This window comes from Escherichia sp. HH26CH, from assembly GCF_009820205.1.
Classification (GTDB): Bacteria; Pseudomonadota; Gammaproteobacteria; order Enterobacterales; family Enterobacteriaceae; genus Escherichia; species Escherichia coli_F.
The window spans coordinates 1-57671 of record NZ_VNXM01000008.1 but is presented as its reverse complement, the minus strand read 5'-3'; the positions used below and the strand labels follow the sequence as shown (position 1 = coordinate 57671).

Below are 57671 nucleotides of genomic sequence, written 5' to 3'. Positions count from 1 at the left end.
GGTGCCGATGAAGTTGATGTGGTGTTCCCGTACCGTGCGCTGATGGCGGGTAACGAGCAGGTTGGTTTTGACCTGGTGAAAGCCTGTAAAGAGGCTTGCGCGGCAGCGAATGTACTGCTGAAAGTGATCATCGAAACCGGCGAACTGAAAGACGAAGCGCTGATCCGTAAAGCGTCTGAAATCTCCATTAAAGCGGGTGCTGATTTCATCAAAACCTCTACCGGTAAAGTAGCAGTGAACGCGACGCCGGAAAGCGCGCGCATCATGATGGAAGTGATCCGTGATATGGGCGTAGAGAAAACCGTTGGTTTCAAACCTGCGGGCGGCGTGCGTACTGCGGAAGATGCGCAGAAATATCTCGCGATTGCAGATGAACTGTTCGGTGCTGACTGGGCAGATGCGCGTCACTACCGCTTTGGTGCTTCCAGCCTGCTGGCAAGCCTGCTGAAAGCGCTGGGCCACGGCGACGGTAAGAGCGCCAGCAGCTACTAAGCTGCCTTTTGCCAGAGGGTGGATGCCGGATGCGGCGCGAACGCCTTATCCGGCCTACGGGTCGAGTGCCGTGTAGGCCTTGTAAGATGCGTCAGCATCGCATCAGGCAATAACAACATCCGCCATCTGGCAACAACGCCTTCAAACTTATTCCACGGGAGGTTACCTTGTTTCTCGCACAAGAAATTATTCGTAAAAAACGTGATGGTCATGCGCTGAGCGATGAAGAAATTCGCTTCTTTATCAACGGCATTCGCGACAACACTATCTCCGAAGGGCAGATTGCCGCCCTCGCGATGACCATTTTCTTCCACGATATGAAAATGCCGGAGCGTGTCTCGCTGACGATGGCGATGCGAGATTCAGGAACCGTTCTCGACTGGAAAAGCCTGCATCTGAATGGCCCGATTGTTGATAAACACTCGACCGGCGGCGTCGGCGATGTGACTTCGCTGATGTTGGGGCCAATGGTCGCTGCCTGCGGCGGCTATATTCCGATGATCTCCGGTCGCGGCCTCGGCCATACTGGTGGTACGCTCGACAAACTGGAATCCATCCCTGGCTTCGACATTTTCCCGGATGACAACCGTTTCCGCGAAATTATTAAAGACGTCGGCGTGGCGATTATTGGCCAGACCAGTTCACTGGCTCCGGCAGATAAACGTTTCTACGCGACCCGCGATATTACCGCAACCGTGGATTCCATCCCGCTGATCACTGCCTCGATCCTGGCGAAGAAACTTGCGGAAGGTCTGGACGCGCTGGTGATGGACGTGAAAGTCGGTAGCGGCGCGTTTATGCCGACCTACGAACTCTCTGAAGCCCTTGCCGAAGCGATTGTTGGCGTGGCTAACGGCGCTGGCGTGCGCACCACCGCGCTGCTCACCGATATGAATCAGGTGCTGGCCTCCAGTGCAGGTAACGCGGTTGAAGTTCGTGAAGCGGTGCAGTTCCTGACTGGTGAGTATCGTAACCCGCGTCTGTTTGATGTCACGATGGCACTGTGCGTGGAGATGTTGATCTCCGGCAAACTGGCGAAAGATGACGCCGAAGCGCGCGCGAAATTGCAGGCGGTACTGGACAACGGTAAAGCGGCAGAAGTCTTTGGTCGTATGGTAGCGGCACAAAAAGGCCCGACCGACTTCGTTGAGAACTACGCGAAGTATCTGCCGACAGCGATGCTGACGAAAGCAGTCTATGCTGATACCGAAGGTTTTGTCAGTGAAATGGATACCCGCGCGCTGGGAATGGCAGTGGTTGCAATGGGCGGCGGTCGCCGTCAGGCATCTGACACCATCGATTACAGCGTCGGCTTTACTGATATGGCGCGTCTGGGCGACCAGGTCGACGGTCAGCGTCCGCTGGCGGTTATCCACGCGAAAGACGAAAACAGCTGGCAGGAAGCGGCGAAAGCGGTGAAAGCGGCAATTAAACTTGCCGATAAAGCACCGGAAAGCACACCAACTGTCTATCGCCGTATCAGCGAATAACGGTATACTGATCTGATCATTTAAATTTGAAGCACTGAGTACGGAGAACATATGAAACGTGCATTTATTATGGTGCTGGACTCATTCGGCATCGGCGCTACAGAAGATGCAGAACGCTTTGGTGACGTCGGGGCTGACACCCTGGGTCATATCGCAGAAGCTTGTGCCAAAGGCGAAGCTGATAATGGTCGTAAAGGCCCGCTCAATCTGCCAAATCTGACCCGTCTGGGGTTGGCGAAAGCACACGAAGGTTCTACCGGTTTCATTCCGGCGGGAATGGACGGCAACGCTGAAGTTATCGGCGCGTACGCATGGGCGCACGAAATGTCATCCGGTAAAGACACCCCGTCTGGTCACTGGGAAATCGCCGGTGTCCCGGTTCTGTTTGAGTGGGGATACTTCTCCGATCACGAAAACAGCTTCCCGCAAGAGCTACTGGATAAACTGGTCGAGCGCGCTAATCTGCCGGGTTACCTCGGTAACTGCCACTCTTCCGGTACGGTCATTCTGGATCAGCTGGGCGAAGAGCACATGAAAACCGGCAAGCCGATTTTCTATACCTCCGCTGACTCCGTGTTCCAGATTGCCTGCCATGAAGAAACTTTCGGTCTGGATAAACTCTATGAACTGTGCGAAATCGCCCGTGAAGAGCTGACCAACGGCGGCTACAACATCGGTCGTGTTATCGCTCGTCCGTTTATCGGCGACAAAGCTGGTAACTTCCAGCGTACCGGTAACCGTCATGACCTGGCTGTTGAACCGCCAGCACCGACCGTGCTGCAGAAACTGGTTGATGAAAAACACGGCCAGGTGGTTTCTGTCGGTAAAATTGCAGACATCTACGCTAACTGCGGCATCACCAAAAAAGTGAAAGCGACCGGCCTGGACGCGCTGTTTGACGCCACCATCAAAGAGATGAAAGAAGCGGGTGATAACACCATCGTCTTCACCAACTTCGTTGACTTCGACTCTTCCTGGGGTCACCGTCGCGACGTTGCCGGTTATGCTGCGGGTCTGGAACTGTTCGACCGCCGTCTGCCAGAGCTGATGTCTTTGCTGCGCGATGACGACATCCTGATCCTCACTGCTGACCATGGTTGTGATCCGACCTGGACCGGTACTGACCATACCCGTGAACACATTCCGGTACTGGTTTACGGCCCGAAAGTAAAACCGGGTTCGCTGGGGCACCGTGAAACTTTCGCGGATATCGGCCAGACTCTGGCAAAATATTTTGGTACTTCTGATATGGAATATGGCAAAGCCATGTTCTGATGGATTTGGGCGGAGCAGTGACTCCGCCTTTAATATGTCACAAAAAGGATAAAATGATGGCTACTCCACACATTAATGCAGAAATGGGCGATTTCGCTGACGTAGTTTTGATGCCAGGCGACCCGCTGCGTGCGAAGTATATTGCTGAAACTTTCCTTGAAGATGCTCGTGAAGTGAACAACGTTCGCGGTATGCTGGGCTTCACCGGTACTTACAAAGGCCGCAAAATTTCTGTAATGGGCCACGGTATGGGTATCCCGTCCTGCTCCATCTACACTAAAGAACTGATCACCGATTTCGGCGTGAAGAAAATCATTCGCGTTGGTTCCTGTGGCGCAGTTCTGCCGCACGTAAAACTGCGTGACGTAGTGATTGGTATGGGTGCCTGCACCGATTCCAAAGTTAACCGCATCCGTTTTAAAGACCATGACTTTGCCGCTATCGCTGACTTCGACATGGTGCGTAACGCAGTAGATGCAGCTAAAGCACTGGGCATTGATGCTCGCGTTGGTAACCTGTTCTCCGCTGACCTGTTCTACTCTCCGGACGGCGAAATGTTCGACGTGATGGAAAAATACGGCATCCTCGGCGTGGAAATGGAAGCGGCTGGTATCTACGGCGTGGCTGCAGAGTTTGGCGCGAAAGCCCTGACCATCTGCACCGTGTCTGACCACATCCGCACTCACGAGCAAACCACTGCCGCTGAGCGTCAGACTACCTTCAACGACATGATCAAAATCGCACTGGAATCCGTTCTGCTGGGCGATAAAGAGTAATTGTGTTTCGCTGAAAGGCGATTGTCGTGTGAAGCCGGAGCGGGAGACCGCTCCGGCTTTTTAGTATCTATTCATCAATAGCGACTGATTTATAGATTTACTATTATTTTTCATATGGATAGAAAATTAAATCCATTCGAGTATCTATTCACGAATCTATTCATTTATGTTCAGCCGTCATCCAGTAAGGGCATATCAGCAACTCTGGCGGACAACCATAAATTCCTGCCATTTTGTTTTTGATGTTTGAACTAAGCCGTTCCGTCTTTTCGATTTGTTTTAGAGAATTAATCGAGATACCCAACATTTTACTAACTTCAGCAAGTGATAGTTTATGCCTGATACGCACGGCGGTTAGCCAGGATATACCCTGGCTGAACATTAAATTGATAATCTCCCGTTCCTGGTTCTTCAGATCGATCATATTTCCTTCCCTGGATATTTTAATCAGCGAGTTACCGCACCGCCCCAGCCATCCACGCCGATAATTCCCGTAGCTCTTTTTCCTGTTCAGGGAAGTCAACCAACAGCGCTTCACACTCTTGTTGCAGCATATCCGCACGGTACAGGCAGCCTTGCAGTCGTCCGGCGAGGGCTTCCAGAGGTGCGGGGTTGAGGCTATCGGTAAACACCTGGGCGCGGGTGATATGGCCTTTTTCGACGTCGAAATGCAGTTCTACGCCGCCCCAGGTAAAGCGTTCATCCAGCAGATGCGAGAACGCTGGAGCCTGTCCGAAATTCCATTCCCAGCTACTCTGGCGGGCAAAGGTTTCGGCGAAGTTCGGCAAGTCCGGCGTTTTGTCCGGTGAGATAATTTCCGCTTCTACACGCTCGCCATAATGGGCGAAAAAGGCCTCGGTTATGGCTTCGCAAACCTGCTCATGGGTAATTCCCGGCAGCAATTCGGTCAGATTGGTCACGCGGGAACGTACCGACGTAATGCCTTTCGCCGCCAGTTTCTTTTTATCCGGGTTGAGATAGTTTGCCAGGCGGCTAAGGTCGGCATTGAGTAGCAAGGTGCCGTGATGGAAGCCACGATCTTTGGTTTCGCGATAGGCCGAGCCTGAGACTTTACGGTCGCCTTCGGCGGTTTTCACCACCAAATCGTTACGTCCGGACGCTTCGGCGCTGACACCGAGCGCGTTCAGTGCATTGAGCACAATCGAGGTGGAGATCGTTTTATCGTATTCCGGCTTGCCAGCCATGAAGGTAAAACAGGTATTGCCGAGATCGTGGAACACCGCGCCGCCACCGCTACTGCGCCGTGCCAGGCGAACGTTATCTTCTTCCATCCGCCGGGTATTACACTCTTTCCACGGGTTCTGCGCGCGACCAATCACCACGGTGTCAGCATTGCGCCAGAGAAACAAAACGCGCTGCGTGGCGGGCATCTGGCGAAAAATACACTCCTCCACCGCCAGGTTAAACCACGGATCGTAAGAGTCAGAGATGAGCAGGCGTAATGTGGACATAACGATTTCCTTTCTTGTAGTAATGGGTCACTCTTTTTTCTCGCTTTCTTCCTCTTCCGGCACCGGTTTGCTGGCGGTTAACAGGAAGGGGGATTGCTGCCAGCGGGTGCGTTTACCCTGTAGCAGCGTGCGGGTCAGCACTACGCCGATTGCCAGCGAGAGCAACAACATCAGGCGTAAAATGTTAGTGGTGTTATCCACCTGTTGAGCTTCGGTGGCGAGCGTATGGGTGTCGAGCGTCAGGCGCAGATAGCCAAGCGGACCATTTTTCCCTGCAATGGGTTCGACAATCTGCTGGTTAAAATAGCCGCCCGCTTTTTTACCGTCGAGCGCCAGCCGGTCACGCACCTCGACGCTTTCGCCAGAACGGGCGATAAGATCGCCTTGTTCGTCATACACGCCCGCGTCGAGGATGCGGCTTTCATCCGTTAACTGATCGAGGATCGCCTGAATACGTTTTTCATCCGGCGAGTCGGTACGCATCAGCGGCGCAACGTTCAGCGTCACCTGCCGCGCCAGGGTGCGGGCCAGTTCTTCCAGCTGCGGATTACGCTGTCGCTGGTGGTTTTGACTAAACCATGATGCCCCCTGCATCAGCGCCACTAACAAGGCAAGACAGAACAGGACAATCACTGCCCGATGCAGCCGGAATTTCAGTTTTGTGCGAGCCATCTTCCACCCTTTGAAAATTTGAGACTTAATGTTGCCAGAAGCAATGGATACAAGGTAGCCTCATGCGTTATTTTCCCTGCTTCGAACGATTTTACAGGAGCCTTAATGCCTAACATTACCTGGTGCGACCTGCCTGAAGATGTCTCTTTATGGCCTGGTCTGCCTCTTTCATTAAGTGGTGATGAAGTAATGCCACTGGATTACCACGCAGGTCGTAGCGGCTGGCTGCTGTATGGTCGTGGGCTGGATAAACAACGGCTGACCCAATACCAGAGCAAACTGGGCGCGGCGATGGTGATTGTTGCCGCCTGGTGCGTGGAAGATTATCAGGTGATTCGTCTGGCAGGTTCGCTTACCGCCCGGGCTACGCGCCTGGCCCATGAAGCACAACTGGATGTCGCGCCGCTGGGGAAAATTCCGCATCTGCGCACGCCAGGTCTGCTGGTGATGGACATGGATTCCACCGCCATTCAGATTGAATGTATTGACGAAATTGCCAAACTGGCCGGAACCGGCGAGATGGTGGCGGAAGTAACCGAGCGGGCGATGCGCGGCGAACTCGATTTTGCTGCCAGCTTGCGCAGTCGAGTGGCAACGCTGAAAGGCGCTGACGCCAATATTCTGCAACAGGTGCGTGAAAATTTGCCGCTGATGCCAGGCTTAACGCAACTGGTACTCAAGCTGGAAACGCTGGGCTGGAAAGTGGCGATTGCCTCCGGCGGTTTTACCTTCTTTGCCGAATACCTGCGCGATAAGCTGCGCCTGACCGCCGTAGTAGCCAATGAACTGGAGATCATGGACGGTAAATTTACCGGTAATGTGATTGGCGACATTGTAGACGCTCAGTATAAAGCGAAAACCCTGACCCGCCTGGCGCAGGAGTATGAAATCCCGCTGGCGCAAACCGTGGCGATTGGCGATGGTGCCAACGACCTGCCGATGATCAAAGCGGCAGGTCTGGGGATTGCCTACCATGCCAAGCCAAAAGTGAATGAAAAGACGGAAGTCACCATCCGTCACGCTGACCTGATGGGGGTATTCTGCATCCTCTCTGGCAGCCTGAATCAGAAGTAATTGTCCGCCCGTCATCCTGCGGGCGGCACAGCATTAACGAGGTACACCGTGGCAAAAGCTCCAAAACGCGCCTTTGTTTGTAATGAATGCGGGGCCGATTATCCGCGCTGGCAGGGGCAGTGCAGCGCCTGCCATGCCTGGAACACCATCACCGAGGTGCGTCTTGCTGCGTCGCCAACGGTGGCGCGTAACGAGCGTCTCAGTGGCTATGCCGGTAGCGCCGGGGTGGCAAAAGTCCAGAAACTTTCCGATATCAGCCTTGAAGAGCTGCCGCGTTTTTCAACCGGATTTAAAGAGTTCGACCGCGTATTAGGCGGTGGGGTGGTGCCGGGAAGCGCCATTCTGATTGGCGGTAATCCAGGCGCAGGGAAATCCACGCTGCTACTGCAAACGCTGTGCAAACTGGCCCAGCAGATGAAAACGCTGTATGTCACCGGCGAAGAGTCGCTGCAACAGGTGGCAATGCGCGCTCATCGCCTCGGCCTGCCGACTGACAATCTCAATATGTTGTCGGAAACCAGCATCGAACAGATCTGCCTGATTGCCGAAGAAGAGCAACCGAAGCTGATGGTCATTGACTCCATCCAGGTGATGCATATGGCGGATGTTCAGTCATCGCCTGGCAGCGTGGCACAGGTGCGTGAAACGGCGGCTTATCTGACGCGCTTCGCCAAAACGCGCGGTGTGGCGATTGTCATGGTGGGGCACGTAACCAAAGATGGTTCGCTGGCTGGCCCTAAAGTGCTGGAACACTGTATTGACTGTTCGGTGCTTCTGGATGGCGATGCCGATTCCCGTTTCCGCACCTTACGCAGCCATAAAAACCGTTTCGGCGCGGTGAATGAGCTGGGCGTCTTCGCGATGACTGAACAGGGACTGCGTGAAGTCAGTAACCCTTCGGCAATTTTCTTAAGTCGCGGCGATGAAGTGACCTCCGGCAGCTCAGTGATGGTGGTGTGGGAAGGAACGCGTCCGCTGCTGGTGGAGATCCAGGCGCTGGTCGATCACTCGATGATGGCGAATCCGCGCCGCGTGGCAGTGGGGCTGGAGCAAAACCGTTTGGCGATCCTGCTGGCGGTGTTGCACCGTCACGGTGGGTTGCAAATGGCCGATCAGGATGTATTTGTGAACGTGGTCGGCGGCGTGAAGGTGACGGAAACCAGTGCCGATTTAGCGTTACTACTGGCGATGGTTTCCAGCCTGCGCGACAGACCGCTACCGCAGGATCTGGTGGTGTTTGGTGAAGTCGGGCTGGCAGGGGAGATCCGCCCGGTGCCCAGCGGCCAGGAGCGGATTTCTGAAGCGGCGAAACATGGTTTTCGGCGGGCGATTGTTCCGGCAGCCAACGTGCCGAAAAAAGCGCCGGAAGGGATGCAGATTTTTGGCGTTAAAAAACTCTCCGACGCGCTTAGCGTGTTCGACGACTTATAATGAGAGATACGGAGGGAGATATGTCGTCATTTGATTATCTGAAAACTGCCATCAAGCAACAGGGCTGTACGCTACAGCAGGTGGCTGATGCCAGCGGTATGACCAAAGGGTATTTAAGCCAGTTACTGAATGCCAAAATTAAAAGCCCCAGCGCGCAAAAGCTGGAGGCGTTGCACCGTTATTTGGGACTTGAATTTCCCCGGCAGAAGAAAACTATTGGTGTTGTATTCGGTAAGTTTTACCCGCTGCATACCGGACATATCTACCTTATCCAGCGTGCCTGTAGTCAGGTTGACGAGTTGCATATCATTATGGGCTTTGACGATACCCGCGACCGCGCGTTGTTCGAAGATAGCGCCATGTCGCAGCAGCCCACGGTGCCGGATCGTCTGCGCTGGTTATTGCAAACTTTTAAATATCAGAAAAATATTCGCATTCATGCCTTCAACGAAGAGGGCATGGAGCCGTATCCGCATGGCTGGGATGTGTGGAGCAACGGCATCAAAAAGTTTATGGCTGAAAAAGGGATCCAGCCGGATCTGATCTACACCTCGGAAGAAGCCGACGCGCCGCAGTATATGGAACATCTGGGGATCGAAACGGTGTTGGTCGATCCGAAACGTACTTTTATGAGTATCAGTGGTGCGCAGATCCGCGAAAATCCGTTCCGCTACTGGGAATATATTCCTACCGAAGTGAAGCCGTTCTTTGTGCGCACCGTGGCGATCCTCGGCGGCGAGTCGAGCGGTAAATCCACCCTGGTAAACAAACTTGCCAATATCTTCAACACTACCAGTGCATGGGAATATGGTCGCGATTATGTCTTTTCGCATCTTGGCGGCGATGAGATTGCATTGCAGTATTCCGACTACGATAAAATCGCACTTGGACACGCTCAATATATTGATTTTGCAGTAAAATATGCCAATAAAGTGGCGTTTATCGACACCGATTTTGTGACAACTCAGGCGTTCTGCAAAAAGTACGAAGGGCGCGAGCATCCGTTCGTACAGGCGCTGATCGATGAATACCGTTTTGATCTGGTGATTCTGCTGGAGAACAACACGCCGTGGGTGGCGGATGGTTTACGCAGTCTCGGCAGTTCGGTGGATCGCAAAGAGTTCCAGAACTTGCTGGTGGAGATGCTGGAAGAGAACAATATCGAATTTGTGCGGGTTGAAGAGGACGATTACGACAGCCGTTTCCTGCGCTGCGTGGAGCTGGTGCGGGAGATGATGGGGGAGCAGGGATAATCATCTTTATAAGATGTTGAGTGATATTACTGATTCAAAAGTGTACTTAGTACTCCATTTTGGTGTACAATGTACCTGCCAGGGAGGGGTAATGGGCAAGGCGATAATATTTATAGAGACGCCAATGTTTACGCGTCAGATCAAGCAGATTGCAACCGATGATGAATTAAAGGAATTGCAAAAAGAACTCATCGGAACTCCCGATAAAGGTGATCTCATTCAGCAGACTGGTGGATTGCGTAAAGTCCGAATGGCTGCGGGTTCACAGGGAAAAAGTGGTAGTGTCAGAATAATTTACTTTCTGGCGACGGAAGAGATTATTTATTTGATTATGGCCTATCCGAAGAATGCCAAAGACAGTCTGACAGATACGGAAAAAGCTCAACTAAAGAAGTTGACGAAACTGCTCAAAGGTGAGGTATAAAATGAGTTTTTTTGATGAGTTGAAAACCTCTCTGGAAGAGGCTGTCGAGATTAAACAAGGTTTAAAAGAACCTGCACGGGTGACCCGCTACGAAATTGCGGATGTTAAAGCTATTCGTGAGCAACTCAACGTTTCGCAAAGTGAGATGGCAAAAGCTCTGGGAACCAGTGTGGATACCATTAAAAGCTGGGAATCGAAGCGAAGAAATCCTACGGGATTGGCTGCAAAAGTACTTGCCACAATTAAAGAAAATCCTGCCTTTTTCCGGGAACTTGCCTCCCATTAATCATTTAACTATTACCGGATGCGATGCTGGCGCGCCGCATCCGGCATTTTACGCATTACTTCGCAATACGCTTGTACTTGATACGCTTCGGCTCCAGCGCGTCTGCGCCCAGCGTGCGTTTCTTGTACTCTTCGTACTCGGTAAAGTTACCTTCAAAGAACTCAACTTTACCTTCATCCTGGTAATCCAGAATGTGTGTGGCGATACGGTCGAGGAACCAACGGTCGTGCGAGATAACCATCGCGCAGCCCGGGAACTCCAGCAGGGCGTTTTCCAGCGCACGCAGGGTTTCGATATCCAGGTCGTTGGTCGGTTCGTCGAGCAGCAGCATGTTGCCGCCAACCTGCAGCAGCTTCGCCAGATGCAGACGACCACGCTCACCACCGGAGAGTTCACCAACGCGTTTACCCTGATCAACCCCTTTAAAGTTAAAGCGGCCAACGTAGGCGCGGCTTGGCATCTCGGTGTTACCGATCTTCATGATATCCAGCCCGCCGGAAACTTCTTCCCAAACGGTTTTGCTGTTATCCATTGAGTCACGGAACTGATCGACAGATGCCAGTTTCACCGTTTCACCTAAAGTGATGGTGCCGCTGTCTGGCTGTTCCTGACCAGAGATCATACGGAACAGGGTTGATTTACCCGCGCCGTTCGGACCGATGATCCCGACGATCGCCCCTTTAGGGATCGAGAAGCTCAGATCATCAATCAGCAGACGATCGCCGTAAGATTTACGCAGGTTGCTGACTTCCAGCACTTTATCGCCCAGACGCGGTCCAGGTGGAATAAACAGTTCGTTGGTTTCGTTACGTTTCTGATATTCGGTGCTGTTCAGCTCTTCAAAGCGCGCCAGACGTGCTTTACCTTTCGACTGACGGCCTTTAGTTCCCTGACGTACCCACTCCAGCTCTTTCTCGATCGACTTACGACGCGCTGCTTCTTGTGAAGCTTCCTGCGCCAGACGTTGATCTTTCTGCTCCAGCCAGGAGGAGTAGTTACCTTCCCACGGAATACCTTCACCGCGGTCAAGTTCGAGGATCCAGCCTGCAACGTTATCGAGGAAGTAACGGTCGTGGGTAATCGCCACCACGGTGCCCTCGAAGTCGTGCAGGAAGCGTTCCAGCCACGCTACGGATTCGGCATCCAGGTGGTTGGTCGGTTCGTCGAGCAGCAGCATGTCTGGTTTTTCCAACAGCAGGCGGCACAACGCCACGCGACGACGCTCACCACCGGAAAGGTTAGCGATTTTCGCGTCCCAGTCCGGCAGACGCAGCGCATCCGCTGCACGCTCCAACTGAACGTTCAGGTTGTGACCGTCGTGAGCCTGAATGATCTCTTCCAGACGGCCTTGTTCAGCGGCCAGCTTGTCAAAATCGGCATCCGGATCGGCATACAGCGCGTACACTTCATCCAGACGTTTCAGAGCGTTAACCACTTCAGAAACCGCTTCTTCAATGGACTCACGCACGGTGTGTTCCGGGTTCAGCTGAGGTTCCTGCGGCAGGTAACCAATCTTGATGTCTGGCTGCGGACGCGCTTCACCTTCGATGTCTTTATCAATGCCCGCCATAATGCGCAGCAGGGTAGACTTACCCGCGCCGTTCAGACCCAGGACACCAATTTTTGCCCCAGGGAAGAAACTCAGAGAGATGTTTTTCAAAATATGACGTTTCGGCGGAACAACTTTGCCGACACGATGCATGGTATAAACGAATTGAGCCACGTTGGACTTCGCCTCTATGTTTATCGTGATGATGAGTATTCAAAGGCGAAGTGTAGCCTGTTTCCTTATCTAATCCCAGCCGGTCGATCACCCTCGCAGTAAAAGTAAAAAAGTGTCCGTAACGTGGCGTAAACGGCAATGACTGGTTAGCATAAATCTATTACGCGGCATGACGCTGCATTGATGTATTGACACTTAGAGGATGCGCTTGTGGAAAAAGCCAAACACGTTACCTGGCGGCTGTTGGCTGTCGGTGTCTGTCTGCTGACGGTCAGCAGCGTGGCGCGAGCCGACTCACTGGATGAGCAGCGTAGCCGTTACGCGCAAATTAAGCAGGCCTGGGATAATCGACAAATGGATGTGGTCGAACAAATGATGCCTGGATTGAAGGATTATCCACTTTATCCCTATCTGGAATACCGCCAGATCACCGATGATCTGATGAATCAACCGGCGGTGACGGTCACTAACTTTGTTCGCGCTAACCCCACGCTTCCTCCCGCTCGCACGCTGCAATCTCGTTTCGTCAATGAACTGGCGCGGCGTGAAGACTGGCGTGGTTTGTTAGCCTTTAGCCCGGAAAAGCCAGGAACTACCGAAGCGCAATGTAATTACTACTATGCGAAATGGAACACCGGGCAGAGTGAAGAAGCCTGGCAAGGGGCGAAAGAGTTGTGGCTAACCGGCAAGAGCCAGCCTAACGCTTGTGACAAGTTATTTAGTGTCTGGCGTGCGTCAGGCAAACAAGATCCGCTGGCGTATTTAGAGCGTATCCGTCTGGCGATGAAAGCGGGTAACACGGGTCTGGTGACAGTGCTGGCAGGTCAGATGCCTGCTGATTACCAGACTATCGCCTCGGCGATTATTTCTCTGGCGAACAACCCTAATACGGTACTGACCTTCGCGCGTACAACCGGTGCGACCGATTTTACCCGTCAAATGGCGGCGGTGGCGTTTGCCAGCGTGGCGCGGCAGGATGCTGAAAATGCACGGCTGATGATTCCATCGCTTGCTCAGGCACAGCAGCTTAATGAAGATCAGATTCAGGAACTGCGCGATATCGTCGCCTGGCGTTTGATGGGCAACGATGTCACCGACGAGCAGGCGAAATGGCGCGATGACGCCATTATGCGCTCGCAATCCACCTCGTTGATTGAACGCCGAGTGCGGATGGCGCTTGGTACTGGCGATCGGCGTGGCCTGAATACCTGGCTGGCGCGTTTGCCGATGGAAGCGAAAGAGAAAGATGAATGGCGTTATTGGCAGGCCGATTTATTGCTGGAACGCGGACGTGAAGCTGAAGCGAAAGAGATTCTGCATCAACTCATGCAACAGCGTGGTTTCTACCCGATGGTTGCTGCACAGCGCATCGGCGAAGAGTATGAGCTGAAGATTGATAAAGCGCCGCAGAATGTTGACAGCACCCTGACTCAGGGGCCGGAGATGGCGCGCGTGCGCGAGTTGATGTACTGGAATCTCGATAACACCGCGCGTAGCGAGTGGGCCAATCTGGTGAAGAGCAAGTCAAAAACAGAGCAGGCACAGCTGGCACGGTATGCTTTCAACAACCAATGGTGGGATCTCAGCGTTCAGGCGACGATCGCCGGGAAGTTGTGGGATCATCTGGAAGAGCGATTCCCGCTGGCCTACAACGATCTTTTCAAACGTTACACCAGCGGTAAGGAGATCCCGCAAAGCTATGCGATGGCGATTGCCCGTCAGGAGAGTGCCTGGAATCCGAAAGTGAAGTCACCGGTGGGGGCCAGCGGGCTGATGCAGATTATGCCTGGTACGGCGACCCATACGGTGAAGATGTTCTCTATTCCTGGCTACAGCAGCCCTGGGCAATTGCTGGATCCGGAAACGAACATCAATATCGGCACCAGTTACCTGCAATATGTTTATCAGCAGTTTGGCAATAACCGTATTTTCGCCTCAGCAGCTTATAACGCCGGACCTGGACGAGTGCGCACCTGGCTTGGCAACAGCGCCGGGCGTATCGACGCTGTGGCATTTGTCGAGAGTATTCCGTTCTCCGAGACGCGCGGTTATGTGAAGAACGTGCTGGCTTATGACGCTTACTACCGCTATTTCATGGGGGATAAACCGACATTGATGAGCGCCACGGAATGGGGACGTCGTTACTGATCCGCACGTTTATGATATGCTATCGTACTCTTTAGCGAGTACAACCGGGGGAGGCATTTTGCTTCCCCCGCTAACAATGGCGACATATTATGGCCCAACAATCACCCTATTCAGCAGCGATGGCAGAACAGCGTCACCAGGAGTGGTTACGTTTTGTCGACCTGCTTAAGAATGCCTACCAAAACGATCTCCATTTACCGTTGTTAAACCTGATGCTGACTCCAGATGAGCGCGAAGCGTTGGGGACTCGCGTGCGTATTGTCGAAGAGCTGTTGCGCGGCGAAATGAGCCAGCGTGAGTTGAAAAATGAACTCGGCGCTGGCATCGCGACGATTACGCGTGGATCTAACAGTCTGAAAGCCGCGCCTGTCGAGCTGCGCCAGTGGCTGGAAGAGGTGTTGCTGAAAGATCACTGATACACGGCATTATGAAACGGACTCAGCGCCAGGATCACCGCCTGGTGATAGACGCTGGCGCGAGTGAGCTTCCCGGCAGTAAATACGCCGATTGCACCTTCTTTACGGCCAATTTCATCAATGCCGGTATAACGCGACATCACAGGGCCGAGCGCCTCGCCTTCACGCACTTTCTCCAGAATCACCTCAGGCAACGGCAAAGTTGCCGAACGCGCTTCGCCACGCTGGCTGGCGTTTTCAATCACCACCCAACTGAAGGTGCTGTCACCATCAATCCCTGCTTCAATCGCCACCCAAAAATCAGCCTCTGGATGTAAACAGCGAGCATTTGCCACCCGATTTCGTGCGCCAGCGCGCGTTTCCTCACTACCAAAGGGCTGTTCCGGTACACCGCTCTCGACGGCAACGGATGCAATATGGCAGGATCCTTCGCCGAAGATCTCGTGAAATGCCTGCAGAATGGCCTGAATTTTAGCGGGATTGGTGGTCGCACAGACAACTTGGTGCATAATCAGCATTACTCAGAAAATTAACGTTACAGCAGTATACGGAAAAAAAGCATGTTACAGGTATACCTAGTCCGCCACGGTGAAACGCAGTGGAACGCCGAGCGACGTATTCAGGGCCAGTCTGATAGCCCGCTGACTGCCAAAGGTGAGCAACAGGCGATGCAGGTGGCGACCCGTGCCAAAGAGCTTGGCATTACGCATATCATCAGTAGCGATTTAGGGCGCACCCGCCGCACGGCGGAAATCATCGCCCAGGCCTGCGGCTGCGATATTCTCCTTGATCCTCGTCTGCGTGAATTAAATATGGGTGTACTGGAAACAAGAAATATCGATTCACTCACCGAAGAAGAAGAAAACTGGCGTCGCCAGCTGGTCAATGGCACTGTCGACGGACGTATTCCTGAAGGCGAGTCTATGCAGGAGCTCAGCGATCGTGTCAATGCGGCACTGGAATCTTGTCGGGAATTACCGCAGGGAAGCCGACCGCTGCTGGTGAGCCACGGTATTGCACTGGGATGCCTGGTGAGTACGATTCTCGGATTACCAGCATGGGCAGAGCGTCGCTTACGTCTGCGTAACTGTTCTATTTCGCGCGTGGATTATCAGGAAAGCTTGTGGCTGGCGTCTGGCTGGGTGGTTGAAACCGCAGGGGACATCTCGCATCTGGACGCCCCTGCATTAGATGAGCTGCAGCGTTAACGACGGATCGGAATCAGCAGTTCACAGCGCAGATTAATTGGGCGATCTCCCGCTTTGGCATCTTCTGCCGGGTAGTATCGCTCAATATCCTGACCTTTACGGCGCGTCAGGTTAAGCATTGGCATGCACGTTCCGTATACCGTCAGGATAAACTCCTGCACGCCTGTTCCCAGACCTTCATAGGTAAACATCACATATTCACCGCCTTGCAGCATCACAGGATGCCCGGTCAATACATAGCCATCTGCCTGATCCTGGGCTAATGCGGTGGTATAGAACACCTCTTGCTCGTCGTCTTTATCCTGGCTCGGACGCGTTTCATTCAGGCCGTAGAGCACAGGCGGAATGGTCGGCGCGTTGCCAAGAAAATCGTGCCAGAACTGATAACGCATTTCATGGCGGAAATCAGAGATTTGTTCCAGCGAACAGGAGTAACTCTGGGTAACACCAATCAGCGGCGTATCTTCCAGGGTGACAAATTTGTGCTCTGGCATGGTGAATTCACCCAGACGCAGCGGCGGGCGAATACCAAAGGCGCTCCATTCAGGAGAACGGCGGTAAAGAGCAGGAGTTTGGGCAAACTGCTTCTTGAATGCGCGAGTAAATGTCTGTTGAGAGTCGAAGCGGTATTGCAGCGCGATATCCAGAATCGGACGCGCAGTCAGGCGTAGTGCGACCGCCGATTTCGACAAACGACGAGCACGAATATACGCGCCAATAGCATGACCAGTGACATCTTTAAACATTCTCTGTAAGTGCCACTTGGAATAACCTGCTTTCGCCGCTACATTGTCGAGCGACAGGGGCTGATCCAGATGACCTTCCAGCCAGATTAAAAGGTCGCGAATAATGCCGGCCTGATCCATAAAATATCCTCATCCTTTCAACAACGAGCACCTGACATCAGGTAATTGGATAATAGCATTTTTTGCTGTTTTAGCATTCAGTGTTTTTTTCTTAGTCGAGTATGTTTTAGGTCTTGACGGAAATAAAAGTATTGAGATTTTGTTCTTAATCAATATGTTATTTATCGTGGTGAACTAATTGCTCATGTCATAGATAAAAATGGTAACAATATGAAATACAAGCATTTGATCCTGTCTTTAAGCCTGATAATGCTGGGGCCATTGGCTCATGCAGAAGAGATTGGTTCGGTCGACACTGTATTTAAAATGATCGGTCCTGATCACAAAATTGTCGTAGAAGCCTTTGACGATCCCGATGTGAAAAATGTCACCTGCTATGTGAGCCGGGCGAAAACCGGCGGTATTAAAGGGGGATTGGGCCTGGCGGAAGATACTTCCGATGCGGCTATTTCTTGTCAGCAAGTCGGGCCGATTGAACTGTCAGATCGCATTAAAAACGGCAAAGCTCAGGGCGAGGTAGTATTCAAAAAACGCACGTCGTTGGTCTTTAAGTCGTTACAGGTCGTACGCTTTTATGACGCTAAACGCAACGCGCTCGCTTACCTGGCTTACTCCGACAAAGTTGTAGAAGGTTCGCCGAAAAATGCGATTAGCGCGGTTCCTGTCATGCCGTGGCGGCAATAACAGAGGCGATTTATGCAACGGGAAACGGTCTGGTTAGTAGAAGACGAGCAAGGGATAGCCGACACGCTAGTCTACATGTTGCAACAGGAAGGTTTTGCCGTCGAGGTCTTTGAGCGAGGCTTGCCGGTGCTGGATAAAGCTCGCCAGCAGGTTCCCGATGTCATGATTCTCGATGTTGGTTTGCCTGATATCAGCGGCTTTGAATTGTGCCGCCAGTTACTGGCGCTCCATCCGGCGTTACCTGTACTGTTCCTGACGGCCCGAAGTGAAGAGGTCGATCGCCTGCTTGGGCTGGAAATTGGCGCTGACGACTACGTGGCTAAACCGTTTTCACCTCGCGAAGTGTGCGCCAGAGTGCGCACCTTACTGCGTCGGGTGAGGAAGTTCTCGACGCCGTCTCCCGTTATCCGTATTGGTCATTTTGAATTGAATGAACCTGCGGCGCAGATCAGCTGGTTTGACACGCCATTAACGCTGACGCGGTATGAGTTTTTGCTGCTGAAAACATTACTCAAGTCGCCGGGCCGCGTCTGGTCCCGCCTGCAACTGATGGATAGCGTGTGGGAAGATGCGCAGGACACCTACGATCGCACCGTCGATACCCACATTAAAACGCTGCGTGCCAAGCTGCGCGCCATTAACCCCGATCTTTCCCCGATTAATACTCATCGCGGCATGGGATATAGCCTGAGGGGACTGTAATGCGTATCGGCATGAGGTTGTTGCTGGGCTATTTTTTACTGGTGGCAGTGGCGGCCTGGTTCGTACTGGCAATTTTTGTCAAAGAAGTTAAACCGGGCGTGCGAAGAGCAACGGAGGGGACGTTGATCGACACCGCAACGTTGCTGGCGGAGCTGGCGCGTCCCGATTTGCTCTCTGGGGACCCAACGCATGGGCAACTGGCGCAGGCGTTTAATCAGCTACAACATCGCCCGTTTCGCGCCAATATCGGTGGCATTCACAAAGTGCGCAATGAATATCATGTCTACATGACTGATGCGCAGGGCAAAGTATTGTTCGATTCGGCAAATAAAGCCGTTGGACAGGATTACTCGCGCTGGAATGACGTCTGGCTAACGTTGCGTGGTCAGTATGGTGCGCGCAGCACGTTGCAAAATCCTGACGATCCCGAAAGTTCTGTGATGTATGTTGCCGCGCCAATTATGGACGGCTCGCGGCTTATTGGTGTTTTGAGCGTAGGCAAACCGAACGCGGCGATGGCTCCGGTCATTAAGCGCAGCGAGCGGCGAATTTTATGGGCCAGCGCCATTTTGTTGGGGATTGCACTGGTGATTGGCGCAGGCATGGTTTGGTGGATCAACCGCTCCATTGCCCGGCTCACTCGCTATGCTGATTCTGTCACTGACAATAAGCCCGTTCCTCTCCCCGATCTCGGTAGTAGCGAGCTGCGTAAACTCGCGCAGGCGCTGGAAAGTATGCGCGTGAAGCTGGAAGGGAAAAACTATATTGAGCAGTATATTTATGCGTTAACTCATGAGCTAAAAAGCCCACTGGCGGCGATTCGTGGTGCGGCGGAAATTTTACGCGAAGGTCCGCCGCCGGAAGTGGTGGCTCGTTTTACTGACAACATTCTGACACAAAATGCGCGAATGCAGGCGCTGGTGGAAACGTTACTACGCCAGGCAAGACTGGAGAATCGTCAGGAAGTCGTTCTGACTGCTGTTGATGTGGCGGCATTATTTCGCCGCATCAGCGAAGCGCGCACCGTGCAGTTGGCGGAAAAAAACATCACTCTACATGTTATGCCCACAGAGGTTAACGTTGCTGCTGAATCGGCGTTACTGGAGCAGGCGCTGGGGAATTTATTGGATAACGCCATCGATTTTACCCCCGAGGGCGGTCGTATAACGCTAAGCGCTGAAGTGGATCATGAACACGTTACGCTTAAGGTGCTGGATACCGGTAGTGGTATTCCTGACTACGCCCTGTCGCGTGTTTTTGAGCGCTTTTACTCTTTGCCGCGTGCGAATGGGCAAAAAAGTAGTGGTCTGGGGTTGGCGTTCGTCAGTGAGGTTGCCCGTTTGCTTAATGGCGAAGTCACACTGTGCAACGTGCCACAAGGCGGTGTGCTGGCTTCGCTTCGACTTCACCGTCACTTCACATAGCTTCAAATTCTTCCCACATAGCCTTTGTAACCTGCGGCCATTGCAAAGGAGAAGACTATGTTGAAATCCCCCCTGTTCTGGAAAATGACCACCCTGTTTGCTGCAGTATTGCTGTTGTTGATTCCGATAATGCTGATTCGGCAGGTGATTGTCGAACGTGCCGATTACCGTAGCGATGTGGAAGATGCGATTCGCCAAAGTACCAGCGGGCCGCAAAAACTCGTTGGGCCGCTCATCGCTATTCCTGTGACCGAGCTTTATACGGTGCAGGAAGAGGATAAAACCGTGGAGCGGAAACGAAGTTTTATCCATTTTTGGTTACCTGAGTCATTGATGGTTGATGGCAATCAGAACGTAGAAGAACGCAAGATTGGGATTTATACCGGTCAGGTCTGGCATAGTGATTTAACGCTAAAAGCCGATTTTGATGTTTCGCGTCTTAGCGAACTCAATGCGCCAAATATCACCTTAGGCAAGCCATTTATTGTGATTGGCGTCGGGGATGCGCGCGGTATAGGTATGGTGAAAGCACCTGACGTTAACGGAACGGCGCTGACCATTGAACCCGGCACCGGGTTAGAGCAAGGCGGGCAGGGCGTGCATATCCCTTTACCCGAAGGGGACTGGCGGAAGCAGAACCTGAAGCTGAATATGGCACTGAATTTAAGCGGTACCGGCAATCTTTCTGTGGTGCCTGCCGGGCGTAATAGCGAAATGACCTTAACCAGCAACTGGCCGCATCCCAGTTTTTTAGGTGATTTTCTGCCAGCCAAACGGGAAGTCAGCGAGTCTGGTTTTCAGGCGCAATGGCAAAGCAGCTGGTTTGCTAATAATCTCGGTGAGCGTTTTGCTTCAGGCAATGATACCGGCTGGGAAAACTTCCCGGCGTTTAGCGTCGCAGTGACGACGCCAGCCGATCAATACCAATTAACGGACCGTGCGACTAAGTACGCCATTCTGCTGATTGCACTGACTTTTATGGCGTTCTTTGTTTTTGAAACGCTCACCGCGCAACGTTTACACCCAATGCAATATTTGCTGGTGGGGCTTTCATTGGTGATGTTTTATTTGCTCTTGCTGGCGCTTTCTGAACATACCGGTTTTACCGTGGCATGGATAATCGCCAGTCTGATTGGGGCGTTAATGAACGGTATTTATTTGCAGGCGGTATTGAAAGGCTGGCGCAACAGCATGTTGTTTACCCTCGCGCTGTTGTTGCTGGATGGTGTGATGTGGGGACTGCTCAACTCTGCCGATAGCGCGCTGTTGTTGGGAACCAGTGTGCTGATGGTGGCGCTGGCCGGCATGATGTTTGTGACCCGTAATATCGACTGGTATGCGTTTTCACTGCCGAAAATGAAAGCCAGTAAAGAAGTTACAACGGACGATGAGTTACGTATCTGGAAATAAGGTTGAAAAATAAAAACGGCGCTAAAAAGCGCCGTTTTTTTTGACGGTGGTAAAGCCGATTAATCTTCCAGATCACCGCAGAAGCGATAACCTTCACCGTGAATGGTGGCGATGATTTCCGGCGTATCCGGCGTAGATTCGAAATGTTTACGAATACGGCGGATCGTCACGTCTACAGTACGGTCGTGCGGTTTCAGCTCACGGCCGGTCATTTTCTTCAGCAGTTCAGCACGGGACTGAATTTTGCCTGGGTTTTCACAGAAGTGAAGCATGGCGCGGAACTCGCTGCGCGGCAGCTTGTACTGCTCGCCATCAGGGCCGATCAGCGAACGGCTGTTGATGTCCAGTTCCCAACCATTGAACTTGTAGCTTTCAACGCTACGACGTTCTTCGCTGACAGTACCAAGATTCATGGTACGGGACAGCAGGTTGCGTGCACGAATAGTCAGTTCACGCGGGTTGAACGGTTTGGTGATGTAATCATCTGCACCGATTTCGAGGCCGAGAATTTTATCGACTTCGTTGTCACGGCCAGTCAGGAACATCAACGCAACATTCGCCTGCTCGCGCAGTTCACGCGCTAACAGAAGACCGTTCTTACCCGGCAGATTGATATCCATGATCACCAGGTTGATGTCATATTCAGAGAGGATCTGATGCATTTCCGCGCCATCTGTCGCTTCGAAAACATCATAGCCTTCCGCTTCGAAAATACTTTTCAACGTGTTGCGTGTTACCAACTCGTCTTCAACGATAAGAATGTGCGGGGTCTGCATGTTTGCTACCTAAATTGCCAACTAAATCGAAACAGGAAGTACAAAAGTCCCTGACCTGCCTGATGCATGCTGCAAATTAACATGATCGGCGTAACATGACTAAAGTACGTAATTGCGTTCTTGATGCACTTTCCATCAACGTCAACAACATCATTAGCTTGGTCGTGGGTACTTTCCCTCAGGACCCGACAGTGTCAAAAACGGCTGTCATCCTAACCATTTTAACAGCAACATAACAGGCTAAGAGGGGCCGGACACCCAATAAAACTACGCTTCGTTGACATATATCAAGTTCAATTGTAGCACGTTAACAGTTTGATGAAATCATCGTATCTAAATGCTAGCTTTCGTCACATTATTTTAATAATCCAACTAGTTGCATCATACAACTAATAAACGTGGTGAATCCAATTGTCGAGATTTATTTTTTATAAAATTATCCTAAGTAAACAGAAGGATATGTAGCATTTTTTAACAATTCAACCATTAGTACAGTCAGGAAATAGTTTAGTCTTTTTTAAGCTAAGTGAAGGGCTTTTTCTGCGACTTACGTTAAGAGTTTGTAAATTCGATCCGCGTAATAAGTTGACAATGATCACCCTGTGCGCGGTTATTAGGTCAAGAAGAGTGGCAATATGCGTATAACGATTATTCTGGTCGCACCCGCCAGAGCAGAAAATATTGGGGCAGCGGCGCGGGCAATGAAAACGATGGGGTTTAGCGAGCTGCGAATTGTCGATAGTCAGGCACACCTGGAGCCAGCTACCCGCTGGGTCGCACATGGATCTGGTGATATTATTGATAATATTAAAGTTTTCCCAACTCTGGCTGAATCGTTACACGATGTCGACTTCACTGTCGCCACCACTGCACGCAGTCGGGCGAAATATCATTACTACGCCACGCCGGTGGAACTGGTGCCGCTGTTAGAGGAAAAATCCTCGTGGATGAGCCATGCAGCGCTGGTGTTTGGTCGCGAAGATTCCGGGCTGACTAACGAAGAGTTAGCCTTGGCTGACGTTCTTACTGGTGTGCCGATGGTGGCAGATTATCCTTCGCTGAATCTGGGACAGGCGGTGATGGTTTATTGCTATCAATTAGCAACATTAATACAACAACCGGCCAAAAGTGACACAACGGCAGACCAACATCAACTGCAAGCTTTACGCGAACGAGCCATGTCATTGCTGACGACCCTGGCAGTGGCAGATGACACAAAACTGGTCGACTGGTTACAACAACGGCTGGGGCTTTTAGAGCAACGAGACACGGCAATGTTGCATCGTTTGCTGCATGATATTGAAAAAAATATCACCAAATAAAAAACGCCTTAGTAAGTATTTTTCAGCTTTTCATTCTGACTGCAACGGGCAATATGTCTCTGTGTGGATTAAAAAAAGTGTCTCTGGCAGCAGCTTCTGAACTGGTTACCTGCCGTGAGTAAATTAAAATTTTATTGACTTAGGTCACTAAATACTTTAACCAATATAGGCATAGCGCACAGACAGATAAAAATTACAGAGTACACAACATCCATGAAACGCATTAGCACCACCATTACCACCACCATCACCATTACCACAGGTAACGGTGCGGGCTGACGCGTACAGGAAACACAGAAAAAAGCCCGCACCTGACAGTGCGGGCTTTTTTTTCGACCAAAGGTAACGAGGTAACAACCATGCGAGTGTTGAAGTTCGGCGGTACATCAGTGGCAAATGCAGAACGTTTTCTGCGGGTTGCCGATATTCTGGAAAGCAATGCCAGGCAGGGGCAGGTGGCCACCGTCCTCTCTGCCCCCGCCAAAATCACCAACCACCTGGTGGCGATGATTGAAAAAACCATTAGCGGCCAGGATGCTTTACCCAATATCAGCGATGCCGAACGTATTTTTGCCGAACTTCTGACGGGACTCGCCGCCGCTCAGCCGGGATTCCCGCTGGCGCAGCTGAAAACTTTCGTCGACCAGGAATTTGCCCAAATTAAACATGTCCTGCATGGTATTAGTTTGTTAGGGCAGTGCCCGGATAGCATCAACGCGGCACTGATTTGCCGTGGCGAGAAAATGTCGATCGCCATTATGGCCGGCGTGTTAGAAGCGCGTGGTCACAACGTTACCGTAATCGATCCGGTCGAAAAACTGCTGGCAGTCGGTCATTACCTCGAATCTACCGTCGATATTGCTGAGTCCACCCGCCGTATTGCGGCAAGCCGCATTCCGGCTGACCACATGGTGCTGATGGCAGGTTTCACCGCCGGTAATGAAAAAGGCGAACTGGTGGTGCTTGGACGTAACGGTTCCGACTACTCCGCCGCGGTACTGGCTGCCTGTTTACGCGCCGATTGTTGCGAGATCTGGACGGACGTTGACGGGGTCTATACCTGCGACCCGCGTCAGGTGCCCGATGCGAGGTTGTTGAAGTCGATGTCCTACCAGGAAGCGATGGAGCTTTCCTACTTCGGCGCTAAAGTTCTTCACCCCCGCACCATTACCCCCATCGCCCAGTTCCAAATCCCTTGCCTGATTAAAAACACCGGAAATCCTCAAGCACCAGGTACGCTCATTGGCGCCAGCCGTGATGAAGACGAATTACCAGTCAAGGGCATTTCCAATCTGAATAACATGGCAATGTTTAGCGTTTCCGGTCCGGGAATGAAAGGGATGGTCGGCATGGCGGCGCGCGTCTTTGCAGCGATGTCACGCGCTCGCATTTCAGTGGTGCTGATTACGCAATCGTCTTCTGAATACAGTATCAGTTTCTGCGTTCCACAAAGCGACTGTGTGCGAGCTGAACGGGCGATGCAGGAAGAGTTCTATCTTGAACTGAAGGAAGGCTTGCTGGAGCCGCTGGCGGTGACGGAACGGCTAGCCATTATCTCGGTGGTAGGTGATGGTATGCGCACCTTGCGTGGGATCTCGGCGAAATTCTTTGCCGCGCTGGCCCGCGCCAATATCAACATTGTCGCCATTGCTCAGGGATCTTCTGAACGCTCAATCTCTGTCGTGGTAAATAACGATGATGCGACCACTGGCGTGCGCGTTACCCACCAGATGCTGTTCAATACCGATCAGGTTATCGAAGTGTTTGTGATTGGCGTCGGTGGTGTTGGCGGTGCGCTGCTGGAGCAACTGAAGCGCCAGCAAAGCTGGCTGAAGAATAAACATATCGACTTACGTGTCTGCGGCGTTGCCAACTCAAAGGCTCTGCTCACCAATGTGCATGGCCTTAATCTGGAGAACTGGCAGGAAGAACTGGCGCAAGCCAAAGAGCCGTTTAACCTCGGGCGCTTAATTCGCCTGGTGAAAGAATATCATTTGCTGAATCCGGTGATTGTCGACTGTACCTCCAGCCAGGCGGTGGCGGATCAGTATGCTGACTTCCTGCGCGAAGGTTTCCACGTGGTTACGCCAAACAAAAAGGCCAACACCTCGTCGATGGATTACTACCATCAGTTGCGTTATGCGGCGGAAAAATCGCGGCGTAAATTCCTCTATGACACTAACGTTGGGGCTGGATTACCGGTTATTGAGAACCTGCAAAATCTGCTCAACGCAGGTGATGAATTAATGAAGTTCTCCGGCATTCTTTCCGGTTCGCTTTCTTATATCTTCGGCAAGTTAGACGAAGGCATGAGTTTCTCCGAGGCGACCACGCTGGCGCGGGAAATGGGTTATACCGAACCGGACCCGCGAGATGATCTTTCTGGTATGGATGTGGCGCGTAAGCTATTGATTCTCGCCCGTGAAACGGGACGTGAACTGGAACTGGCGGATATTGAAATTGAACCTGTGCTGCCCGCAGAGTTTAACGCAGAGGGTGATGTTGCAGCTTTTATGGCGAATCTGTCACAGCTCGACGATCTCTTTGCCGCACGCGTGGCGAAGGCTCGTGATGAGGGCAAAGTTTTGCGCTATGTTGGCAATATTGATGAAGATGGCATCTGCCGCGTGAAGATTGCCGAAGTGGATGGCAATGATCCGCTGTTCAAAGTGAAAAATGGCGAAAACGCCCTGGCCTTCTATAGCCACTATTATCAGCCGCTGCCGTTGGTTCTGCGCGGATATGGCGCGGGCAATGACGTTACAGCTGCTGGTGTCTTTGCCGATCTGCTACGTACCCTCTCATGGAAGTTAGGAGTCTGACATGGTTAAAGTTTATGCCCCGGCTTCCAGTGCCAATATGAGCGTCGGGTTTGATGTGCTCGGGGCGGCGGTGACACCTGTTGATGGTGCATTGCTCGGAGATGTAGTCACGGTTGAGGCGGCAGAGACATTCAGTCTCAACAATCTCGGACGTTTTGCCGATAAGCTGCCGTCAGAACCACGGGAAAATATCGTTTATCAGTGCTGGGAGCGTTTTTGCCAGGAGCTGGGCAAGCAAATTCCAGTGGCAATGACGCTGGAAAAGAATATGCCGATCGGCTCGGGCTTAGGCTCCAGTGCCTGTTCGGTGGTCGCGGCGCTGATGGCGATGAATGAACACTGCGGCAAGCCGCTTAATGACACTCGTTTGCTGGCTTTGATGGGCGAGCTGGAAGGGCGTATCTCCGGCAGCATTCATTACGACAACGTGGCACCGTGTTTTCTTGGTGGTATGCAGTTGATGATCGAAGAAAACGACATCATCAGCCAGCAAGTGCCAGGGTTTGATGAGTGGCTGTGGGTGCTGGCGTATCCGGGGATTAAAGTCTCGACGGCAGAAGCCAGGGCGATTTTACCGGCGCAGTATCGCCGCCAGGATTGCATTGCGCACGGGCGACATCTGGCAGGCTTCATTCACGCCTGCTATTCCCGTCAACCTGAGCTTGCCGCGAAGTTGATGAAAGATGTTATCGCTGAACCTTACCGTGAACGTTTACTGCCTGGCTTCAAGCAGGCGCGGCAGGCGGTCGCGGAAATCGGCGCGGTAGCGAGCGGTATCTCCGGATCCGGGCCGACCTTGTTCGCTCTGTGTGACAAGCCGGATACCGCCCAGCGCGTTGCCGACTGGTTGGGTAAGAACTACCTGCAAAATCAGGAAGGTTTTGTTCATATTTGCCGGCTGGATACGGCAGGCGCACGAGTACTGGAAAACTAAATGAAACTCTACAATCTGAAAGATCACAACGAACAGGTCAGCTTTGCGCAAGCCGTAACTCAGGGGTTGGGCAAAAATCAGGGGCTGTTTTTTCCGCACGACCTACCGGAATTTAGCCTGACTGAAATTGATGAGATGCTGAAACTGGATTTTGTCACCCGCAGTGCGAAGATCCTCTCGGCGTTTATTGGTGATGAGATCCCGCAGGAAATACTGGAAGAGCGCGTGCGCGCGGCGTTTGCCTTCCCGGCTCCGGTCGCCAATGTTGAAAGCGATGTCGGTTGTCTGGAATTGTTTCATGGGCCAACACTGGCATTTAAAGATTTCGGCGGTCGCTTTATGGCACAAATGCTGACCCATATTGCGGGCGATAAGCCAGTGACCATTCTGACCGCGACCTCCGGTGATACTGGAGCGGCAGTGGCTCATGCTTTCTACGGTTTACCGAATGTGAAAGTGGTTATCCTCTATCCAAAAGGCAAAATCAGTCCACTGCAAGAAAAACTGTTCTGTACATTGGGCGGCAATATTGAAACTGTTGCCATCGACGGCGATTTCGATGCCTGTCAGGCGCTGGTGAAGCAGGCGTTTGATGATGAAGAACTGAAGGTGGCGCTGGGGCTAAACTCTGCTAACTCCATTAACATCAGCCGTTTGCTGGCGCAGATTTGCTACTACTTTGAAGCTGTTGCGCAGCTGCCGCAGGAAGCGCGCAACCAGCTGGTTGTCTCGGTGCCGAGCGGTAACTTCGGCGATTTGACTGCGGGCCTGCTGGCGAAATCTCTTGGCCTGCCGGTGAAGCGTTTTATCGCTGCCACTAACGTGAACGATACCGTGCCGCGTTTCCTGCACGACGGGCAGTGGTCCCCTAAAGCGACTCAGGCGACGTTATCCAACGCGATGGACGTGAGTCAACCGAACAACTGGCCGCGTGTGGAAGAGTTGTTCCGCCGCAAAATCTGGCAACTGAAAGAGCTGGGTTATGCAGCCGTAGATGATGAAACCACGCAACAGACAATGCGTGAGTTAAAAGAACTGGGCTATACCTCGGAGCCGCACGCTGCCGTAGCTTATCGTGCGCTGCGTGACCAGTTGCATCCAGGCGAATATGGCTTGTTCCTCGGCACCGCGCATCCGGCGAAATTTAAAGAGAGCGTGGAAGCGATTCTCGGTGAAACATTGGATCTGCCAAAAGAGCTGGCAGAACGTGCTGATTTACCCTTGCTTTCGCATAATCTGCCCGCCGATTTTGCTGCGTTGCGTAAATTGATGATGAATCATCAGTAACATCTATTCATTATCTCAATCAGGCCGGGTTTGCTTTTATACAGCCCGGCTTTTTTATGAAGAAAATATGGAGAAAAACGACAGGAAAAAAGGAGAAATTCTCAATAAATGCGGTAACTTAGAGATTAGGATTGCGGAGAATAACAACCGCCGTTCTCATCGCGTAATCTCCGGATATCGACCCATAACGGGCAATGATAAAAGGAGTAACCTGTGAAAAAGATGCAATCTATCGTACTCGCACTTTCCCTGGTTCTGGTCGCTCCCATGGCAGCACAGGCTGCGGAAATTACGTTAGTCCCGTCAGTAAAATTACAGATAGGCGATCGTGATAATCGTGGCTATTACTGGGATGGCGGTCACTGGCGCGACCACGGCTGGTGGAAACAACATTATGAATGGCGAGGCAATCGCTGGCACCCACACGGATCGCCGCCAGGTCATAACAAGCACCATGATCATCGTAATGACCACCGTGGCGATCATCGTCCGGGGCCGGACAAACATCATCGCTAAATATGAATGCCGGATTGCCATCCGGCATTTACTGCAAACTTAACGCTGCTCGTAGCGTTTAAACACCAGTTCCCCATCACTGGAGGAAGCTTCATCAAAGAAGTAACCTTCGCTATTAAAGCCAGTTAGTTGCTCTGGTTTGGTCAGCCGATTTTCAATAATGAAACGACTCATCAGACCGCGCGCTTTCTTAGCGTAGAAGCTGATTATCTTAAATTTGCCGTTCTTCTCATCGAGGAACACTGGCTTGATAATCTCGGCATTCAATTTCTTCGGCTTCACCGATTTAAAATACTCATCTGACGCCAGATTAATCACCACATTATCGCCTTGTGCTGCGAGCGCCTCGTTCAGCTTGTTGGTGATGATATCTCCCCAGAATTGATACAGATCTTTCCCTCGGGCATTCTCAAGACGGATCCCCATTTCCAGACGATAAGGCTGCATTAAATCGAGCGGGCGCAGTACGCCATACAAGCCGGAAAGCATTCGCAAATGTTGTTGGGCAAAATCGAAATCGTCTTCGCTGAAGGTTTCGGCCTGCAAGCCAGTATAGACATCACCTTTAAATGCCAGAATCGCCTGTCGGGCATTCTCTGGCGTGAAATCTGGCTGCCAGTCATGAAAGCGAGCGGCGTTGATGCCCGCCAGTTTGTCGCTGATGCGCATCAGGGTGCTAATCTGCAGAGGCGTCAGTTTCCGCGCTTCATGGATCAGCTGCTGGGAGTTGTCTAACAGCTCCGGCAGCGTATAGCGCGTGGTGGGCAACGGGCTTTGGTAATCGAGCGTTTTCGCAGGTGAAATAAGAATCAGCATATCCAGTCCTTGCAGGAAATTTATGCCGACTTTAGCAAAAAAAGAGAATGAGTTGATCGATAGTTGTGATTACTCCTGCGAAACATCATCCCACGCGTCCGGAGAAAGCTGGCGACCAATATCCGGATAACGCAACGGATCAAACACCGGGCGCACGCCGAGTTTACGCTGGCGTAGATAATCACTGGCAATGGTATGAACCACAGGCGAGAGCAGTAATATGGCGGTCAAATTGGTAATAGCCATGCAGGCCATTATGATATCTGCCAGTTGCCACATCAGCGGAAGACTTAGCAAGGTGCCGCCGATGACCGTTGCGAAGGTGCAGATTCGCAGACACCAGATCGCTTTAGGGTTGTTCAGGCGTAAGAAGAAGAGATTGTTTTCGGCATAAATGTAGTTGGCAACGATGGAGCTGAAGGCAAACAGAATAACCACGAGGGTAACAAACTCCGCACCCCAGGAACCCATTAACACCCGCATCGCCTTCTGGATAAGCTGAATACCTTCCAGTGGCATGTAGGTTGTGCCGTTGCCAGCCAGTAATATCAGCATGGCGCTTGCCGTACAGATGACCAGGGTGTCGATAAAAATGCCAATCATCTGGACAATCCCTTGCGCTGCGGGATGCGGAGGCCAGGACGCAGCTGCCGCTGCCGCGTTTGGCGTCGACCCCATTCCCGCCTCATTGGAAAACATACTGCGCTGAAAACCGTTAGTAATCGCCTGGCTTAAGGTATATCCCGCCGCGCCGCCTGCCGCTTCCTGCCAGCCAAAAGCACTCTCAAAAATAGACCAAATGACGTGGGGAAGTTGCCCGATATTCATTACGCAAATTACCAGGCTGGTCAGTACCCAGATTACCGCCATCAACGGGACAAACCCCTGCATGAGCCGGGCGACGCCATGAAGACCGCGAGTGATTGCCAGCAGAGCAAAGACAGCAAGAATAATGCCTGTCACCAGCGGGGGAAAATCAAAAGAAAAACTCAGGGCTCGGGCAACGGCGTTCGCCTGAACTCCGCTGAAAATTATGCCGTAGGCGATGAGCAAAAAGAGGGCGAACAGAACGCCCATCCAGCGCATCCCCAGCCCGCGCGCCATATACCATGCCGGTCCGCCACGAAACTGCCCATTAACGTCACGTTCTTTATAAAGTTGTGCAAGGGAACATTCGGCAAACGAGGTCGCCATGCCGATAAACGCGGCAACCCACATCCAGAAGACGGCACCTGGTCCACCGGCGGTAATAGCCAGCGCAACGCCAGCCAGGTTGCCGCTACCCACGCGCGCCGCAAGACTGGTACACAATGACTGAAATGAGGTTAAACCGCCTGGCTGTGGATGAATGCTATTTTTAAGACTTTTGCCAAACTGGCGGATGTAGCGAAACTGCACAAAACCGGTGCGAAAAGTGAACCAACAACCTGCGCCGAAGAGCAGGTAAATCATTACCGAGCCCCAGAAGACGCTGTTAATAAAGGAAAAAAAATCTGGCATGCATATCCCTCTTATTGCCGGTCGCGATGACTTTCCTGTGTAAACGTTACCAATTGTTTAAGAAGTATATACGCTACGAGGTAGTTGATAACTTCTGCGTAGCATACATGAGGTTTTGTATAAAAATGGCGGGCGATATCAACGCAGTGTCAGAAATCCGAAACAGTCTCGCCAGGCGATAACCGTCTTGTCGGCGGTTGCGCTGACGTTGCGTCGTGATATCATCAGGGCAGACCGGTTACATCCCCCTAACAAGCTGTTTAAAGAGAAATACTATCATGACGGACAAATTGACCTCCCTTCGTCAGTACACCACCGTAGTGGCCGACACTGGGGACATCGCGGCAATGAAGCTGTATCAACCGCAGGATGCCACAACTAACCCTTCTCTCATTCTTAACGCAGCGCAGATTCCGGAATATCGTAAGTTGATTGATGATGCTGTCGCCTGGGCGAAACAGCAGAGCAACGATCGCGCGCAGCAAATCGTGGACGCGACCGACAAACTGGCAGTAAATATTGGTCTGGAAATCCTGAAACTGGTTCCGGGCCGTATCTCAACTGAAGTTGATGCGCGTCTTTCCTATGACACCGAAGCGTCAATTGCGAAAGCAAAACGCCTGATCAAACTCTACAACGATGCAGGTATTAGCAACGATCGTATTCTGATCAAACTGGCTTCTACCTGGCAGGGTATCCGTGCTGCAGAACAGCTGGAAAAAGAAGGTATCAACTGTAACCTGACCCTGTTGTTCTCCTTCGCTCAGGCTCGTGCTTGTGCGGAAGCGGGCGTGTTCCTGATCTCGCCGTTTGTTGGCCGTATTCTTGACTGGTACAAAGCGAATACCGATAAGAAAGAGTACGCTCCGGCAGAAGATCCGGGTGTGGTTTCTGTATCTGAAATCTACCAGTACTACAAAGAGCACGGTTATGAAACCGTGGTGATGGGCGCAAGCTTCCGTAACATCGGCGAAATTCTGGAACTGGCAGGCTGCGACCGTCTGACCATCGCACCGGCACTGCTGAAAGAGCTGGCTGAGAGCGAAGGGGCTATCGAACGTAAACTGTCTTACACCGGCGAAGTGAAAGCGCGTCCGGCGCGTATCACTGAGTCCGAGTTCCTGTGGCAGCACAACCAGGATCCAATGGCAGTAGATAAACTGGCGGAAGGTATCCGTAAGTTTGCTGTTGATCAGGAAAAACTGGAAAAAATGATCGGCGATCTGCTGTAATCATTCTTAGCGTGACCGGGAAGTCGGTCACGCTACCTCTTCTGAAGCCTGTCTGTCACTCCCTTCGCAGTGTATCATTCTGTTTAACGAGACTGTTTAAACGGAAAAATCTTAATGAATACTTTACGTATTGGCTTAGTTTCCATCTCTGATCGCGCATCCAGCGGCGTTTATCAGGATAAAGGCATCCCAGCGCTGGAAGAATGGCTGACATCGGCGCTAACCACGCCGTTTGAACTGGAAACCCGCTTAATCCCCGATGAGCAGGCGATCATCGAGCAAACGTTGTGTGAGCTGGTGGATGAAATGAGTTGCCATCTGGTGCTCACCACGGGCGGAACTGGTCCGGCGCGTCGTGACGTCACGCCCGATGCGACGCTGGCAGTAGCGGACCGCGAGATGCCAGGCTTTGGTGAACAGATGCGCCAAATTAGCCTGCATTTTGTTCCAACCGCGATCCTTTCGCGCCAGGTGGGCGTGATTCGCAAACAAGCACTAATCCTTAACTTACCCGGTCAGCCGAAGTCTATTAAAGAGACGCTGGAAGGGGTGAAGGATGCTGAGGGTAACGTTGTGGTACACGGTATTTTTGCCAGCGTACCGTACTGCATTCAGTTGCTGGAAGGGCCATACGTTGAAACGGCACCGGAAGTGGTTGCAGCATTCAGACCGAAGAGTGCAAGACGCGAAGTTAGCGAATAAAAAAATCCCCCCGAGCGGGGGGATCTCAAAACAATTAGTGGGATTCACCAATCGGCAGAACGGTGCGACCAAACTGCTCATTCAGCACTTCACCCATCGCCAGATAGATTGCGCTGGCACCGCAGATCAGACCAATCCAGCCGGCAAAGTGGATGATCGCGGCATTACCGACAATGTTACCGATCGCCAGCAGGGCAAACAGCACGGTCAGGCTAAAGAAAACGAATTGCAGAACGCGTGCGCCTTTCAGCGTGCCGAAGAACATAAACAGCGTAAATACGCCCCACAGACCCAGGTATACACCAAGGAACTGTGCATTTGGCGCATCGGTCAGACCCAGTTTCGGCATCAGCAGAATCGCAACCAGCGTCAGCCAAAAAGAACCGTAAGAGGTGAATGCGGTTAAACCGAAAGTGTTGCCTTTTTTGTACTCCAGCAGACCAGCAAAAATTTGCGCGATGCCGCCGTAGAAAATGCCCATTGCAAGAATAATACCGTCAAGAGCGAAATAACCCACGTTGTGCAGGTTAAGCAGAATGGTGGTCATGCCGAAGCCCATCAGGCCCAGCGGTGCCGGATTAGCCAACTTAGTGTTGCCCATAATTCCTCAAAAATCATCATCGAATGAATGGTGAAATAATTTCCCTGAATAACTGTAGTGTTTTCAGGGCGCGGCATAATAATCAGCCAGTGGGGCAGTGTCTACGATCTTTTGAAGGGAAAATGAAAATTTTCCCCGGTTTCCGGTATCAGACCTGAGTGGCACTAACCATCCGGCGCAGGCAGGCGATTTGCAGTACGGCTGGAATCGTCACGCGATAGGCGCTGCCGCTGACCGCTTTAACCCCATTTAGTGCCGCGCCTACAGGGCCTCCCAGCCCCGCGCCGCGCAGCAAACCATGCCCAAGTACGCTCATTGCTGCGTGGGTGCGTAAAATGCGGGTCAATTGGCTGGAAAGCAAATGCGACACGCCTTTTGCCAATAATTTGTCTTTCATCAGCAGCGGCAGCAGCTCTTCCAGCTCATTCACCCTGGCATCGACCGCGTGCAGAAACTCCTGCTTATGTTCCTCGTCCATTTTCTTCCAGGTATTACGCAGAAATTGTTCCAGTAACTGTTGCTCAATTTCAAACGTAGACATCTCTTTGTCGGCTTTCAGCTTCAATCGTTTTGAAACATCGAGCAAAATGGCCCGGTACAGTTTGCCGTGTCCGCGTAATTTATTCGCGATGCTATCACCGCCAAAATGCTGTAATTCTCCGGCAATCAGCTGCCAGTTGCGGCGATGTTGCTCGGGATGTCCTTCCATCGATTTAAACAGTTCGTTGCGCATCAGTACGCTGGAGAGGCGAGTTTTGCCTTTTTCATTATGGGTGAGCAGCCGGGCGAAATTTGCCAATTGTTCCTCACTACAATGCTGGAGAAAATCCAGATCTGAATCATTCAGGTAATTAACATTCATTTTTTGTGGCTTCTATATTCTGGCGTTAGTCGTCGCCGATAATTTTCAGCGTGGCCATATCCGATGAGTTCACCGTATGGCCGGAAAAGGTGATTTTTGAGACGCAGCGTTTATTGTCGTTATCGCTGTTAATGTTGATCCAGTCAGTGGTTTGCCCTTCTTTTATTTCTGAAGGAATATTCAGGCTCTGACTGGCGCTACGGGCGGCTTTAAAATAAACCGATGCACCGCTTAACTGTAAATCGCCATGGTCGGCAGAGAGTTGTATACGCTTAACAATGCGGCAAACAGGAAGTTTCAGCGCCAGATCGTTGGTTTCGTTACGCGGCATGGCAATGACGCCGAGGATTTTATGGTCGTTTGCCTGCGCTGTGCAGCAAAGCAACAGGCTAATTGCCAGGCTGGCGGAAATCGTAAAAACGGATTTCATAAGGATTCTCTTCGTGGGGAGGGAAGGGGGAAGAATACTCACTAGTTTACTGCTGATGAAAAGAAGTTTCAGTCATGTAATCTTTTCTTTTTATTACAATTTTTTTGTGAATGCCTTGGTTGCAATTCATTCATTGTATGAATGAAATTACTGTCTGTTTCATGGCTTCTTCTGGCATATCGCGAAATTTCTGCGCAAAAGCACAAAAAATTTTTGCATCTCCCCCTTGATGACGTGGGTTACGACCCCATTTAGTAGTCAACCGCAGTGAGTGAGTCTGCAAAAAAAATGAAATTGGGCTGTTGAAACCAAACGTTTCGCCCCTATTACAGACTCACAACCACATGATGACCGAATATATAGTGGAGACGTTTAGATGGGTAAAATAATTGGTATCGACCTGGGTACTACCAACTCTTGTGTAGCGATTATGGATGGCACCACTCCTCGTGTACTGGAGAACGCCGAAGGCGATCGCACCACGCCTTCTATCATTGCCTATACCCAGGATGGTGAAACTCTGGTTGGTCAGCCGGCTAAACGTCAGGCAGTGACAAACCCGCAAAACACCCTGTTTGCGATTAAACGCCTGATTGGCCGCCGCTTCCAGGACGAAGAAGTACAGCGTGATGTTTCCATCATGCCGTTCAAAATTATTGCTGCTGATAACGGCGACGCTTGGGTCGAAGTTAAAGGCCAAAAAATGGCACCGCCGCAGATTTCTGCTGAAGTGCTGAAAAAAATGAAGAAAACCGCGGAAGATTACTTGGGCGAACCGGTAACTGAAGCTGTTATTACCGTACCGGCATACTTTAACGATGCTCAGCGTCAGGCAACCAAAGACGCAGGCCGTATCGCTGGTCTGGAAGTAAAACGTATCATCAACGAACCGACCGCAGCTGCGCTGGCTTATGGTCTGGACAAAGGTACTGGCAACCGTACTATCGCGGTTTATGACCTGGGTGGTGGTACTTTCGATATTTCTATTATCGAAATCGACGAAGTTGACGGCGAAAAAACCTTCGAAGTTCTGGCAACCAACGGTGATACCCACCTGGGTGGTGAAGACTTCGACAGCCGTCTGATTAACTATCTGGTTGAAGAATTCAAGAAAGATCAGGGCATTGACCTGCGCAACGATCCGCTGGCAATGCAGCGCCTGAAAGAAGCGGCAGAAAAAGCGAAAATCGAACTTTCTTCCGCTCAGCAGACCGACGTTAACCTGCCGTATATCACTGCAGACGCGACCGGTCCGAAACACATGAACATCAAAGTGACTCGTGCGAAACTGGAAAGCCTGGTTGAAGACCTGGTAAACCGTTCCATTGAGCCGCTGAAAGTTGCACTGCAGGACGCTGGCCTGTCCGTATCTGATATCGACGACGTTATCCTCGTGGGTGGTCAGACTCGTATGCCAATGGTTCAGAAGAAAGTTGCTGAATTCTTTGGTAAAGAGCCGCGTAAAGACGTTAACCCGGACGAAGCTGTAGCAATCGGTGCTGCTGTTCAGGGTGGTGTTCTGACTGGTGACGTAAAAGACGTACTGCTGCTGGACGTTACCCCGCTGTCTCTGGGTATCGAAACCATGGGCGGTGTGATGACGACGCTGATCGCGAAAAACACCACTATCCCGACCAAGCACAGCCAGGTGTTCTCTACCGCTGAAGATAACCAGTCTGCGGTAACCATCCACGTGCTGCAGGGTGAACGTAAACGTGCAGCTGATAACAAATCTCTGGGTCAGTTCAACCTGGATGGTATCAACCCGGCACCGCGCGGTATGCCGCAGATCGAAGTTACCTTCGATATCGATGCTGACGGTATCCTGCACGTTTCCGCGAAAGATAAAAACAGCGGTAAAGAGCAGAAGATCACCATCAAGGCTTCTTCTGGTCTGAACGAAGATGAAATCCAGAAAATGGTACGCGACGCAGAAGCGAACGCCGAAGCTGACCGTAAGTTTGAAGAGCTGGTACAGACTCGCAACCAGGGCGACCATCTGCTGCACAGCACCCGTAAGCAGGTTGAAGAAGCAGGCGACAAACTGCCGGCTGACGACAAAACTGCTATCGAGTCTGCGCTGACTGCACTGGAAACTGCTCTGAAAGGTGAAGACAAAGCCGCTATCGAAGCGAAAATGCAGGAACTGGCACAGGTTTCCCAGAAACTGATGGAAATCGCCCAGCAGCAACATGCCCAGCAGCAGACTGCCGGTGCTGATGCTTCTGCAAACAACGCGAAAGATGACGATGTTGTCGACGCTGAATTTGAAGAAGTCAAAGACAAAAAATAATCGCCCTATAAACGGGTAATTATACTGACACGGGCGAAGGGGAATTTCCTCTCCGCCCGTGCATTCATCTAGGGGCAAATCAAAAAAGATGGCTAAGCAAGATTATTACGAGATTTTAGGCGTTTCCAAAACAGCGGAAGAGCGTGAAATCAAAAAGGCCTACAAACGCCTGGCCATGAAATACCACCCGGACCGTAACCAGGGTGACAAAGAGGCCGAGGCGAAATTTAAAGAGATCAAGGAAGCTTATGAAGTTCTGACCGACTCGCAAAAACGTGCGGCATACGATCAGTATGGTCATGCTGCGTTTGAGCAAGGCGGCATGGGCGGCGGCGGTTTTGGCGGCGGCGCAGACTTCAGCGATATTTTTGGTGACGTTTTCGGCGATATTTTTGGCGGCGGGCGTGGTCGTCAACGTGCGGCGCGCGGTGCTGATTTACGCTATAACATGGAGCTCACCCTCGAAGAAGCTGTACGTGGCGTGACCAAAGAGATCCGCATTCCGACTCTGGAAGAGTGTGACGTTTGCCACGGTAGCGGTGCAAAACCAGGCACGCAGCCGCAAACCTGTCCGACCTGTCATGGCTCTGGTCAGGTGCAGATGCGCCAGGGCTTCTTCGCTGTACAGCAGACCTGTCCACACTGTCAGGGCCGCGGTACGCTGATCAAAGATCCGTGCAACAAATGTCATGGTCATGGTCGTGTTGAGCGCAGCAAAACGCTGTCCGTTAAAATTCCGGCAGGAGTGGACACTGGAGACCGCATCCGTCTTGCGGGCGAAGGTGAAGCGGGCGAGCATGGCGCACCGGCAGGCGATCTGTACGTTCAGGTTCAGGTTAAACAGCACCCGATTTTCGAGCGTGAAGGTAACAACCTGTATTGCGAAGTCCCGATCAACTTCGCTATGGCAGCGCTGGGTGGCGAAATCGAAGTACCGACTCTTGATGGTCGCGTCAAACTGAAAGTGCCTGGCGAAACCCAGACCGGTAAGCTGTTCCGTATGCGCGGTAAAGGCGTCAAGTCTGTCCGCGGTGGCGCACAGGGTGATTTGCTGTGCCGCGTTGTCGTCGAAACCCCGGTAGGCCTGAACGAGAAGCAGAAACAGCTGCTGCAAGAGCTGCAAGAAAGCTTCGGTGGCCCAACCGGCGAGCACAACAGCCCGCGCTCAAAGAGCTTCTTTGATGGTGTGAAGAAGTTTTTCGACGACCTGACTCGCTAACCTCCCCAAAAGCCTGCCCGTGGGCAGGCCAGGTAAAAAACAGGGTGCGTTGAAGATATGCGAGCACCTGTAAAGTGGCGGGGATCACTCCCCGCCGTTGCTCTTACTCGGATTCGTAAGCCGTGAAAACAGCAACCTCCGTCTGGCCAGTTCGGATGTGAACCTCACAGAGGTCTTTTCTCGTTACCAGCGCCGCCACTACGGCGGTGATACAGATGACGATCAGGGCGACAATCATCGCCTTATGCTGCTTCATTGCTCTCTTCTCCTTGACCTTACGGTCAGTAAGAGGCACTCTACATGTGTTCAGCATATAGGGGGCCTCGGGTTGATGGTAAAATATCACTCGGGGCTTTTCTCTATCTGCCGTTCAGCTAATGCCTGAGACAGATAGCCTCAAGCACCCGCCGCTATTATACAGCGCTTTTAATTCACTTCTGTTTTATCAATTCTTTTTCTGAAGACGCCTCGCATTTTTACGGAATAATATTTCAATACATCAATTTATTTAACTTAAATATATCCAGGGATTCACAAAAAAGGTGTTTTCCTCTATCCAAAGTGAATAGCTAAAGGAAATTAATTATTAAAGGTTAGTGTAATACTATAGAGAGACAAAGAAATACGTTCAGCAGTCAATGCTAAGTTCATCATGAAAAATGCCTATAAATCAAAGGGTGATATTTAAAATAGACACATTTTCTGAAACACGATATCTCTCCGCCCGTTCGCAAAAGTAATCTGCGATCTTCATCACGCTTCGATAGTCATCTTTAAATATACTGGCCTGGTCATTCTTAATAAAAATGAATTATCTGATGTATTGATTTCTATGGAACCATAAAAACAATGAATGGAGAGCATATTATATGTCTGCCAAAAGACGACTTCTTATTGCGTGTACCCTGATAACAGCTATCTATCATTTTCCTGCATATTCTTCATTAGAATATAAAGGAACCTTTGGTTCAATAAATGCGGGTTATGCAGACTGGAATAGTGGATTTGTAAACACTCACCGTGGTGAAGTATGGAAAGTGACTGCGGATTTTGGGGTAAATTTTAAAGAAGCAGAATTTTACTCATTTTATGAAAGTAATGTACTCAATCATGCTGTAGCAGGGAGAAATCATACGGTTTCAGCAATGACGCATGTCAGACTCTTTGACTCTGATATGACATTCTTTGGCAAAATTTATGGCCAATGGGATAACTCATGGGGTGACGATCTGGACATGTTTTATGGATTCGGTTACCTCGGCTGGAACGGCGAGTGGGGCTTTTTTAAACCGTATATTGGATTACATAATCAATCTGGTGACTACGTATCAGCTAAATATGGTCAAACGAATGGTTGGAATGGTTATGTTGTTGGCTGGACAGCAGTATTGCCATTTATGTTATTTGACGAAAAATTTGTTTTATCTAACTGGAATGAAATAGAACTGGACAGGAACGATGCTTACACGGAGCAGCAATTTGGCCGGAACGGATTAAATGGCGGTTTAACTATTGCCTGGAAGTTCTATCCTCGCTGGAAAGCCAGTGTGACGTGGCGTTATTTCGATAATAAGCTGGGCTACGATGGCTTTGGCGATCAAATGATTTATATGCTTGGTTATGATTTCTAATTTTTTATCAGGGAATAATTATGCAGAAAACGTTAATGGCCAGTTTGATCGGCCTTGCAGTTTGCACAGGGAATGCTTTTAGTCCTGCCTTAGCCGCAGAGGCTAAACAACCTAATTTAGTCATTATTATGGCGGATGATTTAGGTTATGGCGATTTAGCAACATATGGTCATCAGATCGTTAAAACACCTAATATCGACAGGCTTGCCCAGGAAGGGGTCAAATTTACTGACTACTATGCCCCCGCCCCTTTAAGTTCACCTTCACGCGCTGGGCTATTAACCGGCCGGATGCCATTTCGTACTGGAATTCGCTCATGGATTCCTTCAGGCAAAGATGTTGCCTTAGGGCGTAACGAACTCACGATTGCTAATCTACTCAAAGCGCAAGGGTACGACACGGCAATGATGGGTAAGCTGCATCTGAATGCAGGCGGCGATCGTACCGATCAGCCTCAGGCAAAAGATATGGGCTTTGATTACTCACTGGTTAATACGGCGGGTTTTGTTACCGACGCTACTCTGGATAATGCGAAGGAGCGTCCCCGTTTTGGCATGGTGTATCCGACGGGTTGGTTGCGTAACGGGCAACCCACACCTCGTGCCGATAAAATGAGTGGTGAGTATGTCAGTTCGGAAGTCGTTAACTGGTTGGATAACAAAAAGGATAGTAAGCCTTTCTTCCTTTATGTCGCTTTTACCGAAGTGCACAGTCCCCTGGCTTCGCCCAAAAAATACCTCGACATGTACTCACAATATATGAGCGACTATCAGAAGCAGCATCCTGATTTATTTTATGGCGACTGGGCAGACAAACCCTGGCGTGGTGTGGGGGAATATTATGCCAATATCAGCTATCTGGATGCACAGGTTGGAAAAGTGCTGGATAAAATCAAAGCGATGGGTGAAGAAGATAACACAATCGTTATTTTTACCAGTGATAACGGTCCGGTAACGCGTGAAGCGCGCAAAGTGTATGAGCTGAATTTGGCAGGGGAAACGGATGGATTACGCGGTCGCAAGGATAACCTTTGGGAAGGCGGAATTCGTGTTCCGGCGATTATTAAATACGGAAAGCATCTTCCAAAGGGAATGGTTTCAGATACGCCAGTTTATGGTCTGGACTGGATGCCTACTTTAGCGAAAATGATGAACTTCAAATTACCTACAGACCGTACTTTCGATGGTGAATCGCTGGTTCCTGTTCTTGAGCAAAAAGCATTGAAACGCGAAAAGCCATTAATTTTCGGGATTGATATGCCATTCCAGGATGATCCAACCGATGAATGGGCGATCCGTGATGGTGACTGGAAGATGATTATCGATCGCAATAATAAACCGAAATATCTCTACAATCTGAAATCTGATCGTTTTGAAACACTTAATCTGATCGGTAAAAAACCAGATATTGAAAAACAGATGTATGGTAAGTTTTTAAAATATAAAACTGATATTGATAATGATTCTCTAATGAAAGCCAGAGGTGATAAACCAGAAGCGGTGACCTGGGGCTAACCTGATAATCATAATAAATGTAATGTATGCCATTTAGGGCTATGCCCGCCTGATTCAATGTTACACATTGAATCAGGTTCTTTTCTTTGACATATGACGATAATATCCGGGTATTCGCAGGGAGTGAATATGTTTACCAACGTAAATGTTGATTGTTGCAAAACACCAGGATGCAAAAACCTGGGGTTGTTGAATAGCCAGGATTATATTGCACAAGGCAAAAATATTTTATGTCGGGAATGCGGTTACTTGTTTCCTGTGATATCTGAACGATCTCTTAATATTTATCGTAATCGTGTTAATCATTCATGGAGAGGGTTGGTTCCACAATGTTCAGCTTGCGGAAGCACATCTCTGAAAAAGTATGGCTATTCAGCTCAGGGGCAGAGGAGAATGTATTGTCATCATTGTTCCAGAACTTTTATCACTCTGGATCATGTAAATACAACACCGCGAAGAACACATTTAGCATTGATGATTGAGCAAGGCGCTTCACTTGCAGATATCCGTAAATTATTACTTCTTAATAGCACAGGGCTTAACCGTGAGTTGATGAAACTAGCCCGGGAAGTAAACTATAAAGAAAGTTGCCAGTACTCTTCTGCTTCTGATCTTTCTCTCGCTACCCGCGCTTTTCGCGTAAAGTTTAACGGTAGTAACAACTATCTTTATAGTCTTGTTACCGCAGAAGAACAAAGCGGTAGAGTCGTCGCTATTTCAACAAATTATTCTTCATCAGCGGTAGAGTCGCATTATCAATATGCATCAAGTTATGAAGAGCGTTTGTCTCCAGGTACACTGGCGCATCACGTACAACGCAAGGAGTTACTTACTATGCGGCGTGATACCTTATTTGATATTGATTATGGTCGGGCGATATTACATCAAAACGATCCGGGGATGCTGGTGAAACCGGTTCTTCCGGCATATCGCCATTTTGAACTGGTTAGAGCACTGACTGAAGCATATTCTATAAATATTCAACACTACCTTGATCACGAGTGTTTTATATTAGGCGGTTGTCTGATGGCTAACTTACAGCACATTCATCAAAGCCGGTGCCATATTTCCTTTGTGAAAGAACGCGGCGAGAAAACGACTCATTATGATACGCCGCCGCGGTTATTTTTGAGTGGTGGCGTGAGAAATAATGTCTGGCGTGCATTTTCCGCCCGTGATTATTCAATGGCTGTTTGTAACCTTACAGGAAACAAGAAAGCAAATGAAATGCGGTATTCGACTTTGGCAAGCGCGACTCGTTTTATCAACTTCCTGGAGGCTCATCCCTTTCTACCCTCATTAAACCGAATGTCGCCTGCCAATGTTGTCTCAACATTAGATATTTTCAAGCATCTCTGGAATAAACAGCTATAGCACAGTGCGATTTTATTATTACTTTTCCTAATTAATCCCTCAGAAATCCTGACCTTAAGCTATGATTATCAGGGCTTAGGGTCACATGTCAGCGCTTACAGCCGTCAAAAACTCATCTCATCACTGATGACGCAAATCCTTCAATGGCTCGTAAAAAACGAATTATTCCTACACTATAATCTGATTTTAACGATGATTTGTGCGGGATAAAATAGTAAAAACGATCTATTCACCTGAAAGAGAAATAAAAAGTGAAACATCTGCATCGATTCTTTAGCAGTGATGCCTCGGGAGGCATTATTCTCATAATTGCCGCTGTCCTGGCGATGATTATGGCCAACAGCGGTACAACCAGTGGATGGTATCACGATTTTCTTGAGACGCCGGTTCAGCTCCAGGTTGGTTCACTTGAAATCAACAAAAACATGCTGTTATGGATAAATGACGCGCTAATGGCGGTATTTTTCCTGTTAGTCGGTCTGGAAGTTAAACGTGAACTGATGCAAGGATCGCTAGCCAGCTTACGGCAGGCCGCATTTCCAGTTATCGCCGCTATTGGTGGGATGATTGTTCCGGCATTACTCTATCTTGCCTTTAACTATGCCGATCCGATTACCCGCGAAGGGTGGGCTATTCCGGCGGCGACAGATATTGCATTTGCGCTTGGTGTGCTGGCGCTGTTGGGAAGTCGTGTTCCGTTAGCGCTGAAGATCTTTTTGATGGCGCTGGCTATTATCGACGATCTTGGGGCCATCATTATCATCGCTTTGTTCTACACTAATGACTTATCGATGGCCTCTCTTGGCGTCGCGGCCGTTGCAATTGCCGTACTCGCGGTACTGAATCTGTGTGGTGTACGCCGCACGGGCGTTTATATTCTGGTTGGCGTGGTGTTGTGGACTGCGGTGTTGAAATCGGGGGTTCACGCAACCCTGGCGGGGGTAATTGTCGGCTTCTTTATTCCTTTGAAAGAGAAGCATGGGCGTTCTCCAGCGAAGCGACTGGAGCATGTGTTGCACCCGTGGGTGGCATATCTGATTTTGCCGCTGTTTGCATTTGCTAATGCTGGCGTTTCACTGCAAGGCGTCACGCTGGATGGCTTGACCTCCATTCTGCCATTGGGGATTATCGCTGGCTTGCTGATTGGCAAACCACTGGGGATTAGTCTGTTCTGCTGGTTGGCGCTGCGTTTGAAACTAGCGCATCTGCCTGAGGGAACGACTTATCAGCAAATTATGGCGGTGGGGATCCTGTGCGGTATCGGTTTTACTATGTCTATCTTTATTGCCAGCCTGGCCTTTGGTAGCGTAGATCCAGAACTGATTAACTGGGCGAAACTCGGTATCCTGGTCGGTTCTATCTCTTCGGCGGTAATTGGCTACAGCTGGTTACGCGTTCGATTGCGTCCATCAGTGTGACAGGACGGTTTACCGGGGAGCCATAAACGGCTCCCTTTTCATTGTTTTCAGGGAGAGAAATGAGCATGTCTCATATCAATTACAACCACTTGTATTACTTCTGGCATGTCTATAAAGAAGGTTCCGTGGTTGGCGCAGCGGAGGCGCTTTATTTAACACCACAAACCATTACCGGGCAGATCCGAGCGCTGGAAGAGCGCCTGCAAGGTAAACTATTTAAGCGCAAGGGACGTGGTCTCGAACCCAGCGAACTGGGAGAGCTGGTCTATCGCTATGCCGATAAAATGTTTACCTTAAGCCAGGAAATGCTGGATATCGTGAACTATCGCAAAGAGTCCAATTTATTGTTTGACGTTGGCGTGGCTGATGCACTTTCCAAACGCCTGGTCAGTAGCGTACTGAACGCCGCAGTGGTAGAAGGTGAGCCGATTCATCTTCGCTGCTTCGAATCCACCCACGAAATGCTGCTGGAGCAATTAAGTCAGCATAAACTGGATATGATCATTTCCGATTGCCCGATAGATTCTACGCAGCAGGAAGGCCTGTTCTCCGTGAGAATTGGCGAATGTGGCGTGAGCTTCTGGTGTACAAATCCACCACCGGAAAAACCATTCCCGGCTTGTCTGGAAGAACGGCGGCTTTTGATTCCTGGACGGCGTTCAATGTTAGGACGCAAATTGCTTAACTGGTTTAACTCCCAGGGATTAAACGTAGAAATCCTTGGCGAGTTTGATGATGCCGCATTAATGAAAGCTTTTGGTGCGATGCACAATGCAATCTTCGTTGCTCCAACGCTTTATGCATATGACTTTTATGCCGATAAAACTGTCGTGGAAATTGGTCGCGTAGAAAATGTAATGGAAGAGTACCATGCCATTTTTGCTGAGCGGATGATTCAGCATCCAGCGGTACAGCGAATCTGCAATACGGATTATTCTACGCTTTTTAGTCCAGCGGCGCGTTAATCGGCAACTCCCCCAAAGTTAAGGCGGGGGAGATAGATTAGTTGTATATAACCACAATCTTGACTCGGCTCATTATTTGCCCGCTTGAGACATTGTTTCCATATGTACGCGGGCGAATAAAAAGAGGAATCTGATTACTTCCTTCATGGGGATGCTGAAAAGCATAGCTATTGCTTTTGCCATACAGGATTTCATTCGTACCATCATTCGATAGTTGAAAGCCTACTTGACCAGCACCTTCCTCACTATTTTCTAACTCATTTTTTAATATGCTGGTTCCTGACTCCTGTATCGTCACCGGCTCAAAGTAATATTCAACATCACTGGGTTCAAAAACTAATTCACCTTGCTCGCCCTGGATGCAGTCAAATCTTATATGATGAAACTGATAATTTTCACTATTGATACGAGACAGTACAAATCGTCCAGTGTCGATGGATTTGTCTTCAAAACCACAAGTCATTAAGTTAACCTGTAAAATGGTATTTAAATTAAAGTTAAAGCGGACGCTGTTACAATTAGTATTACTCCCTATGCATGAGCTCACTTCAATTTCGAATAACAAAGGAAAAGGTGCCCCTGGAAAAATATCTGAGATGTAAGAATTATCTGGTAACGAAGTAATAGAATATGGGATCGTGAAATTTATTGCAGATAAGATTTCTTCTAAATTATAAGATGATTTACCGGGTGGTTCTATTTTTTTTACCGTTAGATTCAAAAGGAAAATTAATAATATAATGACGCCCCCCCCACTTTAAACCTTAAGGCGTTCAGTGTTAAAAAATGAACTTTAATGGCGTTGGTCGTATCTTGCAAATCCGCACACTCAATGATATTTCCAGTGTTTTCAATTTTTTCAACAGCGAGATTACCTTTCATATTAAGTGGTTTTAGAGTGTAAGTTCCACGTTGTTCACCGACATTGGTCAGTGTACAGGGAGCACTTTGCACAATAAAAGAGTATAGACTCAAGGAGAGCAATAAAAGCCACTTCATAGTAAACTCCTTTTACTGACATATATATGTTTTATTTTCATCGATAACGTTTTTAAAAGTAATGGTACAAAATAAGTTCTGTTCATCGTTGAGAGCAATTTTTATGCCGGTGGATAAAGGTTGCATAATATTGACAGAAAGGCTATTTTTTCTGCCAATATCATAAAAATCATCATATTCACTATGATGATTGTGTTTATCATTTTCGTAAAGATGGTCGCTGAATGTCCTGTAATCCTGCGAAGCATAACGCCAGGCGGCCACGCTAAAGCGAGTAGCCGTTTGCACTAGATATTTATTATAGGCGACCTGATAGCTTGTACCTTCGTGTATTTTATCATTATTTAACTTACTACTCGATCGGGTAGCGTCAAAAGAAATAGCACCCAGCGGTGTATTCCAACCATTTCCTAACGTTATTGCATTATAGTTATCGGTTAAAATCGTACCGCCATACAGTGTCACAAGATTGTTGAGGCCATATAAATAATTTGCCTCAAGAAAGTCCTCCTGATTGTTTACACCAAATATCTTACTGCGTCCGGGGATAAAATCGAAATTTGAAACACCTGGTTGCAGCATGTTGGGCACGGAAGAGTAGGGCACCAAAAAGGAACGAACACTACCATCTGCTTCTTTTATGCTGACATCGAGATCAGAGCCGCTGCCCGAAAGTTGCAAATCTGCGATAGTAAATGGTCCCGGGGGAACCTCTTTTTGGTAAATGATGTAGCCATTTTGCGAAACCGTTATCAATGCATTACTTTGCGCAATACCTTGTACTAAAGGTGTAAAGCTCTGCATGGAATCAGGTAACATTTGCATATCGCGAAATAAGCGTATTCCGCTAAATCGCAGAGAGTCGAATATGAGTGAGGATGTATAATTTTCTCCTATCTGAATTGTGCTTAATATTTGCGACCAGCCATGTTTCAGGTAAAGAGTATTACTTTGCCATGTGCCTTTCATATCATCAGGTTTGCTATAGCTGGCATCAGAGTGTATCTGCCAACTAAATAAATTTAATCCGCTGTTAAATCGGCCATAACTGGCTGTATTACTGTTATTATTGCTGTCATAAGAGCGATACTGACTTAAATTATAGGAGGTATAAAAAGCATCAATGCCGCGATCCCAACTTTCTGGGGGAACGTAGCCTCTTTCAAGTTCATTGATATACGCCTGTGGGATCGTTAAATTTAGTCGGTGTTCACTGATATCCCACTGATATTGTCCACCATGAACCGCTTCATCCAGTAAAATACAATTATCTTCTTTATTGAGATTATCGGTCTTTACCCCCAGTGTGGTTAGCAGCACCTTAGGCAGACATGGTTTGGCTGGTGACTCTGGGATCATGATATCTTGTTTTCCACGCCACTGGTGGTTTACATAAACATCAAGTTCGTAGTTTACTGGAAGCGGTTGTTTATTATCGAAATGATATTCAGAAACTTTTTCTCCTCTCATGCCGCCGATCATAAAGTGTGTATCAAAAGTTTCTTCAGCATAACCTGGAAAAGAATACGAAATAATAATTGCAGCGACCCATCGTGTCGTCCTTAACATGACTTTTACCTGTTATTTTGCAGCGATTTTACTATTGATATTATTCCCGTAATCATCAACTACCGTTAGTTCATACTCTGAGGCGTTGTTATTTTTTAATGTAATGTCGTTATTAGAAAATGGAGGTAGTAATATACTTTCATTATTAACTTTCACATTTTGGGCTTTGATAGTTGTAATCGTTATCCAGTTCGCTGTTTCATTGTTTATTGAGATGGCATTATCTTTCTTTTTGATATTTAATTGAGACAGGCTTTTTTTATCTACCGGCGCTACGCCTTCGGGACGCCAAAATAACTTTATACGGTTTTGTAATGCAAGTTTAATTTTGTTTTTTCCAGCACAGCAATGCTGTTATAATTCTCATGTAATCACTCCGTAAATAATACCGGTAGCAGAGCTACCGGCATAAAAATTTTAATCTGCACTGATTTTAATCGTCACGGTTGACTCCACGGAGCCTTTTGTTACAGGATCGGTACTTGTACGCTCATATTGTGCATTTAAATTAAGAAAATATTGTCCAGAACCATTATCTTTCAGCGGTGTTTTTACACCTGGCAATATTCTTGTCATATTTCCATCACCGAGGAAAAAGGCAAAGCCAACGTTTTCAGCAGTTCCTTTATTCAACGTAAAGTTATTAGCATCAAACTCTGATGCTAATACTTCGATACTGGGTGCTGTATTGCCGTCACACTGAATTTCTAAGTCATGAGAGGTTGAACCGGTTTTTAAAGTGTAGATTTCATTATTGATAAGTTGATTCATTGCACTGGTTACAACATCTTCGACAACAATATCGGTTATTGAATCACCATTAACAAAGTAACACATTGTATCAACAACTTCTCCTCTAACGGTTAGTGTTCCTTGATCGACATCCTTGGCGAAGGTTGTTACGCTGAATATCAACGTTGTCGCCACGAACGGAATAATATACTTTTTCATAAATCATTCTTAATTGACTAGTATGGAAGGTTACTCATTTTCAAACCTGATTATGTGATCAGGTTGTTAGTATTTATATTAATGTTTAAGTTTTTAAATTTTTGATGTGAAGTTGATGAAATGTTGAAAGTTTAATATTCTTCGTTGCTCGCTTCTTTATAAAAGTTCTGGGGTTCACTCATTAGAGTGAAGAGTAGGATATTTGAGTGCATGTTTCAGGTTTTTTTATTTCTCTGCAGTGAATTAATATACATCAGATGTAATTTTATTCTGAATAACATCTTTCTTTGGGGGGGGGATCCTGATGAGGGATGTTTGTCATAAGGAACATACTTTCATTGATGCTCTGAAGGTATTTACTCATTTCCGGAGATGTTTTGTCGTAATCGTGCATATACTTACTCAATTCTTGATACACATCATTATTTAGCGTTACATTGTCGCGAACTAATGTTTGAACCAATGGAATCAAAATTTCGAAACGAGACGCTTTGTCATCAATACTTCCCAGTGTTTTGAATACTCCTGTATATATGTTACCTAAGTACTTATTGACAAGTTGAGTGGTCCATCGAACAGGCATAATATCTTCACAGAGAAGGTTTTTTATTTTTGTTTTAATGAAGAATACTCCAAATATATTACATTTTTTTAAGAAAAGATTATTTATTTCTCCATTGAAAAAGGTTGTGTTTGATAAGTCACTTTCAAAGCATGATATATTTGATAATATACAAGTGGAATAATAACCATATGTCAGGTTGCTCTTTTCTATCGTTAAGTTTGATAGCAATATTTTATGTATGTTAATATTTGGAGCAGTCAAGTACTGGATTTTTTGCTTGTTAAGTTCATAAATCTCCATGGATTTATTATAGGGTAATAAAAGTATAAATTCCTTTATATAATACCCGTCGTAAGAAAAGACAACATTAAATTTATTGGTGGTCGTTTTTTCAGTTGTGCAGCAAGCTGTTTTTTGTATTAATTGATTAGTCGTAATTTTAAAAGATGATAATTTTTCACAAAGCTGTAAATATGCTGTGTTGCTAGTTTTAAAATTCTGCCATGTTATATCTTGGTTAACATCGATGGATAAGTAAGGGATTTTTTGATATTGCCCATTGTATAACTCAGGGTATGTATTCATTTTAATTAGCTTTTTGAGTTCCTTGCTAAGATAACCTTTTTTCTTGTCTATTTCTCTGTATTTTCTGTTTAGCAAGGTATCCTGATGATCATAAAATGACTGAACTTTTTTGCAGGCTTCATAAAATATTTCAGGAGTATATAACTGATCGTATATTTCCTGATCGAAGTTTGTCTTTAAAAATTTAAGGAATTTGACATGGCAATCTTCTGATATCTTAATATCTTCAGTAATATATTCACTTGTGAAGTCATCAAAAACATCCAATCTAAGTAATGTGATGTTTTTGTCTTTTAAAAAAGAAAGTTGGATTGTGTGTTCTTGGACTTTACATCTATAAAAATGCGCATCTATCAAATTAGTCTGTTGAAATAAAAAATGAAGTGCTGGAGATATTTTAGGTAACTGTTGGCTTCTAAAAAAATCATCAAATAAAATAATTAACTCTGTTTTATACTCGCATAATATTTTTAATGAATTGTCTTTTCTTGTTTCCTTTATTGTTTCATTATCTGCTATATTTGATTTATAAAGATAATGTGGCAAAGTATATATACCATCTTTCATTATCAGTCCTTGAATTTGATGAGTTTTTTTATTAATTTATTTTAAAGTATATGTGATTACTATCAAAAATCGCTCATTAGTTTTTAATAAGTACATTATAAATAAGTATTTAACCTGTATTGATTGTGGTTAATAATTTATTAGATTTAATAAAGTGATATTTATGGATGGTTAAAGAGTATAGGAATTTAATTCAAAAATAGAGTGATCTTAAGTTTAAGACCTCAATGTGTATCACGATCTCCACATTCTATGTAGGGGAGTCTGGAGATTGAGTAGATATTCTTATTCAGAATGTATCAGCCGATGGTTCTGCGATTTTTAAGCCACGAAGAGTCCAGAGAGTGTAACGGCATGTCTGCAAGCACCTGCAACTTTTGACTATCTGGCAACCTGCAGTGTGTTTTCTCACGCATCACAAAAGCAGCAGGCATAAAAAAACCCGCTTGCGCGGGCTTTTTCACAAAGCTTCAGCAAATTGGCGATTAAGCCAGTTTGTTGATCTGTGCAGTCAGGTTAGCCTTATGACGTGCAGCTTTGTTTTTGTGGATCAGACCTTTAGCAGCCTGACGGTCCACGATCGGTTGCATTTCGTTAAATGCTTTCTGTGCAGCAGCTTTGTCGCCAGCTTCGATAGCTGCGTATACTTTCTTGATGAAAGTACGCATCATAGAGCGACGGCTTGCGTTGTGCTTACGAGCCTTTTCAGACTGAATGGCGCGCTTCTTAGCTGATTTGATATTAGCCAAGGTCCAACTCCCAAATGTGTTCTATATGGACAATTCAAAGGCCGAGGAATATGCCCTTTTAGCCTTCTTTTGTCAATGGATTTGTGCAAATAAGCGCCGTTAATGTGCCGGCACTCGTTACGTAGTGATGGCGCAGGATTCTACCAGCTTGCGTGGTGCGAATACAGCTTTTCCGCGATAAAAATTGCAGCAGGCGGTCTGTTTCTTCCCGTAATTTGCGGCATGGCAATGAAAAGCCACTTCTTTCTGATTTCGGTACTCAATCGCCGGTTAACCTTGACCGCTGTACAAGGTATACTCGGACGATTTTCACTGTTTTGAGCCAGACATGAAGCTGATACGCGGCATACATAATCTCAGCCAGGCCCCGCAAGAAGGGTGTGTGCTGACTATTGGTAATTTCGACGGCGTGCATCGCGGTCATCGCGCGCTGGTACAGGGCTTGCAGGAAGAAGGGCGCAAGCGCAACTTACCGGTGATGGTGATGCTTTTTGAACCTCAACCACTGGAACTGTTTGCTACCGATAAAGCCCCGGCACGGCTGACCCGACTGCGGGAAAAACTGCGTTACCTTGCAGAGTGTGGCGTTGATTACGTGCTGTGCGTGCGTTTCGACAGGCGTTTCGCGGCGTTAACCGCGCAAAATTTCATCAGTGACCTTCTGGTGAAGCATTTGCGGGTAAAATTTCTTGCCGTAGGTGATGATTTCCGCTTTGGCGCTGGTCGTGAAGGCGATTTCTTGTTATTACAGAAAGCTGGCGCGGAATACGGCTTCGATATCACCAGTACGCAAACTTTTTGCGAAGGTGGCGTGCGCATCAGCAGTACCGCTGTACGTCAGGCGCTGGCGGATGACAATCTGGCTCTGGCAGAAAGTTTACTGGGGCACCCGTTTGCCATCTCCGGGCGTGTGGTCCACGGTGATGAATTAGGGCGCACTATAGGTTTCCCGACGGCGAATGTACCGCTGCGCCGTCAGGTTTCCCCGGTGAAAGGGGTTTATGCGGTAGAAGTGCTGGGCCTCGGTGAAAAGCCGTTACCCGGCGTTGCAAACATCGGAACACGCCCAACGGTTGCCGGTATTCGCCAGCAGCTGGAAGTGCATTTGTTAGATGTTGCAATGGACCTTTATGGTCGCCATATACAAGTAGTGCTGCGTAAAAAAATACGCAATGAGCAGCGATTTGCGTCGCTGGACGAACTGAAAGCGCAGATTGCGCGTGATGAATTAACCGCCCGCGAATTTTTTGGGCTAACAAAACCGGCTTAAGCCTGTTATGTAATCAAACCGAAATACGGAACCGAGAATCTGATGAGTGACTATAAATCAACCCTGAATTTGCCGGAAACAGGGTTCCCGATGCGTGGCGATCTCGCCAAGCGCGAACCGGGAATGCTGGCGCGTTGGACTGATGATGATCTGTACGGCATCATCCGTGCGGCTAAAAAAGGCAAAAAAACCTTCATTCTGCATGATGGCCCTCCTTATGCGAATGGCAGCATTCATATTGGTCACTCGGTTAACAAGATTCTGAAAGACATTATCGTGAAGTCCAAAGGGCTTTCCGGCTATGACTCGCCGTATGTGCCTGGCTGGGACTGCCACGGTCTGCCGATCGAGCTGAAAGTAGAGCAAGAATACGGTAAGCCGGGTGAGAAATTCACCGCCGCCGAGTTCCGCGCCAAGTGCCGCGAATACGCAGCGACTCAGGTTGACGGTCAGCGCAAAGACTTTATCCGTCTGGGCGTGCTGGGCGACTGGTCGCACCCGTACCTGACTATGGACTTCAAAACTGAAGCCAACATCATCCGCGCGCTGGGCAAAATCATTGGCAACGGTCACCTGCACAAAGGCGCGAAGCCGGTGCACTGGTGCGTTGACTGCCGTTCTGCGCTGGCGGAAGCGGAAGTTGAGTATTACGACAAAACTTCTCCGTCCATCGACGTCGCTTTCCAGGCGGTCGATCAGGATGCACTGAAAGCAAAATTTGGAGTAAGCAACGTTAACGGCCCAATCTCGCTGGTGATCTGGACCACTACGCCGTGGACTTTGCCTGCCAACCGCGCAATCTCCATTGCACCGGATTTCGACTATGCGCTGGTGCAGATCGACGGTCAGGCCGTGATTCTGGCGAAAGATCTGGTTGAAAGCGTAATGCAGCGTATCGGCGTTACCGATTACACCATTCTCGGCACGGTAAAAGGTGCGGAGCTGGAGCTGCTGCGCTTTACCCATCCGTTTATGGGCTTCGACGTTCCTGCAATCCTCGGCGATCACGTTACCCTGGATGCCGGTACCGGTGCCGTACACACCGCGCCTGGCCACGGCCCGGACGACTATGTGATTGGTCAGAAATACGGCCTGGAAACCGCTAACCCGGTTGGCCCGGACGGCACTTATCTGCCGGGCACTTACCCGACGCTGGATGGCGTGAACGTCTTCAAAGCGAACGACATCGTTGTTGCGCTGCTGCAGGAAAAAGGCGCGCTGCTGCACGTAGAGAAAATGCAGCACAGCTATCCGTGCTGCTGGCGTCACAAAACGCCGATCATCTTCCGCGCGACGCCGCAGTGGTTCGTCAGCATGGATCAGAAAGGTCTGCGTGCGCAGTCACTGAAAGAGATCAAAGGCGTGCAGTGGATCCCGGACTGGGGCCAGGCGCGTATCGAGTCGATGGTCGCTAACCGTCCTGACTGGTGTATCTCCCGTCAGCGCACCTGGGGCGTACCGATGTCACTGTTCGTGCACAAAGACACGGAAGAGCTGCATCCGCGTACCCTCGAACTGATGGAAGAAGTGGCAAAACGCGTTGAAGTTGATGGCATTCAGGCATGGTGGGATCTTGATGCGAAAGAGATCCTCGGCGACGAAGCTGATCAGTACGTGAAAGTGCCGGATACGCTGGACGTATGGTTTGACTCCGGATCTACCCACTCTTCTGTTGTTGACGTGCGTCCGGAATTTGCTGGTCACGCAGCGGACATGTATCTGGAAGGTTCTGACCAGCACCGTGGCTGGTTCATGTCTTCCCTGATGATCTCCACCGCGATGAAAGGCAAAGCGCCGTATCGTCAGGTACTGACCCACGGCTTTACCGTGGATGGTCAGGGTCGCAAGATGTCTAAATCCATCGGCAACACCGTTTCGCCGCAGGACGTGATGAACAAACTGGGCGCGGATATTCTGCGTCTGTGGGTGGCATCAACCGACTACACTGGCGAAATGGCCGTTTCTGACGAGATCCTGAAACGTGCTGCCGACAGCTATCGTCGTATCCGTAACACCGCGCGCTTCCTGCTGGCAAACCTGAACGGTTTTGATCCGGCAAAAGATATGGTGAAACCGGAAGATATGGTGGTACTGGATCGCTGGGCCGTAGGTTGTGCGAAAGCGGCGCAGGAAGACATCCTCAAGGCATACGAAGCATACGATTTCCACGAAGTGGTACAGCGTCTGATGCGCTTCTGTTCCGTTGAGATGGGCTCTTTCTACCTCGACATCATTAAGGACCGCCAGTACACCGCGAAAGCGGACAGCGTGGCGCGTCGTAGCTGCCAGACTGCGCTGTATCACATCGCAGAAGCGCTGGTTCGCTGGATGGCACCAATCCTCTCCTTCACCGCTGATGAAGTGTGGGGCTATCTGCCGGGCGAACGTGAAAAATACGTCTTCACCGGCGAGTGGTACGAAGGCCTGTTTGGTCTGGCAGACAGCGAAGCGATGAACGATGCGTTCTGGGACGAGCTGCTGAAAGTGCGTGGCGAAGTGAACAAAGTCATTGAGCAAGCGCGTGCCGACAAGAAAGTGGGTGGCTCGCTGGAAGCGGCAGTGACCTTGTTCGCAGAACCGGAACTGGCGGCGAAACTGACCGCGCTGGGCGATGAATTACGATTTGTCCTGTTGACCTCCGGCGCTACCGTTGCAGACTATAACGACGCCCCTGCTGATGCTCAGCAGAGCGAAGTACTCAAAGGGCTGAAAGTCGCGTTGAGTAAAGCCGAAGGTGAGAAGTGCCCACGCTGCTGGCACTACACCCAGGATGTCGGCAAGGTGGCGGAACACGCAGAAATCTGCGGCCGCTGTGTCAGCAACGTCGCCGGTGACGGTGAAAAACGTAAGTTTGCCTGATGAGTCAATCGATCTGTTCAACAGGGCTACGCTGGCTGTGGCTGGTGGTAGTCGTGCTGATTATCGATCTGGGCAGCAAATACCTGATCCTCCAGAACTTTGCTCTGGGGGATACGGTCCCGCTGTTCCCGTCGCTTAATCTGCATTATGCGCGTAACTATGGCGCGGCGTTTAGTTTCCTTGCCGATAGCGGCGGCTGGCAGCGTTGGTTCTTTGCCGGTATTGCGATTGGTATTAGCGTGATCCTGATGGTGATGATGTATCGCTCGAAGGCCACGCAGAAGCTAAACAATATCGCTTACGCGCTGATTATTGGCGGTGCGCTGGGCAACCTGTTCGACCGCCTGTGGCACGGCTTCGTTGTCGATATGATCGACTTCTACGTCGGCGACTGGCACTTCGCTACCTTCAACCTTGCCGATACTGCCATCTGTGTCGGTGCGGCACTGATTGTGCTGGAAGGTTTTTTGCCTTCTAAAGCGAAAAAACAATAATAAACCCTGCCGGATGCGATGCTGACGCATCTTATCCGGCCTACAGATTGCTGCGAAATCGTAGGCCGCATCCGGCAAAAATCCTCAAAATATAAGAGCAAACCTGCATGTCTGAATCTGTACAGAGCAATAGCGCCGTCCTGGTGCACTTCACGCTGAAACTCGACGATGGCACTACCGCCGAGTCTACCCGCAACAACGGTAAACCGGCGTTGTTCCGCCTGGGCGATGCTTCTCTTTCTGAAGGGCTGGAGCAACACCTGCTGGGGCTGAAAGTGGGCGATAAAACCACCTTCTCGCTGGAGCCAGATGCGGCGTTTGGTGTGCCGTCACCGGACCTGATTCAGTACTTCTCCCGCCGTGAGTTTATGGATGCAGGCGAGCCAGAAATTGGCGCAATCATGCTTTTTACCGCAATGGATGGCAGTGAGATGCCTGGCGTGATCCGCGAAATTAACGGCGACTCCATTACCGTTGATTTCAACCATCCGCTGGCCGGGCAGACCGTTCATTTTGATATTGAAGTGCTGGAAATCGATCCGGCACTGGAGGCGTAACATGCAGATCCTGTTGGCCAACCCACGTGGTTTTTGTGCCGGGGTAGACCGCGCTATCAGCATTGTTGAAAACGCGCTGGCCATTTACGGCGCACCAATTTATGTCCGTCACGAAGTAGTGCATAACCGCTACGTGGTCGATAGCCTGCGCGAGCGTGGGGCTATCTTTATTGAGCAGATCAGCGAAGTGCCGGACGGTGCGATCCTGATCTTCTCCGCACACGGTGTTTCTCAGGCGGTACGTAACGAAGCGAAAAGCCGTGATTTGACGGTATTCGACGCTACCTGTCCGCTGGTGACCAAAGTGCATATGGAAGTCGCCCGTGCCAGCCGTCGTGGCGAAGAGTCGATTCTCATCGGCCACGCCGGGCACCCGGAAGTAGAAGGGACGATGGGGCAGTACAGCAACCCGGAAGGGGGAATGTATCTGGTCGAATCGCCAGACGATGTGTGGAAACTGACGGTCAAAAACGAAGAGAAACTCTCCTTTATGACCCAAACTACGCTGTCGGTGGATGACACGTCTGATGTGATCGATGCGTTGTGTAAACGCTTCCCGAAAATTGTTGGTCCGCGCAAAGATGATATCTGCTACGCCACCACTAACCGTCAGGAAGCGGTACGCGCTCTGGCAGAACAGGCGGAAGTAGTACTGGTGGTTGGTTCAAAAAACTCTTCCAACTCCAACCGTCTGGCGGAACTGGCCCAGCGTATGGGCAAACGCGCGTTTTTGATTGACGATGCGAAAGATATCCAGGAAGAGTGGGTGAAAGAGGTTAAATGCGTCGGCGTGACTGCGGGCGCATCGGCTCCGGATATTCTGGTGCAGAATGTGGTGGCACGTTTGCAGCAGCTGGGCGGTGGTGAAGCCATCCCGCTGGAAGGCCGTGAAGAAAACATTGTTTTCGAAGTGCCGAAAGAGCTGCGTGTCGATATTCGTGAAGTCGAGTAAAGATTAATCATTCAAAACCAGCACATTCGTTGCTGGTTTTTTTTGTGCACAGAAAACCCCCAGCTAGGCTGGGGGTTCCGGAAAGCTTTCAGCTTTGAGCCAGTTATTAAAACC

The 57671-nt window shown here is 49.5% G+C and carries 54 protein-coding genes, 3 pseudogenes and 1 other annotated feature (1 of these 58 running past the window's edge); of the genes and pseudogenes, 38 read left to right on the top strand and 19 right to left on the bottom strand.

Annotated features, from left to right (window positions below; all coding sequences use genetic code 11):
* The 4 genes from deoC to deoD form a co-directional block, all read left to right on the top strand.
* Window positions 1-492, top strand: the 3' portion of a protein-coding gene (gene deoC, locus FQ015_RS01460) for a deoxyribose-phosphate aldolase (RefSeq protein WP_001295412.1). It extends 288 nt beyond the left edge of the window; the window shows 492 of its 780 coding nt (coding positions 289-780); the start codon falls outside the window, past its left edge; its stop codon occupies window positions 490-492.
* A gap of 167 nt (window positions 493-659) precedes the next feature.
* Window positions 660-1982: a thymidine phosphorylase gene (gene deoA, locus FQ015_RS01455; RefSeq protein WP_160523617.1), complete on the top strand. Its 1323-nt coding sequence runs from the start codon at window positions 660-662 to the stop codon at window positions 1980-1982.
* Window positions 1983-2033: 51 nt separating this feature from the next.
* Window positions 2034-3257: a phosphopentomutase gene (deoB, locus tag FQ015_RS01450; protein ID WP_000816471.1), complete on the top strand. Its 1224-nt coding sequence runs from the start codon at window positions 2034-2036 to the stop codon at window positions 3255-3257.
* A 56-nt stretch (window positions 3258-3313) separates the two neighbouring features.
* A complete protein-coding gene (gene deoD, locus FQ015_RS01445; protein ID WP_000224877.1) occupies window positions 3314-4033 on the top strand; it encodes a purine-nucleoside phosphorylase in 720 nt (239 codons plus the stop codon).
* Between the two features lie 160 nt (window positions 4034-4193).
* On the opposite strand, the gene FQ015_RS01440 is transcribed toward deoD, so the two are convergent.
* Genes FQ015_RS01440 through FQ015_RS01430 form a run of 3 tightly spaced genes read right to left on the bottom strand, consistent with a single transcriptional unit; the run spans window position 4194 to window position 6177 of the window.
* On the bottom strand, window positions 4194-4457 hold the full coding sequence (locus tag FQ015_RS01440) for a helix-turn-helix domain-containing protein (protein WP_000566247.1): 264 nt from the start codon (window positions 4455-4457) through the stop codon (window positions 4194-4196).
* Between the two features lie 31 nt (window positions 4458-4488).
* Entirely contained in the window at window positions 4489-5505 is a 1017-nt protein-coding gene (gene lplA / locus FQ015_RS01435; RefSeq protein ID WP_000105850.1) for a lipoate--protein ligase LplA, read from the bottom strand.
* Between the two features lie 27 nt (window positions 5506-5532).
* On the bottom strand, window positions 5533-6177 hold the full coding sequence (locus FQ015_RS01430; protein WP_000124615.1) for a YtjB family periplasmic protein: 645 nt from the start codon (window positions 6175-6177) through the stop codon (window positions 5533-5535).
* 105 nt (window positions 6178-6282) lie between these two features.
* Between FQ015_RS01430 and serB the strand changes: the two genes are divergently transcribed.
* From serB to nadS, 5 genes are all read left to right on the top strand, one after another.
* Window positions 6283-7251, top strand: coding sequence for a phosphoserine phosphatase (gene serB, locus FQ015_RS01425; RefSeq protein ID WP_001132947.1), 969 nt, complete (start codon window positions 6283-6285; stop codon window positions 7249-7251).
* A 48-nt stretch (window positions 7252-7299) separates the two neighbouring features.
* Window positions 7300-8682: a DNA repair protein RadA gene (radA, locus tag FQ015_RS01420; protein ID WP_001029698.1), complete on the top strand. Its 1383-nt coding sequence runs from the start codon at window positions 7300-7302 to the stop codon at window positions 8680-8682.
* Window positions 8683-8702: 20 nt separating this feature from the next.
* Window positions 8703-9935 (top strand): multifunctional transcriptional regulator/nicotinamide-nucleotide adenylyltransferase/ribosylnicotinamide kinase NadR, encoded by a 1233-nt coding sequence (nadR, locus tag FQ015_RS01415; RefSeq protein WP_000093833.1) that lies wholly within the window; start codon window positions 8703-8705, stop codon window positions 9933-9935.
* 91 nt (window positions 9936-10026) lie between these two features.
* Window positions 10027-10359 (top strand): type II toxin-antitoxin system RelE/ParE family toxin, encoded by a 333-nt coding sequence (locus FQ015_RS01410; RefSeq protein ID WP_000513551.1) that lies wholly within the window; start codon window positions 10027-10029, stop codon window positions 10357-10359.
* A gap of 1 nt (window position 10360) precedes the next feature.
* Window positions 10361-10645, top strand: a complete 285-nt coding sequence (gene nadS, locus FQ015_RS01405; RefSeq protein ID WP_000007436.1) for a NadS family protein — start codon at window positions 10361-10363, stop codon at window positions 10643-10645.
* Between the two features lie 55 nt (window positions 10646-10700).
* On the opposite strand, the gene ettA is transcribed toward nadS, so the two are convergent.
* Complete coding sequence (ettA, locus tag FQ015_RS01400; RefSeq protein WP_000046749.1) at window positions 10701-12368, bottom strand: energy-dependent translational throttle protein EttA; 1668 nt, start codon at window positions 12366-12368, stop codon at window positions 10701-10703.
* Between the two features lie 210 nt (window positions 12369-12578).
* Between ettA and sltY the strand changes: the two genes are divergently transcribed.
* Window positions 12579-14516 (top strand): murein transglycosylase, encoded by a 1938-nt coding sequence (gene sltY / locus FQ015_RS01395; RefSeq protein WP_000409431.1) that lies wholly within the window; start codon window positions 12579-12581, stop codon window positions 14514-14516.
* An 89-nt stretch (window positions 14517-14605) separates the two neighbouring features.
* On the top strand, window positions 14606-14932 hold the full coding sequence (gene trpR / locus FQ015_RS01390; RefSeq protein ID WP_000068678.1) for a trp operon repressor: 327 nt from the start codon (window positions 14606-14608) through the stop codon (window positions 14930-14932).
* On the opposite strand, the gene yjjX is transcribed toward trpR, so the two are convergent.
* Complete coding sequence (gene yjjX, locus FQ015_RS01385; protein ID WP_022646480.1) at window positions 14926-15441, bottom strand: inosine/xanthosine triphosphatase; 516 nt, start codon at window positions 15439-15441, stop codon at window positions 14926-14928. The two genes, trpR and yjjX, sit on opposite strands and share 7 nt — an antisense overlap.
* A 51-nt stretch (window positions 15442-15492) precedes the next feature.
* Here yjjX and gpmB point away from each other — a divergent pair, with 51 nt between their 5' ends.
* The gene (gpmB, locus tag FQ015_RS01380) at window positions 15493-16140 is read left to right on the top strand and encodes a 2,3-diphosphoglycerate-dependent phosphoglycerate mutase GpmB (RefSeq protein WP_000942355.1); all 648 of its coding nucleotides are present in this window, start codon (window positions 15493-15495) and stop codon (window positions 16138-16140) included.
* On the opposite strand, the gene robA is transcribed toward gpmB, so the two are convergent.
* Window positions 16137-17006: an MDR efflux pump AcrAB transcriptional activator RobA gene (gene robA, locus FQ015_RS01375; protein WP_000371666.1), complete on the bottom strand. Its 870-nt coding sequence runs from the start codon at window positions 17004-17006 to the stop codon at window positions 16137-16139. The two genes, gpmB and robA, sit on opposite strands and share 4 nt — an antisense overlap.
* 210 nt (window positions 17007-17216) lie before the next feature.
* On the opposite strand from robA, the gene creA reads away from it, so the two are divergent.
* Genes creA through creD form a run of 4 tightly spaced genes read left to right on the top strand, consistent with a single transcriptional unit; the run spans window position 17217 to window position 21226 of the window.
* Complete coding sequence (gene creA, locus FQ015_RS01370; RefSeq protein ID WP_000875487.1) at window positions 17217-17690, top strand: protein CreA; 474 nt, start codon at window positions 17217-17219, stop codon at window positions 17688-17690.
* A gap of 12 nt (window positions 17691-17702) precedes the next feature.
* Window positions 17703-18392: a two-component system response regulator CreB gene (creB, locus tag FQ015_RS01365; protein WP_105271162.1), complete on the top strand. Its 690-nt coding sequence runs from the start codon at window positions 17703-17705 to the stop codon at window positions 18390-18392.
* Window positions 18392-19816 (top strand): two-component system sensor histidine kinase CreC, encoded by a 1425-nt coding sequence (gene creC / locus FQ015_RS01360; RefSeq protein ID WP_160523616.1) that lies wholly within the window; start codon window positions 18392-18394, stop codon window positions 19814-19816. The genes creB and creC overlap by 1 nt, the downstream gene beginning before the upstream one ends.
* A gap of 57 nt (window positions 19817-19873) precedes the next feature.
* A complete protein-coding gene (gene creD, locus FQ015_RS01355) occupies window positions 19874-21226 on the top strand; it encodes a cell envelope integrity protein CreD (RefSeq protein ID WP_105278741.1) in 1353 nt (450 codons plus the stop codon).
* Between the two features lie 59 nt (window positions 21227-21285).
* Here the strand turns inward: creD and arcA are convergent, their stop codons facing one another.
* Window positions 21286-22002 carry a two-component system response regulator ArcA gene (arcA, locus tag FQ015_RS01350; RefSeq protein WP_001194358.1) on the bottom strand — a complete coding sequence of 239 codons (717 nt, stop codon included), beginning with the start codon at window positions 22000-22002 and terminating at the stop codon, window positions 21286-21288.
* Window positions 22003-22097: 95 nt separating this feature from the next.
* Here arcA and yjjY point away from each other — a divergent pair, with 95 nt between their 5' ends.
* The 7 genes from yjjY (at window position 22098) to FQ015_RS01315 (ending at window position 28883) form a co-directional block, all read left to right on the top strand.
* A complete protein-coding gene (yjjY, locus tag FQ015_RS01345) occupies window positions 22098-22238 on the top strand; it encodes a protein YjjY (protein WP_001303782.1) in 141 nt (46 codons plus the stop codon).
* 399 nt (window positions 22239-22637) lie between these two features.
* Window positions 22638-23324 (top strand): tRNA/rRNA methyltransferase, encoded by a 687-nt coding sequence (locus FQ015_RS01340; protein WP_001223153.1) that lies wholly within the window; start codon window positions 22638-22640, stop codon window positions 23322-23324.
* Window positions 23325-23537: 213 nt separating this feature from the next.
* Window positions 23538-23603 (top strand): thr operon leader peptide, encoded by a 66-nt coding sequence (thrL, locus tag FQ015_RS01335; RefSeq protein ID WP_001386572.1) that lies wholly within the window; start codon window positions 23538-23540, stop codon window positions 23601-23603.
* Window positions 23539-23658, top strand: a sequence feature (Thr leader region). Its footprint overlaps the gene before it by 65 nt.
* A gap of 25 nt (window positions 23659-23683) precedes the next feature.
* Complete coding sequence (thrA, locus tag FQ015_RS01330; protein WP_001264706.1) at window positions 23684-26146, top strand: bifunctional aspartate kinase/homoserine dehydrogenase I; 2463 nt, start codon at window positions 23684-23686, stop codon at window positions 26144-26146.
* Window position 26147: 1 nt separating this feature from the next.
* Window positions 26148-27080, top strand: a complete 933-nt coding sequence (gene thrB / locus FQ015_RS01325; RefSeq protein ID WP_000241655.1) for a homoserine kinase — start codon at window positions 26148-26150, stop codon at window positions 27078-27080.
* Window positions 27081-28367 carry a threonine synthase gene (thrC, locus tag FQ015_RS01320; RefSeq protein ID WP_039020377.1) on the top strand — a complete coding sequence of 429 codons (1287 nt, stop codon included), beginning with the start codon at window positions 27081-27083 and terminating at the stop codon, window positions 28365-28367.
* 213 nt (window positions 28368-28580) lie between these two features.
* Window positions 28581-28883 (top strand): DUF2502 domain-containing protein, encoded by a 303-nt coding sequence (locus FQ015_RS01315; protein WP_039020376.1) that lies wholly within the window; start codon window positions 28581-28583, stop codon window positions 28881-28883.
* A gap of 39 nt (window positions 28884-28922) precedes the next feature.
* On the opposite strand, the gene yaaA is transcribed toward FQ015_RS01315, so the two are convergent.
* On the bottom strand, window positions 28923-29699 hold the full coding sequence (yaaA, locus tag FQ015_RS01310) for a peroxide stress protein YaaA (protein WP_160523615.1): 777 nt from the start codon (window positions 29697-29699) through the stop codon (window positions 28923-28925).
* Between the two features lie 69 nt (window positions 29700-29768).
* Complete coding sequence (locus FQ015_RS01305; RefSeq protein ID WP_160523614.1) at window positions 29769-31199, bottom strand: alanine/glycine:cation symporter family protein; 1431 nt, start codon at window positions 31197-31199, stop codon at window positions 29769-29771.
* Between the two features lie 278 nt (window positions 31200-31477).
* Here FQ015_RS01305 and tal point away from each other — a divergent pair, with 278 nt between their 5' ends.
* Window positions 31478-32431, top strand: a complete 954-nt coding sequence (gene tal / locus FQ015_RS01295; RefSeq protein ID WP_000130187.1) for a transaldolase — start codon at window positions 31478-31480, stop codon at window positions 32429-32431.
* A 114-nt stretch (window positions 32432-32545) separates the two neighbouring features.
* A complete protein-coding gene (gene mog, locus FQ015_RS01290; protein ID WP_001094685.1) occupies window positions 32546-33133 on the top strand; it encodes a molybdopterin adenylyltransferase in 588 nt (195 codons plus the stop codon).
* A 34-nt stretch (window positions 33134-33167) separates the two neighbouring features.
* Here mog and satP read toward each other — a convergent pair whose 3' ends face one another.
* From satP to FQ015_RS01275, 3 genes are all read right to left on the bottom strand, one after another.
* The gene (gene satP, locus FQ015_RS01285) at window positions 33168-33734 is read right to left on the bottom strand and encodes an acetate uptake transporter (RefSeq protein WP_000528541.1); all 567 of its coding nucleotides are present in this window, start codon (window positions 33732-33734) and stop codon (window positions 33168-33170) included.
* Window positions 33735-33882: 148 nt separating this feature from the next.
* The gene (gene msyB / locus FQ015_RS01280) at window positions 33883-34596 is read right to left on the bottom strand and encodes an acidic protein MsyB (RefSeq protein ID WP_001102367.1); all 714 of its coding nucleotides are present in this window, start codon (window positions 34594-34596) and stop codon (window positions 33883-33885) included.
* A gap of 25 nt (window positions 34597-34621) precedes the next feature.
* Entirely contained in the window at window positions 34622-35026 is a 405-nt protein-coding gene (locus FQ015_RS01275) for a DUF2541 family protein (RefSeq protein WP_105271164.1), read from the bottom strand.
* Between the two features lie 376 nt (window positions 35027-35402).
* Between FQ015_RS01275 and dnaK the strand changes: the two genes are divergently transcribed.
* Entirely contained in the window at window positions 35403-37319 is a 1917-nt protein-coding gene (dnaK, locus tag FQ015_RS01270; RefSeq protein ID WP_000516135.1) for a molecular chaperone DnaK, read from the top strand.
* 88 nt (window positions 37320-37407) lie between these two features.
* The gene (gene dnaJ / locus FQ015_RS01265) at window positions 37408-38538 is read left to right on the top strand and encodes a molecular chaperone DnaJ (protein WP_001118464.1); all 1131 of its coding nucleotides are present in this window, start codon (window positions 37408-37410) and stop codon (window positions 38536-38538) included.
* Between the two features lie 103 nt (window positions 38539-38641).
* Here dnaJ and mokC read toward each other — a convergent pair whose 3' ends face one another.
* Complete coding sequence (mokC, locus tag FQ015_RS01260) at window positions 38642-38794, bottom strand: type I toxin-antitoxin system toxin MokC (RefSeq protein WP_000809168.1); 153 nt, start codon at window positions 38792-38794, stop codon at window positions 38642-38644.
* Window positions 38795-39407: 613 nt separating this feature from the next.
* On the opposite strand from mokC, the gene FQ015_RS01255 reads away from it, so the two are divergent.
* The 5 genes from FQ015_RS01255 to nhaR all read left to right on the top strand — a co-directional run bounded on the left by FQ015_RS01255 (window position 39408) and on the right by nhaR (window position 45440).
* Window positions 39408-40169 (top strand): outer membrane protein OmpK, encoded by a 762-nt coding sequence (locus FQ015_RS01255; RefSeq protein WP_001274831.1) that lies wholly within the window; start codon window positions 39408-39410, stop codon window positions 40167-40169.
* 20 nt (window positions 40170-40189) lie between these two features.
* Window positions 40190-41683, top strand: a complete 1494-nt coding sequence (locus tag FQ015_RS01250; protein WP_160523612.1) for a sulfatase family protein — start codon at window positions 40190-40192, stop codon at window positions 41681-41683.
* Between the two features lie 129 nt (window positions 41684-41812).
* Window positions 41813-43057: an IS1 family transposase gene (locus tag FQ015_RS01245; protein WP_160523611.1), complete on the top strand. Its 1245-nt coding sequence runs from the start codon at window positions 41813-41815 to the stop codon at window positions 43055-43057.
* A 251-nt stretch (window positions 43058-43308) separates the two neighbouring features.
* The gene (gene nhaA / locus FQ015_RS01240; RefSeq protein WP_039021792.1) at window positions 43309-44475 is read left to right on the top strand and encodes a Na+/H+ antiporter NhaA; all 1167 of its coding nucleotides are present in this window, start codon (window positions 43309-43311) and stop codon (window positions 44473-44475) included.
* Window positions 44476-44540: 65 nt separating this feature from the next.
* Window positions 44541-45440, top strand: coding sequence for a transcriptional activator NhaR (gene nhaR, locus FQ015_RS01235; RefSeq protein ID WP_160523621.1), 900 nt, complete (start codon window positions 44541-44543; stop codon window positions 45438-45440).
* A 37-nt stretch (window positions 45441-45477) separates the two neighbouring features.
* Here the strand turns inward: nhaR and FQ015_RS01230 are convergent.
* The 6 genes and pseudogenes from FQ015_RS01230 to rpsT all read right to left on the bottom strand — a co-directional run bounded on the left by FQ015_RS01230 (window position 45478) and on the right by rpsT (window position 51425).
* A pseudogene (locus FQ015_RS01230) lies at window positions 45478-46439 on the bottom strand (fimbrial family protein).
* Window positions 46440-46541: 102 nt separating this feature from the next.
* Window positions 46542-48008, bottom strand: a pseudogene (locus tag FQ015_RS01225) (fimbria/pilus outer membrane usher protein); the annotation flags it as partial.
* A 12-nt stretch (window positions 48009-48020) separates the two neighbouring features.
* Window positions 48021-48350, bottom strand: a pseudogene (locus tag FQ015_RS01220) (fimbria/pilus periplasmic chaperone); the annotation flags it as partial.
* 75 nt (window positions 48351-48425) lie between these two features.
* Window positions 48426-48959: a fimbrial protein gene (locus FQ015_RS01215; RefSeq protein WP_160523610.1), complete on the bottom strand. Its 534-nt coding sequence runs from the start codon at window positions 48957-48959 to the stop codon at window positions 48426-48428.
* A gap of 265 nt (window positions 48960-49224) precedes the next feature.
* Window positions 49225-50676 carry a hypothetical protein gene (locus tag FQ015_RS01210; RefSeq protein ID WP_039021794.1) on the bottom strand — a complete coding sequence of 484 codons (1452 nt, stop codon included), beginning with the start codon at window positions 50674-50676 and terminating at the stop codon, window positions 49225-49227.
* A 485-nt stretch (window positions 50677-51161) separates the two neighbouring features.
* Window positions 51162-51425, bottom strand: coding sequence for a 30S ribosomal protein S20 (gene rpsT / locus FQ015_RS01205; protein WP_001274021.1), 264 nt, complete (start codon window positions 51423-51425; stop codon window positions 51162-51164).
* A gap of 102 nt (window positions 51426-51527) precedes the next feature.
* On the opposite strand from rpsT, the gene FQ015_RS01200 reads away from it, so the two are divergent.
* The 6 genes from FQ015_RS01200 (at window position 51528) to ispH (ending at window position 57557) form a co-directional block, all read left to right on the top strand.
* Window positions 51528-51746 carry a DUF2575 family protein gene (locus FQ015_RS01200; protein ID WP_001353471.1) on the top strand — a complete coding sequence of 73 codons (219 nt, stop codon included), beginning with the start codon at window positions 51528-51530 and terminating at the stop codon, window positions 51744-51746.
* Between the two features lie 7 nt (window positions 51747-51753).
* Window positions 51754-52695, top strand: coding sequence for a bifunctional riboflavin kinase/FAD synthetase (ribF, locus tag FQ015_RS01195; RefSeq protein ID WP_160523609.1), 942 nt, complete (start codon window positions 51754-51756; stop codon window positions 52693-52695).
* A gap of 42 nt (window positions 52696-52737) precedes the next feature.
* Complete coding sequence (gene ileS / locus FQ015_RS01190; RefSeq protein WP_160523608.1) at window positions 52738-55554, top strand: isoleucine--tRNA ligase; 2817 nt, start codon at window positions 52738-52740, stop codon at window positions 55552-55554.
* Window positions 55554-56048, top strand: coding sequence for a signal peptidase II (gene lspA / locus FQ015_RS01185; protein ID WP_000083377.1), 495 nt, complete (start codon window positions 55554-55556; stop codon window positions 56046-56048). The genes ileS and lspA overlap by 1 nt, the downstream gene beginning before the upstream one ends.
* A gap of 107 nt (window positions 56049-56155) precedes the next feature.
* Complete coding sequence (gene fkpB / locus FQ015_RS01180) at window positions 56156-56605, top strand: FKBP-type peptidyl-prolyl cis-trans isomerase (protein ID WP_000004655.1); 450 nt, start codon at window positions 56156-56158, stop codon at window positions 56603-56605.
* A gap of 1 nt (window position 56606) precedes the next feature.
* Window positions 56607-57557 carry a 4-hydroxy-3-methylbut-2-enyl diphosphate reductase gene (gene ispH / locus FQ015_RS01175; protein WP_160523607.1) on the top strand — a complete coding sequence of 317 codons (951 nt, stop codon included), beginning with the start codon at window positions 56607-56609 and terminating at the stop codon, window positions 57555-57557.
* Window positions 57558-57671 lie beyond the last annotated feature (114 nt).

What these genes read in the sequence shown, in the direction of transcription:
- FQ015_RS01245 (WP_160523611.1), top strand. Translation starts at nt 41,813, where the DNA reads ATGTTTACCAACGTAAATGTTGATTGTTGCAAAACACCAGGATGCAAA.
- FQ015_RS01200 (WP_001353471.1), top strand. Translation starts at nt 51,528, where the DNA reads ATGTGCCGGCACTCGTTACGTAGTGATGGCGCAGGATTCTACCAGCTT.
- ileS (WP_160523608.1), top strand. Translation starts at nt 52,738, where the DNA reads ATGAGTGACTATAAATCAACCCTGAATTTGCCGGAAACAGGGTTCCCG.
- deoB (WP_000816471.1), top strand. Translation starts at nt 2,034, where the DNA reads ATGAAACGTGCATTTATTATGGTGCTGGACTCATTCGGCATCGGCGCT.
- robA (WP_000371666.1), bottom strand. Translation starts at nt 17,006, where the DNA reads ATGGATCAGGCCGGCATTATTCGCGACCTTTTAATCTGGCTGGAAGGT.
- thrC (WP_039020377.1), top strand. Translation starts at nt 27,081, where the DNA reads ATGAAACTCTACAATCTGAAAGATCACAACGAACAGGTCAGCTTTGCG.
- FQ015_RS01215 (WP_160523610.1), bottom strand. Translation starts at nt 48,959, where the DNA reads ATGAAAAAGTATATTATTCCGTTCGTGGCGACAACGTTGATATTCAGC.
- FQ015_RS01210 (WP_039021794.1), bottom strand. Translation starts at nt 50,676, where the DNA reads ATGAAAGATGGTATATATACTTTGCCACATTATCTTTATAAATCAAAT.
- nhaR (WP_160523621.1), top strand. Translation starts at nt 44,541, where the DNA reads ATGTCTCATATCAATTACAACCACTTGTATTACTTCTGGCATGTCTAT.
- FQ015_RS01340 (WP_001223153.1), top strand. Translation starts at nt 22,638, where the DNA reads ATGCGTATAACGATTATTCTGGTCGCACCCGCCAGAGCAGAAAATATT.
- nadS (WP_000007436.1), top strand. Translation starts at nt 10,361, where the DNA reads ATGAGTTTTTTTGATGAGTTGAAAACCTCTCTGGAAGAGGCTGTCGAG.
- FQ015_RS01275 (WP_105271164.1), bottom strand. Translation starts at nt 35,026, where the DNA reads ATGAAATCCGTTTTTACGATTTCCGCCAGCCTGGCAATTAGCCTGTTG.
- serB (WP_001132947.1), top strand. Translation starts at nt 6,283, where the DNA reads ATGCCTAACATTACCTGGTGCGACCTGCCTGAAGATGTCTCTTTATGG.
- ribF (WP_160523609.1), top strand. Translation starts at nt 51,754, where the DNA reads ATGAAGCTGATACGCGGCATACATAATCTCAGCCAGGCCCCGCAAGAA.
- dnaK (WP_000516135.1), top strand. Translation starts at nt 35,403, where the DNA reads ATGGGTAAAATAATTGGTATCGACCTGGGTACTACCAACTCTTGTGTA.
- thrA (WP_001264706.1), top strand. Translation starts at nt 23,684, where the DNA reads ATGCGAGTGTTGAAGTTCGGCGGTACATCAGTGGCAAATGCAGAACGT.
- satP (WP_000528541.1), bottom strand. Translation starts at nt 33,734, where the DNA reads ATGGGCAACACTAAGTTGGCTAATCCGGCACCGCTGGGCCTGATGGGC.
- dnaJ (WP_001118464.1), top strand. Translation starts at nt 37,408, where the DNA reads ATGGCTAAGCAAGATTATTACGAGATTTTAGGCGTTTCCAAAACAGCG.
- FQ015_RS01250 (WP_160523612.1), top strand. Translation starts at nt 40,190, where the DNA reads ATGCAGAAAACGTTAATGGCCAGTTTGATCGGCCTTGCAGTTTGCACA.
- nadR (WP_000093833.1), top strand. Translation starts at nt 8,703, where the DNA reads ATGTCGTCATTTGATTATCTGAAAACTGCCATCAAGCAACAGGGCTGT.
- mokC (WP_000809168.1), bottom strand. Translation starts at nt 38,794, where the DNA reads ATGAAGCAGCATAAGGCGATGATTGTCGCCCTGATCGTCATCTGTATC.
- creA (WP_000875487.1), top strand. Translation starts at nt 17,217, where the DNA reads ATGAAATACAAGCATTTGATCCTGTCTTTAAGCCTGATAATGCTGGGG.
- yjjX (WP_022646480.1), bottom strand. Translation starts at nt 15,441, where the DNA reads ATGCACCAAGTTGTCTGTGCGACCACCAATCCCGCTAAAATTCAGGCC.
- FQ015_RS01305 (WP_160523614.1), bottom strand. Translation starts at nt 31,199, where the DNA reads ATGCCAGATTTTTTTTCCTTTATTAACAGCGTCTTCTGGGGCTCGGTA.
- creB (WP_105271162.1), top strand. Translation starts at nt 17,703, where the DNA reads ATGCAACGGGAAACGGTCTGGTTAGTAGAAGACGAGCAAGGGATAGCC.
- lspA (WP_000083377.1), top strand. Translation starts at nt 55,554, where the DNA reads ATGAGTCAATCGATCTGTTCAACAGGGCTACGCTGGCTGTGGCTGGTG.
- gpmB (WP_000942355.1), top strand. Translation starts at nt 15,493, where the DNA reads ATGTTACAGGTATACCTAGTCCGCCACGGTGAAACGCAGTGGAACGCC.
- arcA (WP_001194358.1), bottom strand. Translation starts at nt 22,002, where the DNA reads ATGCAGACCCCGCACATTCTTATCGTTGAAGACGAGTTGGTAACACGC.
- thrB (WP_000241655.1), top strand. Translation starts at nt 26,148, where the DNA reads ATGGTTAAAGTTTATGCCCCGGCTTCCAGTGCCAATATGAGCGTCGGG.
- deoD (WP_000224877.1), top strand. Translation starts at nt 3,314, where the DNA reads ATGGCTACTCCACACATTAATGCAGAAATGGGCGATTTCGCTGACGTA.
- FQ015_RS01430 (WP_000124615.1), bottom strand. Translation starts at nt 6,177, where the DNA reads ATGGCTCGCACAAAACTGAAATTCCGGCTGCATCGGGCAGTGATTGTC.
- msyB (WP_001102367.1), bottom strand. Translation starts at nt 34,596, where the DNA reads ATGAATGTTAATTACCTGAATGATTCAGATCTGGATTTTCTCCAGCAT.
- trpR (WP_000068678.1), top strand. Translation starts at nt 14,606, where the DNA reads ATGGCCCAACAATCACCCTATTCAGCAGCGATGGCAGAACAGCGTCAC.
- FQ015_RS01410 (WP_000513551.1), top strand. Translation starts at nt 10,027, where the DNA reads ATGGGCAAGGCGATAATATTTATAGAGACGCCAATGTTTACGCGTCAG.
- FQ015_RS01255 (WP_001274831.1), top strand. Translation starts at nt 39,408, where the DNA reads ATGTCTGCCAAAAGACGACTTCTTATTGCGTGTACCCTGATAACAGCT.
- yaaA (WP_160523615.1), bottom strand. Translation starts at nt 29,699, where the DNA reads ATGCTGATTCTTATTTCACCTGCGAAAACGCTCGATTACCAAAGCCCG.
- creC (WP_160523616.1), top strand. Translation starts at nt 18,392, where the DNA reads ATGCGTATCGGCATGAGGTTGTTGCTGGGCTATTTTTTACTGGTGGCA.
- fkpB (WP_000004655.1), top strand. Translation starts at nt 56,156, where the DNA reads ATGTCTGAATCTGTACAGAGCAATAGCGCCGTCCTGGTGCACTTCACG.
- creD (WP_105278741.1), top strand. Translation starts at nt 19,874, where the DNA reads ATGTTGAAATCCCCCCTGTTCTGGAAAATGACCACCCTGTTTGCTGCA.
- ispH (WP_160523607.1), top strand. Translation starts at nt 56,607, where the DNA reads ATGCAGATCCTGTTGGCCAACCCACGTGGTTTTTGTGCCGGGGTAGAC.
- yjjY (WP_001303782.1), top strand. Translation starts at nt 22,098, where the DNA reads ATGACTAAAGTACGTAATTGCGTTCTTGATGCACTTTCCATCAACGTC.
- lplA (WP_000105850.1), bottom strand. Translation starts at nt 5,505, where the DNA reads ATGTCCACATTACGCCTGCTCATCTCTGACTCTTACGATCCGTGGTTT.
- FQ015_RS01440 (WP_000566247.1), bottom strand. Translation starts at nt 4,457, where the DNA reads ATGATCGATCTGAAGAACCAGGAACGGGAGATTATCAATTTAATGTTC.
- tal (WP_000130187.1), top strand. Translation starts at nt 31,478, where the DNA reads ATGACGGACAAATTGACCTCCCTTCGTCAGTACACCACCGTAGTGGCC.
- mog (WP_001094685.1), top strand. Translation starts at nt 32,546, where the DNA reads ATGAATACTTTACGTATTGGCTTAGTTTCCATCTCTGATCGCGCATCC.